The organism is Micromonospora sp. NPDC049900 (assembly GCF_044461025.1).
GTDB lineage: Bacteria > Actinomycetota > Actinomycetes > Mycobacteriales > Micromonosporaceae > Micromonospora.
This window is the reverse complement of record NZ_JBITKM010000002.1, coordinates 337,252-394,685: the sequence shown is the minus strand read 5'-3', so window position 1 is coordinate 394,685 and position 57,434 is coordinate 337,252. Positions and strand designations below refer to the sequence as shown.

Annotated in this window: 45 protein-coding genes and 5 tRNA genes (2 of these 50 only partly in view); 16 read left to right on the top strand and 34 right to left on the bottom strand. The window is 73.0% G+C overall.

Annotated features, from left to right (window positions below):
* Positions 1–366 carry the start of a DUF5753 domain-containing protein gene (locus tag ACIBMZ_RS06265; RefSeq protein WP_396691515.1) on the bottom strand. Its footprint begins 402 nt before the window's first position, so 366 of the gene's 768 nt are visible here — the first part of the coding sequence; its start codon is at positions 364–366; its stop codon lies beyond the left edge, outside the window.
* A 208-nt stretch (positions 367–574) separates the two neighbouring features.
* Here ACIBMZ_RS06265 and ACIBMZ_RS06260 point away from each other — a divergent pair, with 208 nt between their 5' ends.
* On the top strand, positions 575–1,039 hold the full coding sequence (locus tag ACIBMZ_RS06260) for a hypothetical protein (protein WP_396691514.1): 465 nt from the start codon (positions 575–577) through the stop codon (positions 1,037–1,039).
* A gap of 415 nt (positions 1,040–1,454) precedes the next feature.
* Here ACIBMZ_RS06260 and ACIBMZ_RS06255 read toward each other — a convergent pair whose 3' ends face one another.
* From ACIBMZ_RS06255 to bioB, 5 genes are all read right to left on the bottom strand, one after another.
* Positions 1,455–2,171: a cutinase family protein gene (locus ACIBMZ_RS06255; protein WP_396691513.1), complete on the bottom strand. Its 717-nt coding sequence runs from the start codon at positions 2,169–2,171 to the stop codon at positions 1,455–1,457.
* Between the two features lie 178 nt (positions 2,172–2,349).
* Complete coding sequence (locus ACIBMZ_RS06250; protein ID WP_396691512.1) at positions 2,350–5,010, bottom strand: glycoside hydrolase family 9 protein; 2,661 nt, start codon at positions 5,008–5,010, stop codon at positions 2,350–2,352.
* 1,156 nt (positions 5,011–6,166) lie between these two features.
* Complete coding sequence (locus tag ACIBMZ_RS06245) at positions 6,167–6,673, bottom strand: GNAT family N-acetyltransferase (protein WP_396691511.1); 507 nt, start codon at positions 6,671–6,673, stop codon at positions 6,167–6,169.
* Between the two features lie 3 nt (positions 6,674–6,676).
* On the bottom strand, positions 6,677–6,877 hold the full coding sequence (locus ACIBMZ_RS06240; RefSeq protein ID WP_396691510.1) for a hypothetical protein: 201 nt from the start codon (positions 6,875–6,877) through the stop codon (positions 6,677–6,679).
* Positions 6,877–7,872 (bottom strand): biotin synthase BioB, encoded by a 996-nt coding sequence (bioB, locus tag ACIBMZ_RS06235; protein ID WP_396691509.1) that lies wholly within the window; start codon positions 7,870–7,872, stop codon positions 6,877–6,879. Before bioB ends, ACIBMZ_RS06240 begins: the two co-directional genes overlap by 1 nt.
* Before the next feature lie 197 nt (positions 7,873–8,069).
* Between bioB and ACIBMZ_RS06230 the strand changes: the two genes are divergently transcribed.
* Together ACIBMZ_RS06230 and bioD are read left to right on the top strand one after the other, a co-directional pair.
* Positions 8,070–9,206, top strand: a complete 1,137-nt coding sequence (locus ACIBMZ_RS06230) for an 8-amino-7-oxononanoate synthase (protein ID WP_396691886.1) — start codon at positions 8,070–8,072, stop codon at positions 9,204–9,206.
* Positions 9,203–9,931 carry a dethiobiotin synthase gene (gene bioD, locus ACIBMZ_RS06225; RefSeq protein WP_396691508.1) on the top strand — a complete coding sequence of 243 codons (729 nt, stop codon included), beginning with the start codon at positions 9,203–9,205 and terminating at the stop codon, positions 9,929–9,931. The genes ACIBMZ_RS06230 and bioD overlap by 4 nt, the downstream gene beginning before the upstream one ends.
* Here the strand turns inward: bioD and ACIBMZ_RS06220 are convergent.
* Together ACIBMZ_RS06220 and ACIBMZ_RS06215 are read right to left on the bottom strand one after the other, a co-directional pair.
* Positions 9,924–11,126, bottom strand: coding sequence for a cytochrome P450 (locus tag ACIBMZ_RS06220; RefSeq protein WP_396691507.1), 1,203 nt, complete (start codon positions 11,124–11,126; stop codon positions 9,924–9,926). The two genes, bioD and ACIBMZ_RS06220, sit on opposite strands and share 8 nt — an antisense overlap.
* A gap of 9 nt (positions 11,127–11,135) precedes the next feature.
* A complete protein-coding gene (locus tag ACIBMZ_RS06215; RefSeq protein WP_396691506.1) occupies positions 11,136–11,819 on the bottom strand; it encodes a class I SAM-dependent methyltransferase in 684 nt (227 codons plus the stop codon).
* A gap of 161 nt (positions 11,820–11,980) precedes the next feature.
* On the opposite strand from ACIBMZ_RS06215, the gene ACIBMZ_RS06210 reads away from it, so the two are divergent.
* Positions 11,981–12,889 (top strand): hypothetical protein, encoded by a 909-nt coding sequence (locus tag ACIBMZ_RS06210; RefSeq protein ID WP_396691505.1) that lies wholly within the window; start codon positions 11,981–11,983, stop codon positions 12,887–12,889.
* A gap of 93 nt (positions 12,890–12,982) precedes the next feature.
* On the opposite strand, the gene ACIBMZ_RS06205 is transcribed toward ACIBMZ_RS06210, so the two are convergent.
* Both ACIBMZ_RS06205 and ACIBMZ_RS06200 read right to left on the bottom strand, forming a co-directional pair.
* On the bottom strand, positions 12,983–13,558 hold the full coding sequence (locus ACIBMZ_RS06205; protein WP_396691504.1) for a TIGR03086 family metal-binding protein: 576 nt from the start codon (positions 13,556–13,558) through the stop codon (positions 12,983–12,985).
* Positions 13,559–13,651: 93 nt separating this feature from the next.
* A complete protein-coding gene (locus ACIBMZ_RS06200; RefSeq protein WP_396691503.1) occupies positions 13,652–14,254 on the bottom strand; it encodes a TetR/AcrR family transcriptional regulator in 603 nt (200 codons plus the stop codon).
* 416 nt (positions 14,255–14,670) lie between these two features.
* On the opposite strand from ACIBMZ_RS06200, the gene ACIBMZ_RS06195 reads away from it, so the two are divergent.
* From ACIBMZ_RS06195 to ACIBMZ_RS06175, 5 genes are all read left to right on the top strand, one after another.
* Positions 14,671–14,743: transfer RNA gene (locus ACIBMZ_RS06195), tRNA-Gly, on the top strand.
* Between the two features lie 34 nt (positions 14,744–14,777).
* A tRNA-Cys gene (locus ACIBMZ_RS06190) sits at positions 14,778–14,848 on the top strand.
* A gap of 17 nt (positions 14,849–14,865) precedes the next feature.
* A tRNA-Val gene (locus tag ACIBMZ_RS06185) sits at positions 14,866–14,940 on the top strand.
* Between the two features lie 498 nt (positions 14,941–15,438).
* Positions 15,439–18,315, top strand: a complete 2,877-nt coding sequence (locus ACIBMZ_RS06180; protein WP_396691502.1) for an ATP-binding protein — start codon at positions 15,439–15,441, stop codon at positions 18,313–18,315.
* A gap of 112 nt (positions 18,316–18,427) precedes the next feature.
* The gene (locus tag ACIBMZ_RS06175) at positions 18,428–19,243 is read left to right on the top strand and encodes a BTAD domain-containing putative transcriptional regulator (RefSeq protein ID WP_396691501.1); all 816 of its coding nucleotides are present in this window, start codon (positions 18,428–18,430) and stop codon (positions 19,241–19,243) included.
* A 28-nt stretch (positions 19,244–19,271) separates the two neighbouring features.
* Here ACIBMZ_RS06175 and ACIBMZ_RS06170 read toward each other — a convergent pair whose 3' ends face one another.
* The 13 genes from ACIBMZ_RS06170 to ACIBMZ_RS06110 form a co-directional block, all read right to left on the bottom strand.
* Positions 19,272–20,477, bottom strand: coding sequence for an NADase-type glycan-binding domain-containing protein (locus ACIBMZ_RS06170; RefSeq protein ID WP_396691500.1), 1,206 nt, complete (start codon positions 20,475–20,477; stop codon positions 19,272–19,274).
* Entirely contained in the window at positions 20,464–21,039 is a 576-nt protein-coding gene (locus ACIBMZ_RS06165; RefSeq protein WP_396691499.1) for a phage tail protein, read from the bottom strand. The genes ACIBMZ_RS06170 and ACIBMZ_RS06165 overlap by 14 nt, the downstream gene beginning before the upstream one ends.
* Positions 21,040–21,067: 28 nt before the next feature.
* The gene (locus ACIBMZ_RS06160; protein ID WP_396691498.1) at positions 21,068–23,017 is read right to left on the bottom strand and encodes a putative baseplate assembly protein; all 1,950 of its coding nucleotides are present in this window, start codon (positions 23,015–23,017) and stop codon (positions 21,068–21,070) included.
* Entirely contained in the window at positions 23,017–23,439 is a 423-nt protein-coding gene (locus ACIBMZ_RS06155; protein WP_396691497.1) for a GPW/gp25 family protein, read from the bottom strand. Before ACIBMZ_RS06155 ends, ACIBMZ_RS06160 begins: the two co-directional genes overlap by 1 nt.
* Before the next feature lie 5 nt (positions 23,440–23,444).
* Entirely contained in the window at positions 23,445–23,798 is a 354-nt protein-coding gene (locus ACIBMZ_RS06150; protein ID WP_396691496.1) for a PAAR domain-containing protein, read from the bottom strand.
* Positions 23,799–23,811: 13 nt separating this feature from the next.
* Positions 23,812–25,629 carry a VgrG-related protein gene (locus ACIBMZ_RS06145; protein WP_396691495.1) on the bottom strand — a complete coding sequence of 606 codons (1,818 nt, stop codon included), beginning with the start codon at positions 25,627–25,629 and terminating at the stop codon, positions 23,812–23,814.
* 5 nt (positions 25,630–25,634) lie between these two features.
* Positions 25,635–26,384 (bottom strand): peptidase M23, encoded by a 750-nt coding sequence (locus ACIBMZ_RS06140; RefSeq protein WP_396691494.1) that lies wholly within the window; start codon positions 26,382–26,384, stop codon positions 25,635–25,637.
* A gap of 1 nt (position 26,385) precedes the next feature.
* On the bottom strand, positions 26,386–26,814 hold the full coding sequence (locus ACIBMZ_RS06135; RefSeq protein WP_396691493.1) for a phage tail protein: 429 nt from the start codon (positions 26,812–26,814) through the stop codon (positions 26,386–26,388).
* Positions 26,811–29,948 carry a hypothetical protein gene (locus ACIBMZ_RS06130; RefSeq protein ID WP_396691492.1) on the bottom strand — a complete coding sequence of 1,046 codons (3,138 nt, stop codon included), beginning with the start codon at positions 29,946–29,948 and terminating at the stop codon, positions 26,811–26,813. Before ACIBMZ_RS06130 ends, ACIBMZ_RS06135 begins: the two co-directional genes overlap by 4 nt.
* A 6-nt stretch (positions 29,949–29,954) precedes the next feature.
* Entirely contained in the window at positions 29,955–30,113 is a 159-nt protein-coding gene (locus tag ACIBMZ_RS06125) for a DUF6760 family protein (RefSeq protein WP_162854369.1), read from the bottom strand.
* Positions 30,110–30,592, bottom strand: a complete 483-nt coding sequence (locus ACIBMZ_RS06120; protein ID WP_396691491.1) for a hypothetical protein — start codon at positions 30,590–30,592, stop codon at positions 30,110–30,112. Before ACIBMZ_RS06120 ends, ACIBMZ_RS06125 begins: the two co-directional genes overlap by 4 nt.
* A gap of 85 nt (positions 30,593–30,677) precedes the next feature.
* Entirely contained in the window at positions 30,678–31,121 is a 444-nt protein-coding gene (locus ACIBMZ_RS06115) for a phage tail protein (protein WP_350695527.1), read from the bottom strand.
* 55 nt (positions 31,122–31,176) lie between these two features.
* Complete coding sequence (locus tag ACIBMZ_RS06110; protein WP_396691490.1) at positions 31,177–32,733, bottom strand: phage tail sheath family protein; 1,557 nt, start codon at positions 32,731–32,733, stop codon at positions 31,177–31,179.
* A gap of 242 nt (positions 32,734–32,975) precedes the next feature.
* On the opposite strand from ACIBMZ_RS06110, the gene ACIBMZ_RS06105 reads away from it, so the two are divergent.
* Together ACIBMZ_RS06105 and ACIBMZ_RS06100 are read left to right on the top strand one after the other, a co-directional pair.
* Complete coding sequence (locus tag ACIBMZ_RS06105; protein WP_396691489.1) at positions 32,976–33,950, top strand: alpha/beta hydrolase; 975 nt, start codon at positions 32,976–32,978, stop codon at positions 33,948–33,950.
* A gap of 259 nt (positions 33,951–34,209) precedes the next feature.
* Complete coding sequence (locus ACIBMZ_RS06100; protein WP_396691488.1) at positions 34,210–35,691, top strand: hypothetical protein; 1,482 nt, start codon at positions 34,210–34,212, stop codon at positions 35,689–35,691.
* Between the two features lie 61 nt (positions 35,692–35,752).
* On the opposite strand, the gene ACIBMZ_RS06095 is transcribed toward ACIBMZ_RS06100, so the two are convergent.
* From ACIBMZ_RS06095 to ACIBMZ_RS06075, 5 genes are all read right to left on the bottom strand, one after another.
* Positions 35,753–37,582 (bottom strand): DUF4157 domain-containing protein, encoded by a 1,830-nt coding sequence (locus ACIBMZ_RS06095; protein ID WP_396691487.1) that lies wholly within the window; start codon positions 37,580–37,582, stop codon positions 35,753–35,755.
* A gap of 13 nt (positions 37,583–37,595) precedes the next feature.
* Positions 37,596–39,731, bottom strand: a complete 2,136-nt coding sequence (locus ACIBMZ_RS06090) for an ATP-binding protein (protein ID WP_396691486.1) — start codon at positions 39,729–39,731, stop codon at positions 37,596–37,598.
* Positions 39,728–40,384, bottom strand: a complete 657-nt coding sequence (locus ACIBMZ_RS06085; protein WP_396691485.1) for a DUF4255 domain-containing protein — start codon at positions 40,382–40,384, stop codon at positions 39,728–39,730. Before ACIBMZ_RS06085 ends, ACIBMZ_RS06090 begins: the two co-directional genes overlap by 4 nt.
* Before the next feature lie 19 nt (positions 40,385–40,403).
* A complete protein-coding gene (locus tag ACIBMZ_RS06080; RefSeq protein ID WP_396691484.1) occupies positions 40,404–43,418 on the bottom strand; it encodes a hypothetical protein in 3,015 nt (1,004 codons plus the stop codon).
* A 138-nt stretch (positions 43,419–43,556) separates the two neighbouring features.
* Positions 43,557–44,165 carry a LuxR C-terminal-related transcriptional regulator gene (locus ACIBMZ_RS06075; RefSeq protein ID WP_396691483.1) on the bottom strand — a complete coding sequence of 203 codons (609 nt, stop codon included), beginning with the start codon at positions 44,163–44,165 and terminating at the stop codon, positions 43,557–43,559.
* Positions 44,166–44,383: 218 nt separating this feature from the next.
* On the opposite strand from ACIBMZ_RS06075, the gene ACIBMZ_RS06070 reads away from it, so the two are divergent.
* Positions 44,384–45,667, top strand: a complete 1,284-nt coding sequence (locus ACIBMZ_RS06070; protein WP_396691482.1) for a hypothetical protein — start codon at positions 44,384–44,386, stop codon at positions 45,665–45,667.
* A 100-nt stretch (positions 45,668–45,767) separates the two neighbouring features.
* On the opposite strand, the gene ACIBMZ_RS06065 is transcribed toward ACIBMZ_RS06070, so the two are convergent.
* Positions 45,768–46,007 carry a DUF6458 family protein gene (locus ACIBMZ_RS06065; protein WP_396691481.1) on the bottom strand — a complete coding sequence of 80 codons (240 nt, stop codon included), beginning with the start codon at positions 46,005–46,007 and terminating at the stop codon, positions 45,768–45,770.
* A 151-nt stretch (positions 46,008–46,158) separates the two neighbouring features.
* On the opposite strand from ACIBMZ_RS06065, the gene ACIBMZ_RS06060 reads away from it, so the two are divergent.
* Both ACIBMZ_RS06060 and ACIBMZ_RS06055 read left to right on the top strand, forming a co-directional pair.
* Positions 46,159–46,231, top strand: a tRNA-Gly gene (locus ACIBMZ_RS06060).
* A gap of 39 nt (positions 46,232–46,270) precedes the next feature.
* Positions 46,271–46,345, top strand: a tRNA-Val gene (locus ACIBMZ_RS06055).
* Between the two features lie 13 nt (positions 46,346–46,358).
* Here the strand turns inward: ACIBMZ_RS06055 and ACIBMZ_RS06050 are convergent.
* The 3 genes from ACIBMZ_RS06050 to ACIBMZ_RS06040 form a co-directional block, all read right to left on the bottom strand.
* A complete protein-coding gene (locus ACIBMZ_RS06050; RefSeq protein WP_396691480.1) occupies positions 46,359–50,417 on the bottom strand; it encodes a trypsin-like peptidase domain-containing protein in 4,059 nt (1,352 codons plus the stop codon).
* Between the two features lie 15 nt (positions 50,418–50,432).
* A complete protein-coding gene (locus ACIBMZ_RS06045) occupies positions 50,433–50,762 on the bottom strand; it encodes a CU044_2847 family protein (protein ID WP_396691479.1) in 330 nt (109 codons plus the stop codon).
* A gap of 196 nt (positions 50,763–50,958) precedes the next feature.
* Positions 50,959–51,096, bottom strand: a complete 138-nt coding sequence (locus tag ACIBMZ_RS06040; RefSeq protein ID WP_396691478.1) for a hypothetical protein — start codon at positions 51,094–51,096, stop codon at positions 50,959–50,961.
* Between the two features lie 44 nt (positions 51,097–51,140).
* On the opposite strand from ACIBMZ_RS06040, the gene ACIBMZ_RS06035 reads away from it, so the two are divergent.
* A complete protein-coding gene (locus ACIBMZ_RS06035; RefSeq protein WP_396691477.1) occupies positions 51,141–51,812 on the top strand; it encodes a hypothetical protein in 672 nt (223 codons plus the stop codon).
* Complete coding sequence (locus ACIBMZ_RS06030; RefSeq protein WP_396691476.1) at positions 51,809–55,129, top strand: helicase HerA domain-containing protein; 3,321 nt, start codon at positions 51,809–51,811, stop codon at positions 55,127–55,129. Before ACIBMZ_RS06035 ends, ACIBMZ_RS06030 begins: the two co-directional genes overlap by 4 nt.
* A 39-nt stretch (positions 55,130–55,168) precedes the next feature.
* Here the strand turns inward: ACIBMZ_RS06030 and ACIBMZ_RS06025 are convergent, their stop codons facing one another.
* Both ACIBMZ_RS06025 and ACIBMZ_RS06020 read right to left on the bottom strand, forming a co-directional pair.
* Positions 55,169–55,843, bottom strand: coding sequence for a polysaccharide deacetylase family protein (locus ACIBMZ_RS06025; RefSeq protein ID WP_396691475.1), 675 nt, complete (start codon positions 55,841–55,843; stop codon positions 55,169–55,171).
* Positions 55,844–56,086: 243 nt separating this feature from the next.
* Positions 56,087–57,434 carry the 3' portion of a glycoside hydrolase family 43 protein gene (locus ACIBMZ_RS06020; RefSeq protein WP_396691474.1) on the bottom strand. Its footprint extends 275 nt past the window's final position, so only the last 1,348 of its 1,623 coding nucleotides appear in the window; its start codon lies beyond the right edge, outside the window; its stop codon occupies positions 56,087–56,089.

Genomic DNA, 57,434 nt, shown 5'->3' with positions numbered 1-57,434 from the left:
GGCCACGACGTCTCCCACCTCCTCGGCCGTGAGGGCCTCGCCGGTCAACGTCGCCCGGGCGTAAGCCTCGGTCTGGAGCAAGCCCGGCACCCACGAATGCTCGAACCAGCGCAACGAGACGGCTTCGCGTTCCCAGTCGATCCACTCCCGTAACCACTGCGGCTCGCGACGCTTGAGGACATCGGGCCACAGGTCACCAACGTCCCGGCCGAGGATCGTGGCTACCTTTGCGCGCCGAGCAGGTTGCGGAACGCGTCCCGGACTGATCCACCTGGCCGCCGTCTTGGGATCAACGCCCGTCTGAGCTGCGAGGCTTTCGGTTGTCTCGCCTGCCTCTGCCATGGCCACTCGAAGTGCATCATTCATCCTGCCTCCCCATGAATGTCCCGGACGTCCCCAGGGAACACTCCTTCGTCGTGTACTGATCCCATCACTCTCGGCAAGGTTTTGGTAGATGGCGCGTTCGGTTGAGGTCGATTCCCCCTGACCCGGCGGGCGCGTTCGTCCCGGGGGTCGCCGCCGGGCGAGCATCCGCGGCGACCCCCGGTCCACCGAGACGACGAGGGAGGCTTTCGTGTCCACACCGCGACCGACGAACAATGTCCCGCCGTCACGCTGGTCGGCGCCCATTGTCCTGCCGGGGGAGACGCCGATCGGGCCGGCAGGGGAGAGGTCCGCCGGTGACCGCGCCGGTCGGCCGTCTGCCGCGGCGGTCGGTACGGGTACGACTCCGGCTGCTGCGGCCGTCCATGGCTGTCCGCCTGCTCCGTCGTTCGCCGACGTGCTCGGTGGGGAGGCGGTGGGCACCGTCGCGGTGGGAGACGTGATCCGGGTGCCGGAGGGAGCGTACCTGCCCGGGGTGGGAGAGTTGCTGCTCTACGTGGCCGAGGTGATCGGCCGGGCGCAGCAGGCGGACGGCCACGTGTGGGCCGAGGTGAGCGGGCACGCGGTGCAGCGGGACGGGTCGCTCCAGGTCCGTCGCCGGTACGCCCGGGTGCGGGTGGACCAGGCTGTGGTCGTACCGCGTCGTGCCTGGTGAGCGGCGTCGGCCGGACGGGACGCCGGTGGTCGAGCCCGGTGTGTACCTGTTGACTCGCGAGGCGGGTCCGCAGTTTCGCACGCCGATCGCGGTGCGGGTCGTCCGCGAACAGGCCGACTGGCATCCGCCGTACGGCTGGACCTGGATCCAGTGTTACCAGCTCGACCGGTACGGAGACGCGGTCGAGAAGCGGCAGTTGTTCGTGATGCCCGCCGGGTTGCGGCGACTCGTGCTCGCCCCATCCCCGCACACCCGACCACACCGCCACGGTCGTGCGGTACGGATGTCTATCTTGGACAGTTTCCGTTAGGAGCTAACGGAAACTGTCCAAGATTGCCGTCGCCGCAGCACGGCCGCCGCCGGTCCGTCGGCGGTGTGCCGCAGCGGCGCGCCGCAGATGGAACCAGCCGCGAGGTCAGCGGGGTACGTCGGCGGTGGCGCGGGTGGCGGCGAAGCGGGTGGCCTGGGGGTGGAACCCCTGGTAGTTGACGTGTGCGGCGAAGCTGAATCCGCCTTGGCAGAAGCGGTCGTTGGCGTTGCAGTACGACTGGATGCGGTCGGCGAAGCCGTTCAACCGGCCCGCGCCCCGGGGGAAGATGCCGGAGCGTCGACCGTCGGTGACGTTGAAGGGTTCACCCGCGGTGAAGGAGGGGTCGCCGAAGAGGAGTACGGAGGAGACTCGCGCGGCGAGGTCGGCGGAGAGACCGGCACGACTGCCGGTGCCGGCCAGCGCGTCGCCCATCACGTCGGCGCCCTGGGAGTAGCCCATCAGGACGAAGCGGGTGTCGGGGCACTGCGCGGCGGTCGCGGTCATCACCCGCTGCACCTCGGCGACGCCCTGACGGACGCTGGCAATGTAGTTGCCGGAGGCGGGGTAGGCCAGCGGCGTGGTGCGGACGGTCTGCGGCAGGTCCCGGGTGATCTGCCGGGCCAGCGGCGTCAGCACGATGCCGAGACCGGGGCGTTCGGTGGTGCCGCGTGCGCCGATGACCTCCAGGTCGGGGCAGGTGTTGCGGGGTGCCTCGGCGGCGAAGGTCATCGGGGCGATCGCCAGTCCGGCGAGGGCCACCACTCCGACCGCCACCAGGGCCAGCAGGCGTGTCCGACGTGTCCGACGGTGCCGTCCGCTCATTGTTCAGCTCCTTTTCCCAGGTCGACAGGGGTGCCGATGGGTACGGGAGCGGTCGGCGTACGGGTGGATCTTATGGATGTTCACACAATCTGCACTGAGGGTGAACCGATCGGGGTGTCGGCGCGTGCTGGAGGGGCGGTGTGGCCGCGCACGTCGGCCCGGCCACACCGCCCCGGGATCAGGCGACGGTGCAGGTCGCCCCGTTGACCGTGAAGCCGGTCGGGCGGGGGTTGCTGCCGGTGTGCGTACCGTTGAAACCGATGCTCGTGGACGCGCCCGGCGCGAGAGCGCCGTTGTAGGACAGGCTGCTCGCGGTCACCGACGCGCCGGTCTGCTGGAAGGTCGCCCCCCAACCCTGACCGACCCGCTGGCCGCTGTTCGGGAAGGTGAACGCCAGCGTCCAGCCGTTGATGGTCGAGGTGCCGGTGTTGGCGATGGTGATGTTCGCGGTGAACCCGCTGCTCCAGTCGTTGGTGCCGTAGGTGACCCGGCAGGGCGTCGTCGGCAGCGGTGCCGACGTGGTCACCGAGACCCTCGCGGTGGGCGGCGAGACGTTGCCGCCCGCGTCCACGGCCACCACGTGGAAGCGGTACGTGGTCTGCGCGGTCAACCCGGTCGCCGCGTACGTGGTACCGGTGACGGTGGTGACCAGCACGTCGTCCCGGTAGATCCGGTACCCGGTGACGCCCACGTTGTCGGTGGCGGCACCCCACGTCAGCGTGGCTCCGGTCGCCGTGATTCCGGAGACGGTCACCGCGCCGGGAGCGGTCGGCGCGACGGTGTCGTCCGGGTCCGGCGGCGGCGGGTCGGTGTCGCCGCTGGGCTCGACGCCCCACACCCGGACCCCGCCCGCATACAACGGCACGGTGCGGTTCGGTCCGGCGGCGGCCTGGAACGACGGGTCGTTGCCGGTGTTCCAGGTGCCGCCTTCCGGCACTCCGACCTTGAACTGCACCTCCATCCGGTGCTGCGACTGACCGGCCGGCGCGATCGTGTGGCCGGTGCAGTCGACCTCCACGTACCAGAGGTCACCGCCGGCCTGCTTCGCCGTGCTCGGTGCCGGGCAACCCTGGGTGTAACCGGGAGTGACCTGCACCGCGCCGGTGCCGTCGGGGCGGAAGTAGTAGCGGAACTTCGCGTCGGTCAACGCCCGCGCCGGGAACGCCGACTTGTTGTAGATCATCACCTTGAGGCCGGTGGCCCGGGTCTCGTTCTGCATCACCGTGGTCTCCACGGTCAGCTCGTCGATGTCCGGCCGCTCGACACCCGGGAAACCGGCCAGCGGCGTACCCCCGTACTCCTGGGAGAGCCGGGCCAGCGCAGACGTGAAACCGGCGTTGTAGTCGGTGGCGACCTCGTTCATCACGTAGTCCGACCGGTTGTCGGTGTACGCGTCGTTCGGCGACGACGGCCCGCCGACCAGCGCGCCGAAGAGGGTGTGCCGGGTCTCGGTGGGTACGGTCATGCTGTCCCACCAGGAGCCGTGCGCGGTGCGGTGGTGCGGGTTCTTCGGCGGATTGGTGCCGAAGCCGATCACGTAGCTGGAGTTGCGCGGGTTGTCGCCGAGCGCGTAGTTGATCTGCCGGACGGCGAAGTCGTGGTAGCGGGCCTTGCGGGTCGCGTCGGTGGTCTTGTCGCTGTAGACCAGCGCCGCGAACGCGGTATTGGCCGCGTACCGCAACGCGCCCCAGGAGTCGAGCACCGCCATCCCGCCGGGGGAGTAGCGCACCCGTTCCCCGTTCACGCCGACGGTCCAGAAGTCCAACCACCGGTTGGCGTCGTCCACGTACTTCTGCTTCCCGGTCAGGTTGGCCAGCAGCACGTACGCGCCGAACTGCTTGTTGTCCCAGGCCACCGTCCACTTGTAGGAGCGGGTGGTGGTCTGCGGCTCGGTGCCCAGCCTGTCGTACTCGCTCTCCGCCTTGGCCAGGTAGGTGGCGTCGCCGGTGGCCCGGTACAGCCAGATCGCGCCCCACACCAGCTCGTCCTGGTAGCCGCTCCACGACCGGTAGAAGCTGGTCGCGTCGGTGATGCACTCGTGGTAGCTCTTACGCACCGTGTCGGCGAACGTGTAGAGCTGCCGCGCGTGGGTGAGCAGCCTGTCGGCGTACGCGGCGTCGGTCGGCCGGAACACCATGGACGACGCGGCCATCGCCGCCGCCGTCTCACCCGCCAGGTCCGCGCCGCCACAGCTCGCATCGATCTTGTACGCGGGCCGCGCCATCGGCATCACCTCGGCCGGACCCCACCACTTGTGGTCGTCGTCGCCCTTGCCGACCTGCCCGTACAGCACGTTCGGCGAGGGGTGCGCCTTGATGAAGTAGTCGTTGACGAACCGCAGATTGTTCAACAGGTGGGTGAGCTGACCCGACGCCACGTAGCCGGCCCGGTACTCGACCGCGCCCCAGGCCAGCATCGTGGTGGTGAACGCCATCGGGAAGCCGAACTTCACGTGGTCACCGGCGTCGTACCAGCCGCCGGTGAGATCGAGCCCCACGTCCGCGCCGTCCCGCAACGCCGAGTCGTCACGCCAGGAGACCCGGTTCCAGTCCGGCAGCTTCCCGGACTGCTGCGCCTCGTAGAACAGCAGCGACTTCTGCAACGCCTCGGCGTAGTTGAACGCCGGTGCGGCGGCTGCACTGCTCGACGTGGCGTTGCTCGATGCGGCGTTGTTGGTTGCGGTGCTGTTCGGGGCGGCGACGCCGGCCGCCGGGACGCCGATCGCCAGCGCCAGTCCGGCGGCGAGGACCGTACCGGCGCTGCGGAGACGACGCGACCAGTGGCCGCGTCGGCCGGGGTCGTCGCCGCGCGCGCGGCCCGGCCGTCTGATGTGGTGCATGCGGCTGCTCCTGTCGTACGGGGCAGGCAGCGTCGACGCGGACGCGTCGGGGTGGACGGCTGCCGGCGGTGGTGGCAGAGTGGCTCCAACAGGACCGGGAGCGCTCCCATGGATGAGTAGCAATGTAATCTGGCGTTCACCGGTTTGGGAAGGCCGACGCGGCACCACAGGAGCGAGCGTTCCGCGAAGGCCGACCCGAGCGTCGGGTCGGGCAGGGGCCGGGGTGCAGGCGGACCGGGGCCGGTGGGAGCAGCGTCGGCGGGCCGAATCGCGTTACACCGACACACCGTGCGCGGCCCCTGATTCCACCCCCACGTCCCGACACGGGACCCGCCCGTCCGCCCAGGTCGGACCGTTCGCCTGAGATCGGTGGGCCCCATCCGCAGGCAAGCTTGTGCCATCTCCTCCGGCTGGTCGGGGCGAGACCCGATGACCAACCACCCGAGAACGGCCGCCGGTGTCCCTCCGGCGGCCGTTCTCGCCGTCACGACCGACCGGGCCTGGCGCCCTCGCCGTCGGCAGGATGCGGCATCGCGACGCTCACCGCCTAGCGCGACTGTCAATCTTGGAGAGTTACCGTCAGCGTCGAACGGTAACCTTCCGAGATTCACGACTCCGGTCGCCAGCCGGCGGCGACGAGCGCGCGGCGGACGCGTCCAGCCAGCGCGTACGCCCGGTGGTGTCGGTTCGTCGTTCTTGCAGGTCCGGTGCGGGCAGCCCGGCGTGGCGGCAGAGTCGCACGAAGTCGATCTCGCTGAGCGCCTGGGCGCCTCCGGCGATGTCGTCGACGGTCTGCCGGATGAGACCGCGTCAAGGTGCCCGGGGCAGGACGTCGAGCACGGCGGCCACCTCCTCGGGCAGTACCCGTCTCTGCTGGCACCCGGCCGCCAGGATCTCCTGCGCTGCCCGAGTCGAGGGTGCCCAGCCCGCGGCGTCCACCAGGGCACGCGCCGTGCTGGTCCGGGGCGGCCGGCCGATCTGGAGGTGGTCGGCGGGCAGCAGCAGGCCACGGCTGACGGAGCGCCACCGGCGTCCGCGATGTAAGGAAGGGTCCCCTGCTATGCACCAGGCGATAGCAGGGGACCCTTCCTTACACTGCACCCCGCCGCACCTGCTGCACCTGCTGCGAGCGCGCGAGCATCGCGAGCCGGGGAAGTCAGCGGAGGTCGTCGGCGAGCAGGTCCATCAGGAGGCCGTCGTGCCAGCGGCCGTCGGCGCCGCGTTCGTACCGGCGCAGAACGCCGACGGTGCGGAAGCCGACCTTCGCGTACGCGCGGATCGCGGCGGTGTTGGCCGCCGCCGGGTCGATGGTGAAGCGGTGGTGGCCGTGGGCGTCGATCAGGTGCCGGACCAGGGTGCGGATGGCGTCCCCGGCGAGGCCCCGGCCGCGTACCGACGGGTCGAGGAAGATGTCCAGGCCGGCGTGGCGGTAGTCGGGGTCGTTCTCGGCGTACCACTGGATCGCGCCGACCACCCGGTCGTCGTGTTCGACGACGTACACCTCCAGGTCGCCGTCGGCGAGGTCGGCCTCGACGGCGGCGGTCAGGTCGTCGTCGCCGCGCCACCAGCGACGGACCTCGGGCTCGGCGCGGATGGCGGCGAGCGTGGGCACGTCGTCGGCGCTCACCGGCCGCAGGGTCACCGCCTGTCCGCGCAACGTCACGTCTCAGCCTCGCTGTTCGCCGTGTTCGACGCAGGTCGCGGCCCAACCGACCGGCAGCACCTGCACCTTCATCCGTCGTCGGCATCCGGTGCAGTAGCGGGGCGGTTCCAGGGTGCGGGCCGCCGCGCAGCCCTGGTGGTCGCCGACCGCCACGGCCTCGCCGCAGCGGTCGCACCACGTCCCGACCAGCTCGCCCATCGGCATCAGAGCGTCGCCGACAGCGCCTTGACCGGCATCTTGAGGTCGTCGAGCAGCTTGAGGTCGTCGGTGGCCGGTCGACCGAGGGTGGTCAGGTAGTTGCCGACGATCACCGCGTTGATGCCGCCGAGTAGACCGTCGCGGGTGCCCAGGTCACCGAGGGTGATCTCCCGGCCGCCCGCGTACCGCAGGATGGTGCGCGGCATGGCCAGCCGGAACGCGGCGATGGCGCGCAGCGCGTCCTTGCCCTCGACCACCGGGCGGTCGCCGAGCGGGGTGCCCGGCCGGGGGTTGAGGAAGTTCAGCGGCACCTCGTGCGGGTCCAGTTCGGCGAGCTGGGCGGCGAACTCGGCCCGCTGCTCGACGGTTTCGCCGAGCCCGAGGATGCCGCCGCAGCAGACCTCCATCCCGGATTCGCGCACCATTCGCAGCGTCTCCCAGCGTTCCTCCCAGGAGTGCGTGGTGACCACGTTCGGGAAGTACGACCGGCAGGTCTCCAGGTTGTGGTTGTACCGGTGCACACCCATGTCGACCAGTTCGTCGACCTGCTCCTGACTGAGCATGCCGAGCGAGGCGGCGACCTGGATGTCGACCTCGGCCCTGATCGCGGCGACGCCCTCGCGCATCTGCGTCATCAGCCGGGCGTCCGGGCCGCGTACGGCGGCCACGATGCAGAACTCGGTCGCTCCGGTCGCGGCGGTCTGCTTGGCGGCCTCGACCAGCGACGGGATGTCCAGCCAGACCGATCGCACCGGCGAGGTGAACAGGCCGGACTGCGAGCAGAAGTGGCAGTCCTCGGGGCAGCCGCCGGTCTTGAGCGAGACGATGCCCTCGACCTCGACCTCCGGGCCGCACCAGCGCATCCGCACGTCGTGGGCGAGCTGGAGCGTGGCGGTCAGGTGCTCGTCGGGCAGGTTCAGCACCGCGAGGACACCGGCCTGGTCCAGGCCGACGCCACCCTCCAGCACCTGGGTACGGGCCTGGTCGAGGATCTCTGGCATGGCACGTACCCTACAAGGCCCCCCGACGGGCGGAAACGCGCGCGGCCCCGCCCCGGTGCCCTCCGGCGAGCCGTACCGCGCCACGCCGGGACGGCCCGGACGGGTGGTAACTTCGCCCGGCGGAAGCGCCCGGGGCGACAGCGTGTGGCCGGGCGACGACGCCTGACGGTGGCAACCGGCGGGGAAGGGGCGTGGTGGTGGCGGACTGGCTGGCGGCCCTGGCACGCCGCGCCGACCTGCGGGCGAAGGCGGGACTGACCCGTCGACTGCGCCCACGTACCGCCGACGACGCCGTGGTGGACCTGGCCGGCAACGACTACCTGGGGCTGTCCGCGCATCCCGAGGTGGTCGCCGCGGCGACTAAGGCGCTGTCCGAGTACGGGCTGGGCGCGACCGGCTCGCGTCTGGTCCGCGGCTCCACCGACGCCCACCACGCGCTGGAGGACACCCTCGCCGACTGGCTCGGCACCGAGCGGGCGCTGGTCTTCTCCTCCGGCTACCTGGCGAACCTCGGCGCGGTCCGGGCGCTGGTGCGTCCCCGCACGCTGCTGGTCTCCGACGCGCACAACCACGCCAGCCTGATCGACGGGTGCCGCATCTCCGGGGCGGAGACCGTGGTGACCCCGCACGCCGCCGTCGACGCGGTCGCGGCGGCCCTGGCCGGGGCACCCGACCGGCCGGCGGTGGTGGTCACCGAGTCGGTCTTCTCCGTCGACGGTGACCTGGCCCCCCTGGTCCGGCTGCACGCGACCGCCCGCGCGCACGGGGCGCTGCTGCTGGTCGACGACGCGCACGCGCTCGGGGTCGTCGGCCCGGCCGGGGCCGGTGCGGTGGCCGCCGCCGGGCTGACCGGCGAGCCGGACGTGGTGGTCACCGCCACCCTGTCCAAGGCGCTCGGCGGTGCCGGCGGGGTGGTCGCCGGTCCGGCCGAGTTCGTCCGGCACCTGGTGGAGACCGCGCGGACCTTCATCTACGACACCGCACTGCCTCCGGCCGTGGCCGCCGGGGTGCACGCCGCCGTCGGGCTGGCCCGCGACGGCGACGCCCTCCGCGCCGAACTGGCCGCCCGCGCCACGCTCGCGGTGGATCGCCTGCGCGCCGCCGGCCTGGACGTCTCCGCGCCGGACGCCGCCGTCGTCTCGGTCACCGCGCCCGGCCCGGAGGCGGCGACCGACTGGGCTGCCGCCTGCCGGGACGGGGGCGTGGCGGTCGGCTGTTTCCGGCCGCCCTCCACCCCGGACAGCCGGTCCCGGCTGCGGCTCACCATCGGTGCCGGGCCGTCCCGGGCGGATTTCGAGCGGGCCCTGGAGGTCATCGTGGACTGTGCCCCATGACGGATCAGTGGCGCGGACCGGTGCTGGTCACCGGCACCGACACCGAGGTCGGCAAGACGGTGGTGACCGCGGCGATCACGGCCGCCGCGCAGGCGGCCGGGCTGCGGGTGGCGGTGGTCAAACCCGGCCAGACGGGTACGGCCACCGGCGAACCCGGCGACGTGGAGGCGGTCACCCGGCTCTCCGCCCCGATGACCGCCCGCACCCTGGCCGCCTTCCCCGATCCGCTCGCCCCGCTGGCCGCCGCCCGGGTGGCGGACCTGCCGCCGCTGGAGCTGTACAACGCGGTCGACGCGATCCGTGAGGAGGCGGACAAGCACGACCTGGTGTTGGTCGAGGGGGCCGGCGGGCTGCTCGTACCGATGGGGCTGCGACCCTCGGGCGAGCCGTGGACGGTGGCCGACCTGGCGGTGTCGTTGGGTGCCCCGGCGGTGGTGGTGGCCCGTGCCGGGCTGGGCACCCTCAACCACACCGCGCTCACCCTGGAGGCGCTGGACCGGCGCGCGGTGCCGGCGGGCGTGGTGCTCGGCGCCTGGCCTGCCGATCCGGAGCTGGTGCACTGGGCCAACCTCAGCGACCTGCTGCCGAACATGCTCGGTGCGCTGCCGGCCGGGGCCGGGGCGATGGACCCGGGCGTGTTCCGGCGGTCCGCGCCGGGCTGGCTCACCCCGGCGCTGTACGGCGTACTCGACGACTGGCGCGCCTGGGCCGACGAGATCAACTGAGCGGTTCGCGCGTCACGACCAGGGCGTCCGGCATCCGGAAGGTGAGGTTGTCGGGGTAGCGGGGCGCACGCAGCACCCGTACCCGGGCCAGCAGCGGGGCCACCTCGGTCAACACCGTGGTCGCCTCCATCCGGGCGAGCTGGTCGCCCACGCAGCGGTGCACGCCCGCGCCGAAGGCCAGGTGCCGGCGTGACCCGGGCTGCCCCGGCCGGAACCCGTCCGGCGACTCGACGACCGCCGGGTCGCGTCCGGCGCGACCCAGCCAGAGCACGATGCTGGTGCCCGCCGCCACCGCCGTCTGGCCCAGCGTGGTGTCCAGGGCGGCGACGCGCCGCCAGGTGACGATCGGCGGTTCCAGCCGCAGCCCCTCCTCGACCACGTCGGCGACCGGCACCGAGCCGTCGCGCAGTCCGGCGAGTACCGCCGGTTCCCCGATCAGCCGGTGCATCAGCAGGGTGAGGAACTGCGAGGTGGTCTCCTGGCCGGCGACCAGCAGGAAGAACAGCGCGCCGACCACCACGTCGGGCGGGTGCCCGGCGTCCCGCAGCGACGCGGCGAGCCCGCCGCCGGTGGCCGCGAACTCGCGCAGCACCCGGTGGAAGCGACCCACCTCGGCGGCGAGGAACTGCTGCCGGTCGGCGTCCAGCGGTGCCCAGAACAGCTCCAGCGCGGCGCGGGCGAAATCCTTCACCGCCGCCACCGGCGCGTCGGGCAACTCGACCAGCCGGGCCAGGACCAGCAGCGGCAGGTCGGCGGCGAGCCCGGCGTGCAGGTCGACGGGTACGCCGCCGTCCAGCGTGGCGTCCAGACCGGCCACCCGTCGGCGGACCAGTGCGGCCAGCCAGTCCCGCTGGTCGGCCACCCGTTTCGGGTGCAGCGCGTCGGCGACCAGCGCGCGGATCCCCGGGTGGTCGACGCCGCCGTTGTTGGCCAGCGTGGGCGGCAACCGGAACCGGTGCGCGGCGAGGATCCGCAGCGCGGCGACCGGGATCGGGGTCACCGCGTCCAGGGCGTTGTCCGGGCGGTACGTCACCGGGTCGGTCAGCACCTGCCGCACCAGCGCGTGCCGGGTCACCAGCAGGTGGGCGACGCCCACGTGGTCCACGACCCGGACCACGTCGACACCGGCCACGGCGGCACCGGCCCCGGCGCTTCCGGTCGCCTCCGGGGCCTGCTCCCAGGCGCGGAACAGCACCGCGTCACGCTAGCGGGCCGCCGACGGCCGTCCCGCGCGCAGCCGCCACACCGTGGTGCGCTTCACCCGTACGCTCTCCAGCGCCTCGCTGACCGGCACGTCGTAGGCGGCCACCTCGTCGAAGCGATCCCGGGGCAGGAAGGCGCGTCCGGGATCGCCGACCAGCACGGTGGCCCCGGAGCGGGCGGCGCGCAGCAGGAACCGCAGGACCCGGTTGGCCATCGCCTCGCTGTAGAACACGTCCCCGGCGAGCACCACCTCGGCGTCCCCGGCGTCCCGATCGAGGACGTCGCCGAGTTCGGCGTCGACGCGTACGTCGTTGGCCTCGGCGTTGAGCGCGACCGCCGCGACGGCCAGTTCGTCGATCTCCACCGCGCGCACGGCGGCGGCACCGGCCCGGGCGGCGGCGATGGCCACCAGGCCGGAGCCGGAGGCCAGGTCGAGGACCCGCCGGCCGGCGACGAGGTCCGGGTGGTCGGTGACGTACCGGGCGAGAGCCTGGCCGCCCGCCCAGGCGAAGGCCCAGAACGGCGGCGGCCGGTCGCTGCGGAACTCACCCTCGGTCAGCTCCCACAGGCCGATCGGCTCGTCCGCCTGGTGCAGCCGCACCTCGGGCACGAAGGCGACGGGGCCGAGTCGGGCGTGCAAGCGGACGAAGGCGGTGGAGATCGCGGACACCCGGTGATTGTCCATCGTGACCCGGCTCGGCGTGTCGCGGGTCTCGCGTGACCGGTTCAATACCCTACGTGAAAAGGGGCATCTTGCTTCACACCACGTGCGAACACGCCCGTCTACCGGCTGGCGTCCGGCCCTCATAGCGTGGCCGATGGAGGCGACCAACAGGAGGACGGATCGTGAGAAGGCTGTGGCGGAACACGCTACGGATCGGGGTGGTACTGGCCTGTGTCACCGGAGTGCACCTGGCCCTGTCCGCGCCGGCACAGGCGGCGTTCGCCACCGAACTCAGCGGCCTGCCGGACCGGTTCACCGCAGGTGGGCGGGTGGAGACGGTCTCTGCCGTGGTCTCCCGCTCGGACCAGGGCGGCTGCATCAAGGTGCGTTGGTCGATGGTGGTCGGTGTGCAGGGCGTACGGCTGGACCAGGTGCGGATCGACCGGATCGAGGAGACCGGTTCGTTCCCGGTGCAGGTGCGCACCGAGGGCAATGCGGCCCGGTTGACGGATCGGCAGCTCGACCCGGGCACGCTCTGCCCGGGGCGTACGGTGACCGCCCAGTACCGGGTCGCGTTCGCCCGTGACGCCGACCCGGGGCGGGTCCAACTCACCGTCGAGGCGTACGACCAGAACCTACAGTTGCTGTCCCGCCAGACGGCCAACCGCGACGTGGTCGGCCGAGGGGCGGCCCGCCCGACGGCGGCACCCACCCCGACCGAGGCGACCCCGAGCGAGTCGCCCCGGGAGTTGGCGCCGCAGCCGACGGAGGACCCGCCGGAGGAGGGCCCCGGGGAGCGGGTCGACGCCGGTGCCGCCGGTGGTGGTGCCGCCGCGCCGGAGGCCGGAGCCGCCGGCAACGTCTCGCAGACCGGGGCCGGGCTCGGCCTGACCGAGGTCGCCTTCCTGCTCGGCGGGTTGCTGCTGTTCCTCGGCGTCGGCCTGCTGATGCGGCTGCGGCAGTTGACCAAGGATCCGGAGCCGGTACCCGCCGACGGTGTCGCGGTGAGTGCCGCGGACCGTTGGGAGCGGCAACCCGGGCCGCGTCAGCGGTGGCGGACGGTACCCCGTGACGGTGGTCGGCTGGGCTGACCGCTCGCGTACTTCACACACCGGGGGTGTGGCCGGCGCGGGTGATCCCGCGCCGGCCGCCGTACGTGTCGAGCCGTCGCGGTCCCCGAGCCGTCACGGTGCCCAGCCGGGATCACGGCCGAAGGCGGCGATCAGGCGGTCCTGCTCGTCCGCCTGCGGCGAGACGTCGACCCGGTCGTGCACCAGCCCGTTGCTCCGGTAGTCGCCGACGGCGCGGCTGAACCAGCGGGCGCACTCGGCGACCGCGTCGGCGTCCATCCTCGGGTCGGCGCCGATGGCCACGGCCAGGTCCCAGCCGTGCACGAGATGCTCGGCGAGCAGTTGGTGCAGGTACTCCCCGGCGGGCGTGTCGCCGGCCGAGAGGTGCACGGTGCGCTCCAGAGCGCCGGGGGAGGCGGCGGCCACCTCGGCCTGTGCCGCCGCGTCGCGCGCCGCCACGACCGGGTCGGCACCGAGCTGGTCGCCGTCGTAACGGTCGCCGACCTGCGCGATGGTCCGGCCGGCGAGCAGCGCGACACTCCAGTGCTGTTCACCGACGACGTGGTTGACCAGGGTACGGACGTCCCACCCCGGGCACGGGGTCACCGCGGACCACTGCCCGCCGCCGACCTGTTCCACCCGGTCGGTGAACTCCGCCAGGCTGCGCCGGTACACCTCGAGCAGATCCATGGCGTCATTGTGGCCGTCGCCCGGCGACTCCGGTGCAGGTTCGTCCGCCTCGGCCTCCGGCAGAGCTCGTCCGTCCGGCCTCCGGCGGAGTGCTCAGTCGAGCTGTGCGGGGTCGAGGCCCAGTTCCCGGGCGGTCACCAGGCGCACCCACTCGGCGAACTGCCGCCGGGAGATCACCCGGTCGTGCACCGCGAGCTGGACCGCCAGGCCGTCCATGACCGCGCTGATCCGCCAGGCCGCGCCGGCCGGGTCGGCGCACTCGAAGACGCCCTCGCGGACCCCGTCGGAGATCACCGTCGCGAGGTCCTGCCGCCAGCGCAGGTCGAGCTTGCGGGAGGCCTTCTCCAACTCCGGGGTGCGCAGCGACTCCGACCAGCCGTCGATCCACATGGACCAGGAAGTGGGCCGACCGGCCGGGGTGTAGAGGCGGAGGATGCGGCGGAGCTTGGTCAGCGGCGGGGCACTGGACCGGGTCACCGTGTCCAGACGAGCCAGATCCTGCTCGACCGCGTACGCGAAGGCCTGCGCGAGCAGCCGTTCCTTGGTGGCGAAGTGGTAGAAGACCAGGGCCTGGCTGACCCCGGCGGCCTGCGCCACGTCCGCCGTTCGGGTGTTCGCCAGACCACGCTGCACGATCACGTCACAAGCGGTGCGCAGCAGGGCATCCAGGCGGATCTCGGCCGCACGTCTCGTCACGCCCGTCACCGTAGCCCATCGAAGCGGACACGGCGTGTCACCAAACCCCTGGTGATCCGGCTTGCGACAGTCGGAACCCGGACACTCGTCGCCCGCCGGGCCGCCCCGGTCGCGCTGCCCGCCATGCGCCCCGCCCGGCCCGCGTTGGCCGTCCGACCTCCGGCCGCCAGATCTTCCGCCCGCCGCCACCCGACCCGCCGGCGTCGGGTCGGACAGATCCCAGCGCAGGTTCCTAGGAAGCCCGTGGGGTAGAGGCGACCCCACGCGGCGGAGCCAGACGTATCGGATGGGTGGGGCTGGAACCGGGCATGCTGGGCGGGCCCGAGTGGAACCGGACGCGCCGGGCGGGGCCCGATTTGGCAAGCGTTCCACCGCTCGGCTAAAGTTCTCATCCGTCACCGGAAAACCGGGGACGTGCGGACGTAGCGCAGCTGGTAGCGCATCACCTTGCCAAGGTGAGGGTCGCGGGTTCGAATCCCGTCGTCCGCTCGGAGCTGCCGCCACGCGTGACGGGGGCAACCTCGGTGGGGTGGCCGAGAGGCGAGGCAACGGCCTGCAAAGCCGTGTACGCGGGTTCAAATCCCGTCCCCACCTCGGTGTAACAAGAGCACGGGCGATTGGCGCAGTGGGAGCGCGCTTCCTTGACACGGAAGAGGTCACTGGTTCAAACCCAGTATCGCCCACCATCGATCGCAGATCGACCGGCCCGCTATCGATCCTGATGGCGGGCCGATTCGTGTCCGGGTGACCGGTGGTGCCGAGCCCGGGCATCCGCGCGGTCGGCCTGCCCCGTACTCCGGCCCCGGCGCCGCGACCTCATGGGTGTCGCCGCCTCGGCCCGGGTCGGTGGAAGCCCCGAGGAGGTCGGTTGACCCGGCTGGCCCGTCACCTCTCCGTGGTCGTGTCGCGTCCCGGGAGCCGGGGCGTCCTGGCGCGGAAGCGGGGGCGCGGGGACGGTGGGGCGCGGGGCGTCCGGCGCGCGAGGGTGGCGGCGCGGGAGTGCTGCCGTGCGTGCCCTCCGGGGCGTCGAGCAGCACGGACGCGGTCGCGGTGGGAAAAGCGATCTCAGGAAATGCGTGTCACATTCTCGGTCCTCAATTCGTGGCCATGTCGGGCCGTTGCGGTCGGCTAATATGCACCGATGCGCGTCGCTTCACCGTCCATTCCGTTCGGGTGCATTCGCCATGTTTCCAGTTGATCTGCCAACTGTCTGGGCCGGACGGGAAAAGGAACTGGCCGTCCTGCATACCGCCGCCGAGGCCGCCGGCCACGGGCGTGGCTCGGTGCTGTGGGTGGAGGGTGAGGCGGGCATCGGCAAGTCTGCCCTGGTCGCGACCGGTCTGACAGGTGGTGGGAGCGGCGACCGCGAGGTGTTGTGGGGGACTGCGGACCAGTTGTCCCACCGCTTTCCGCTGCGGGTGATGCTGGACTGTCTCCAGGTTCGGCTGCGCTCGCCGGACCCGCGCCGCGCACGGATCGCCGAGTTCCTGCGGGACCGGCGGCCAGGGCTTTTCGCGGTGGACGACATCGCGATGACGGCCACCGAAATGCTCGTCTCGCTGGTCGACGAGTTGTGTACCGACGGACCCACCGTGCTGGTCCTCGACGACCTGCAATGGGCCGACGAGGCGTCGTTGATGCTGTGGCACCGGCTCGCCCTCGCGGTGGAGGAACTTCCACTGCTGTTGGTCAGCGCGACCCGTCCGGTGCCCACCCGGCAGGACGTCCAGACGTTGCGCGCCGCCACCCTGCGCCGGGGCGGCACCCTGCTGTCGCTCGGCGCGCTCAGTCCGGACGACGTCCGCACGATGACCACCGGGGTCCTCGGTGCGCCCCCGGGGCCGGGGCTCGACCGTCTGCTCGGGCGGGCCATGGGCAATCCGCTCTATCTGCGTGAACTGCTCGACGCCCTGGCCCGGGAGCAGACGGCCGGCGCGCTGCCGAGCGGTGGGGAACTCACCGACGCCGCGCTCGACCGGGTGCCCGCCTCCTTCGCGGCAGCCCTGACCGACCGGCTCAGCGTGGTGTCGGCGGCCACCGCCCAGATGTTGCGGACCGCGTCGTTGCTCGGCGGGGAGTTCGGCGTCACCGACCTCGCCGCGGTGCTCCGCCGGACCGTGTCGGACCTGGCCGAAGGGTTGCAGAACGCGGTCACCGCCGGGATCGTCGTCGGCGTCGGCGACCAGCTCGCCTTCCGGCATCCGCTGATCCGTCAGGCGCTCTACGACAGCATGCCGGCCGCGTTGCGCGCGGCGCTGCACTGCGAGGCGGCGCGGACGCTGGCCGGCGCGGGCGCCGAACCGCTGCGGGTGGCCCAGCAACTGTTGGCGGCCGGCCACACCGGTGACGAGTGGACCCGTACGTGGGTCGTCGAGGCGGCACCGGCGTTGGCGGCCCGCGCCCCGGACATCGCGGCGGAGCTGCTGCAACGCGAGTTGTCGGTGAGCCCGCTCGACCGTGCCGACCAGGCCGCGCTGTCGGTGGAGTTGGCCCGGGTGCTGCTCGACGCCGGGCGTCACTCCGAGGCCGCCGCCCGGGCCCGGTCGGCGTTGACCCTGCCGACCGGGCCGGGACAACAGGCCGAGATGTCCTCGATCCTGGCCCGCACGCTGTTCGGCCAGGGTCGCAACGAGGAGGCGCTGGACGTCCTGGGCGCGGCGCTGCGCCGTCCGGGCGTACCCGCGGTGTGGCAGGCCCGCCTGCTCGCCTCGCTGTCGATGGTCAACCGGGCGAGCAGCGGCGACCTGGACACGGCGGACCGCACGGCGCGGGAGGCGTTGCGGGTGGGTGAGGCGGCCGGGGACGCCTTCGCCGTCGCGTACGCGTTGACGGACCTGTGGCTGACCCACTCGGTCCGCCGTGACCACGAGGCCGCCCTCGACTTCGCCGACCGGGCGCTGGCCGTGCTCGGCGACGCACCCGAGCACGCCGACCTGCGGACGTTCGCCTTCGACGGCCGGATCTTCAGCCTGCAGAACCTCGACCGGTGGCCGGCGGCGCAGGAGACCCTGTGGCGGGCCCGGGCCGTGGGCCAGCGGGACGGTGGGCCGGGTCAGGGCGTCTCCACGCTCACCGCCGCCGTGCTGCTCTACTGGCTCGGTCGCTGGGACGACGCGCTCGCCGAACTCGACATCCTCCAACGGGACAGCACGGCGATCACGTACTCCGGGCTCCGCGAACGCGGTCCGGCGTTGCTGTGGCGCGGTGTCGCCGCGATGATCGCCGGGCGTCGCGGGGACAGCGCCACCGCGACCGCGCACCTGAGCGCCGGTCTGGAGCTTCCCGTGCGTACCGTCGCCGACCGGGAGAATCGCGATTTCCTGCTCGCCGCGCGGGCGCTCGCCGCCGAGCAGGACGGGGATCCGGCACGGGCGCTGGCGGAGCTGTCGGTGGTCCTGGAACGGGGGCCCGGTGAGATGACCCTGCTCCACCAGTGGACGCCCGAGTTGGTGCGGCTCGCGGTGGCGACCGACGACGCGGCGGCGGCCCGGGCGGCGGTGCAGGCGTGCCGGGCGGAGACCGCGGCCGAGTCCCGGCCGGGTCGGGCCGCGGCGGCCCTGCGCCGGTGTCAGGGGCTGTTCGACGACGATCCGACGCCGCTGCGCGAGGCGGTCACGTACTACCGGTCGGTCGGGTCGCCGGTGGAGTTGGCCGGCACGATCGAGGACCTGGCCGCGGTGCTGGCCCGACGCGGCTCACCGGCCGAGGCGAGGACGCTGCTGGGCGAGGCGGTCGACGGGTACGACGGCCTCGGCGCGGTCTGGGACGTGCGCCGCGCCGAGCGGCGACTGCGACGTCTCGGTGTCCGCCGGGGTGTCCGGGGCCCCCGGCCGGCCCGCGCCCGGGTCGGTTGGGACGCGCTCACCCCGACCGAGGCGCGGGTGACCGCACTGGTGGCCCAGGGACGATCCACGCCGGACATCGCCCGGGAGATGTACCTGTCGCGGCGGACCGTGCAGACCCACATCTCGCACGTCCTGGGCAAACTCGGCGTGCGGAGCCGGGTCGAGATCGCCCGCGAGGCGCTGCGCCGCGAGGCGGTGTCCGGCGCCGAGTCCTGACCGGGCGGCTCCGAGATCGGTATGCGTCAACTGACTGATGTCTACGCGCGGTGATCGGCGCAGCATCTGTGGTGGGCACGGCGACCGATGGGGGACGGAGGAGTTCCGGAAGATGAGGTATTCGAGCCAGCAGCCGCTCCGGGGACGGGCGGTCGAGGAACCGGGACCGTCGACCGTCACGCAGCCGGACACGGGCGCGCCACTCGTGGTCCGCTGTTTCGGCGGGTTCCATCTGGAGATCCCGGGGCGTCGGCTGGAGTGGACGACGGTACGGCCGAGGGTGCGCGCCCTGCTGCGGTTCCTGGCCGCCCACGGTGGTCGGCCGGTGCACCGGGAGACCATCCTGACGGCGCTCTGGCCGGAGTTGCCGGTCGGGTCCGGCATCCGCAACCTGCACGTCGGTGTCTCCACGTTGCGGGCGTTCCTCGAACCGGGCGTACGGCGTGGCGAGTCCCGGTTCGTGCGACGTGACGGCGAGTCGTACCTGTTGGATCTGCCGCGCAGTGCCCGCTGCGACGTGCGCTCGTTCGAGAACGCGGTGGCGGCGTGGCGGCGCAACGTGGGCGCGGGGCAGCGGGGCGTCGCGACGGCGGCGCTGCGGGAGGCGCTCGCCCAGTACGCCGGTGACCTGCTGCCGGAGGACGGCCCGGCGGAGTGGGTGGTGGCCGACCGCGACCGCTACCGCACTCTGGCGGCGGAGGCGGCGGTGACGCTCGCCGCGTTCGAACTGGAGGCCGGTGATCTCGCCGGGGCGGCTGCGGCGGCCCGTCGCGGACTGGAGATCGACGGGTTCCGGGACGACGCCTGGCGGGTGCTGGCCGAGGCGCACCAGCGGTCCGGGGACACGGCGGCGGCGGCGCGGACACGCTGCGCCTACGACCGGGTGCTGCGCACACTCGGGGTGCCCGGCCCGGCCCGCGCCGCCTGACGGCGGTCAGAGCGCCGCCTGAGCGCCGTCAGGGGCGGCGGAAGAACTCGACCTCGGCGACGGCGGTACGACGGTCGGGGGCGCTGCCGTAGCTCTGCCGGACGGTGAGCCGGGCCCGCACCACGTCGTCGACCACGTGGTGGAAGGTCTGCGGGCCGGCCTGGTCGGCGAGCTGGAGTACGCGGCTCTCCGAGGTGCCGCCGCTGGTCCAGAGCGTCAGCTCCAGCTCCGCCGGGCGGGCCTGCCGCAGGAACTCGTCGCGCTGCGCCGACACACCGGCGTGCACGATCAGGTCGAGCAGCCGGAACGGTGCGGCGAAGGTGAGTTCGACGTACTCGCCGCCACCGGCGCCCTCGGAGGCGGGGGCCCAGTAGCTGTTGCTGATCCCGTCGACCACCGCCTCCGCCGGGTGGCCGCCCGCCTGACTGGACGCCTGGACCGACACCGGGCTCACCGGCTGCGGATCGGCGAGGCGGTCGCGTACGGCGTCGCCGGCCTGCGGACCGAACCGGGCCACGCCGTACGCGAGACCGGCGAGCAGGGCGACGACGAGCAGCAGTGCGGCGATCCGGCGTACCAGACCCGCGACGCCGGAGCGGGGCCGGAACAGCCAGTTCGCCGCCCGGCCCACGGCTCGGCGCAGGCGCCGCCACCACGACTCCCGGGCGGACGGGCCGGTCCGGGCGTCGAGGGCGTTGCCGCACCGGCGGCAGAACCTGCGGTCCGGCGGGTTGCCCGTCCCACACACCGGGCAGGTGACGCCACCGGCACTCTCCTCGGTCGAGGGTGGGCGTTGCCGGACGACCGGCCGACGGATCGACGGGCGGGCCGGTTGGACCGCCTCCACGACCTCCACCGGTTCGCCGGTCGGAGTCACCGGGGCCGATTCGGCGGCCGTGCCGGTCGGTGTCCACGTGGCCGGGTGCGCCGGTGGCTGCACGGTGGCCGGGTGCGCCGGAGTCGGTTCGGTAACCGGGGTCGGTGCGGCGGTCGGGGTCGGGGTCGGGGTCGGGAAGTCGAACCAGGGCGTCGTGTCGTCAGGGGCGTCCGCGGTTCCCGGGTCGACCGGCCGGGCCGTCACCGGATCGTCCGGGGGCGGGGCGGGGCGGGGCCCGGTCGACGGCCGGACGGGCGGCGGCGCGTCCGGGGACTGCTCCCAGTCGAGGAACGATCCGCAGACCCCGCAGAAGGCGCTACCGGGTTCGGCCGGTACGCACCGCTCACACCGCTCCATCGTCGTCACCCTCCGCCGGTTGCCCGTCGGCGACGACCCGGACCGTGCACGGTACGTGCGCCGGCCGGTTCGCCTCCACCAGCGCCCGTAGCGCGTCCAGCGGCACCCGGTCCGGCTCGGGTACCCGTACCGTCACGGTCAGGGCGGGTACCGCCGTGCCGGGAAGCGGCCCGCCCGACTCCGACGACCAGGCCGTACCGCCGTTCTCGGTGATCTCCGGCCGGACCCCGAAGACCATCTGCACCTGTTCCGCCAGGCCCTGCGCGGTACCGCGCACCCGGTGCCGCGCCACCGCCCCGGCGACCGCCTCGCGGCGCTGCGCCAGGGTCCACCCCGGTGCCGTCTCGGCGGCCACCCACCCGGCGAGCCAGTCGACGAAGTCGGCCGGGGCCAGCCGGGGGTCCAGATAGGCGGCGAGGCTGTCCAGCGTCGCGTGCACCGGGGCCAGCACCTCGTCGAAGGCGGCGAGCAGCCGTCCGGCCACGTCGTCCGAGGCATAGATCGCCGGCAGCCGTGGGCCGAACGGATGCGGTGTGCCGAGACCCGCCACCGTGCCGCGCATGGGACATCCCTCTCCGGTCCGGGCGGACCTAGCGTTCCTCCACCCGGACCTGGTGTTCGTAGGAGAAGGCCAACGCGTGCGGGTCGAGGTCGACCCGGGACGTGGCCGTGCCGCGCCGGCCGGTGAGCGGGTCGGCGGGGAAGAGCAGCACCTCCTCCAGCAACGCGACGCCGGGCAGGTGCTGGAGCACCCCGAAGAGTTCGCCGGACTGCACCGGTCGGCCGAACGGCCAGCCCGTCCCGTCCGGCCCGCCGCGCAGCGGGTTGAGGTAGCCGTAGAGCGCGTCGAGCACCGCCGTACGGACCCGTCCGGCCTGCGCACCGGGCCGGGCCCTCAGCCGGACCGCCACGGTGACGCCCTGGTAGAAGGGGGGTTCCACGCTGAGTCGTACGCCGATGGGGCGGCGCGCGTCCAGGTGCTCGGCGATGGTGGCGAGCATGTCGTCGGGCGGGATCAGTTGCTCGAAGCGGAGCTGCTCACCGGCGTCCGCGACCGCTTCGGGCACCACCAGCAGGCGTACCCCGCCGGGGTCGGCGCCGTCCCCGGCGGACAGGCAGCGGATCCGGGCCGCGGCCGGTACGGCCTGCCCGGCGATCAGCTCGTAGTCCCGGGCGGTCACCGCCCGGTCCTGTGCCCGCAACTGCACCGGGCCCCGCTGGCGGGCGCTCTGCACCGACTCGCCGTCCACGCCGCCGAGGGCGGCCTCCCGGTTCTCCACCCGGCTGACGTACGGCACCGAGCTGCGCAGCATCGAGATCGCGCCCCGGGCCACGTTGCCGCGCCGTCCACCGCCGGTGCGGTACCGCCTTACCCGCAGGCGGGCGCCGTTGGGCGGCACCGCGCCGTAGCGGCGCAGCGATCCGTCCGGTTCGCGGACCGCCGGCCCGAACTCCACCTCGCCGGTGGTCCGGTCCACGGTCACGCACCGGTCGTCCGGGCCGGTGGCGCCGAACGCGTCCACCTCGGTCCACTCCTGCCAGCCGGTGCCGTCGGAGACCTCGACCACGAACGGCTCGTCGTCGGGGAGCACCGGCGGGCGGGCCACCCGAAGGCGCAGGCCCGGTACGCCCTCGGACTCGCCGAGGAACTCGCCCACCACCGTCTCGGCGTGCACCGCCTCGACGGTGCCGCCGATGGTGAAGGCCGTCGCGGCGCGGATCGTCGGGGAGGCCGAGTAGAACGGCTGGCCGGGCTCGGCGGCGACCAGCCGGCACCGCAGCCAGGCGGCCCGCTGGCCGCCGACGGTGGAGGTGGTGTGTCCGGCCGGTACGTGCAGCACCACGTCGCCCGGCCGGTTGAGTCCACCGGTGGAGTCGCTGTCCACCTCGCACTCCGTCCAGCCTGCGCCGTCCCATGCCTCCCAGCGCACCGGCGGCTGCCGGGGGTCGACGCCGATGCCCTCCACCCGGCTCTCCAGCCGCAGCACCACCACGCAGGACGGGACCGCCGCGTCCAGGCCGAACAGCACCGCGTCGCCGACCGCGGGCGGGGTGGCGAAGCAGGCCACGTCCCGGCCGTCGAGCACCTGGTCGGTGCGGTCGGCGGCCGGACCGTCGGCGGGATGCACGCGCAGGTGGGCCAGCTCGCACGGCACGATCGCCAGGTCGGTGTCGGTGGCGAAGACGATGGCCTCCTCCGTCTCGGTACGCACCGTGCCGGCCTCGGTCCCGGCCCGCAGCAGCACCGTCTCGGCCTGCGGGGCGGCGAGCCAGAACGTGAGCGCGGACCGTGCCGCGGTCGGTGGGAACAGGCGTACGCCGATCAGGTCGAGGAAGGCCAGGTAGTTCTTCTCCGGCACCCGGTTCAACCGGTACAGCAGCTCGTCGGTCATCTGTGCGAACGCCTCGACAAGCGTGACCCCCGGGTCGGAGACGTTGTGGTCGGTCCACTCCGGGCAGCGCTGCTGGATGAAGCGTTTGGCGTCGTCGACGAGGTGCTGGAAACGTCGGTCGTCGAGGTTGGGTGCGGGCAGGGCCATCAGTACGTCGCCTCCACCTCGGCCCCGTCGTGCGACGGGATCACATAGAACGGGAAGACCAGGTTGCGGGGGTCGTTGGTCCCGCGCAGCACGTACCGGAGGTCGATGTAGAGAGTGCCGGCGGTCACCTCGTCGAAGCCCACCAGAACGTCGGTGACCTCGATCCGGGGCTCCCAGCGGTCGAGTGCGGCGCGTACCTCGAAGGCGACCTGCCCGGCGGTGTTCTCGTCGGCGGGCGCGAAGACGAAGTCGTGGATCGCGCAGCCGAACTCGGGGCGCATGGGTCGCTCACCGGGTGCGGTGCCGAGGATGAGCCGGATCGCCTCGACGATCTCCCGCTCCCGGTTGACCAGCGCGATGCCGCCACCGGCGTCGAACCGCAGCGGGAACGCCCACCCGGCACCGATGAACTGCTCCGCCACCTCGCTCAGCCCCCGATCGAGACGTTCAGGGCGCCGGTCAGGATCGTCGCCGAGCAGGTGGTCCGGTCGCCGACCCGGGCGGCGGGGAAGCCGCCGATCAGCACCTGCCCGCCCACCGAGGGCGGCCCGGGCAGCACCACGTTGCCCGGGCCGAGGGCCAGGTGCGGTGGCGGCACCGGGCAGGTGCACACAGTGCCGACCACCGCCGCCGGTCGGCCACCGATGAGCACGCTGGCCACGCCGAGCAGGGGACCGGCCGGCGACGCGGCACCCCCGGGCAGACCTGCGGCGGGCGGGCCGACGCTTCCGGTGGGTGCGCCGTGGCCGACCCTGTCCCCGATACGGGCTGCTGCTGGCATCGCGTTTCCCTCCTCAGTTGATCCGGACGATCCGGCCGGAGATCGACACGCTGTCACCGGTGAGCTTCAGCTCGCCGGTCCCGGCGTCCACCGACACGCCTCGACCGGTGACCGAGACCGGCCCGCGCGACTCGACCGAGACGCCCCCGGTGCCGCGGACGGTGAGGTCGGTCTTGGCCTCGATCACCACGCTGCCGTCGCTGCGGACCACCACCGACGTGCCGGCCCGGTCCAGGTGCACCAGCAGGTTGTCGGTGCCCTTCTGGGTACGCAGCCGAACCCCCTGCGCCGCGGCGGCGACGGTCGGCCCGTCCAGCAGCTCGACCCAGTTGCCGGTGGTCCCGCCGCCGGTCGCCCGGCCGTTGCGGGAGGCGAACGAGAGTCGGTTCACCGCCCCGCTGGTCGGGTCGACGAGTGGACCGTCGTGCGGCGAGGGCTGGTCGACGCCGTTGTAGAGCCCGCCGATCACGTACGGCCGGTCGAGCAGCCCCTGTTCGAAGCCGACCAGCACCTCGTCACCGACCTCGGGGCAGCACACCCCGCCGCCGCCGGTTCCGCCCAGTTGCACCGTCCGGACCCAGTCGGTCTCGTACTCGTCGTCCAGCCAGGGGAAGCGGAGCTTGACCCAGCCCCGGTCCCGGCGTTCCGGATGGTTACGGTCCCGGACGGCGTTGGCGTCGGTGACCACGCCGACGGCCAGCCCCGGCATCCGCGACCGGAGCGCGACCGGGTTGCCGCCGGTGAGGCCGCCCAGCGACCGGTCCTGGGCGCCGCTGACCGTCAGCCAGGTCTCGTAGAACCGCGCCGGCCCGAAGAGGTGCCGACTGGCGGTCACGGTGTACTTGCCGACGAACGGCTTCCCGACGCCGCTGAGCGTGAACGGCACGCCGGTGCGCAGCAGCGGGTTCCCCCGGAGCGCCACCTCGAGTTCGGCGAAGCCACTCGCCACCTGGGCGGCCAGCGACCGGGACACGGTGTCGACCTCGGCCGCCGTCTCGTACGGCACGTCGGCGACCAGCATCTCGGCGTTGCCGAACCGCTCCGCCAACTCCCCGGCGGTCACCGGCAGTCGTACCTCGTCGCTGTCGCGCACCCGGGTACGACCGATCACCGGCTGGCGGGTACGGCGGTCCCAGCCGCGTACCTCGACGTCGGTGAACTGGCCGGCCGAGGTGACGGTGGCGTGCATGGAGAGGACGTTGCCGTTGACCTCCGCCACGAAGTCGCTGCGCTCGGCGGGCGTCTGCGTGCCGGGGGCGGAGGCGGCGCGGACCGGCCGGCGGAACACGAACCGTCCGTCGACCATCGCCACCTCGGCGTCGTTGTCGGCGGCCAGCATCCGGAGGAACTCCCAGTCGCTGACGTTGGGCTGCGCCACCACCTCGTAGACCACGGTGGTGGGATCGATCCGGCCGATCGGCAGACCGGCGAACCGGGCCAGTTCCCCGGCGATGTCGGACGCCTTCCGGTTGAGGTAGCGGGCCACCCGTCGGCCGCGCCGGAGGCGGTGCGACAGGTCCAGGGCACGGATCGTGGTGTACGTGCCGGTGCCGTCGAACTCCGTCTCGACGGTGATCACCTCGCCGGTGAACAGCGGTGTCTCGCCGTTGCGGTCGCCGGGCCGGACCGCCACGGTCAGCTTCTGGCCGATCGTGATGCCGACCTTCTCCACCATCAGCGAGCCCGGATCGCGGTAGCGCAGGGTCGCCACCGCCGGCATGTTGACGCCGTCCTCGACGCAGCCGTACGTCAACTCCTCCGGCCAGGGGGCGGGGATCTCGTCCGTGGGCAGGCCGACCTTGAGCAGGTTGGTCAGGGTTCCGGTGGGCACGTGAGCTACCTACCTTCCGCGGCGGCACCGGACCCGACGGATACGCGGGACAGGGCGGTCGGGACCTCGTCGGGCGCGGGCAACAGCAGCTCGGTGCCGGGTGGCAGCCGGCTCGGGTCGTCGAGGTCGTTCGCCTCGGCGATCACCCGCCAGAGGGTCGGGTCCCCGTACTCGCGGTGGGCCAGCAGCGGCAACGAGTCGCCGTCCACCACCCGGTGCACCCGACGCGCCGAGCGGGTGCCCGAGGTGGGGTTCTGGGCGGGCTTGCTGCCGTTGATCTCGGTCAGGTTCACCGCGCAGGTCGCCCGCAACGGGGTGCCGGAGCTGTCGAACAGCGTGTACGTCGCGGTGACCTGGCTGACGTACGAGTAGAACGAGACGGTCTGGAACTGGCCCCAGGTGAACTTCACCCACGGTGGCGAGGGCGCCTTCGCGGCGATGCTGGCCGTGGTCGGCGTACAGCAGGACAGCAGGCTCTCCACGCGCTGCTGCACGGTACGGCTGTGCGTGTCGGTCACGTCGAGGAAGACCGTCAGCGCGAGGTTGCGCGGCTCCGAGCCGGTGAACTCCGGGATGCCGACCTGCTCGGCGCCACGGACCACGTGTGGGATCCAGGAGGCCGACTTGGTCAGCGTCAGCTCGTTCGGGTTGAACATGAAGGTGATCGGGCCGCCCAGCGCCCCGCCGGGACGGTTGCCGCCGCCCAGCGGCGGGTTGTAGCGCTGGAGGAACGCGGAGACCTTGCCGGTCGGCATGTCAGCCCACCTCCAGGAAGCCGTGGTAGGCGAGTTCGATGCTCTCGGTGGCCGTCTCGGAGCGGGCCGGGTCGAAGGACGGGCCGGTCCAGCGGACCAGGACGACGTCGGCCAGTCCCCACTGGACCAGCAGGGCCCGGTTGGGCTGTAGTGCCGCGATCTGGGCGGTGCCCCGGGTGACGCCCTGTGGGAGTTTGGCGAGCAGCCGGGCCACCTTGGCGGTGTCCGGGATCAACGGTCGGGTGAGCGTGACGTTGGTGTAGCGCACCCGCGACGGCAGTTGCCAGACGAAGCCGTTGTTGCCGCCCTCCTGGTGCTGCTCCACCTCGACCTCGCAGCCGAGCCCGTCGCAGGAGTTCCAGTTGCCGAGGTCGATGCCGTCGATGCGGAGCCGGAAGTGGACGCTGGTGCCGGGGTCGACGTCGCTCACCGGCCACCGTCCAGCCACCGGCCGGAGCGTTCACGTCCGCGCCGGAGCTCGGTCCGCAGCAGCCGGGAGATCGGTTCGAAGAGCCGGTGGGCGAGTTCGTCCAGGGCCCTGGGGTCCAGGTGGTGGAACCGTTCGGCGCTGTCCCGGTCCTCGTGTCCCCCGCCTGGCGACGTCCGGGTGGGGGCGTCCCGGGCCGTGCCGGTCGTGGCGCGGTCGGAGCCGCCGGCCGTCTTGGCGCGGGTGGTGGTCGAGGTTCCGGACGCCACCGGTCCCGTCCGCTGGACCACGGTGGCGGGGCGCGGCGCGGTGGACGTGCCGCCGCGCGGTGTCCGCTGGATCTGCGGTGCGGCACCGATCGGCGTGGTGGCACCCGCGGCGCGGGTCACGACCGGCGGGCGCGGCGCCGGGCCGGCGGGCGCGGGTGCCGACACGGCGGCCGTGGCGGTCGCCCGGACCGGTCCGGTGACCGGTCGGGCCGGGTGCGGCCCGGCACCCGGACCGGGCCGGGTGCCGGAACCTGCGACGGCTGCTTCTGGTCCGGTCATCGTGGGCGCCTCCCTGGTGCTCGCCGAGGTTCGGCTGGTCGTGGTCTCCGGTGTGCCGCCGGTCGACCGGACCCACCGGACCGGCACGGCGGACCCGGCCGGGGTGCGGGCAGCCGCCGGTGTCCTGGATCCCGTGCCACGTCGGGGCGTCGTGTCGAGCCCGGACCGTTGCAGGACCGGCCTCAGGGGCCGCTCGCCGAGCAGCGGGGCGCGCCCCGTCCGCCGGTCGGCCGCCGTGCCGCGCGGCGTCGGCGCCGGGCCGGCACCCCGCACCGTCGGCCCCCTACCGGCCGCCGCAGCGGCGGCCGGGGAGTGCGGACGGACGACCGGCGTGTCCGACCGGACGGTCACCGATCGGGGCCGCGGTGACGCTGCCGCCGGGGCGGACGGCTCGGCGGGGTACGTCATCGGGCGCGGGGCCTGCTGCGGGGCGGCGGACCGGGTCTGCACCACCGGGGCCGCTTCACCGGTCTGCGTCGGAGACCCCGGAGGTGTGCCGCCGGCCCGGGGCACGGACGCCGGGCCTCCGGTCCGCACCAGTGGTGCGTTGCCGCTCCCGGCCGGGACCGGACCGTCGGCCCGGGTCGGGGCTGCGCTGCCGGTCCCGGTCGAGGTGTGGCCTGCGGCCCGGGGCCGGGACGCGTTGCCGGTCCCGGCCGGGGTCGGGCTCGCGGTCCGGGGCGGGAACACGCTGCCGGTCCCGGTCCGGGATATCGGGGTCGGGCTCGCGGTCCGAGGCGACGGGCTCGCGCTGCCGTTGCCGGTCGGGACCGGACGGTCCGGGTGTGCCGGGGGCATGGCCGTGGGCGTCGGGGCGGCCGGTGCCCTGTCGAGCGGGCGGACCCGGGCCGGACCCGTCGGCGGGGAGACCGTCGGCGGCGCGGGCCGGTGGGCGGCGTCGCCGGGGTGGGGCGAGGTGTCGGCGGTGGTGCGTCGGGTCGGCACCGGACCGGTGGCGGCTACCGGCCGGGCCGCGACTCGTGGCGGGGCCGCGTCCGGGGTGAGCGGGGCCCCGAGGCCCACCAGCGGGTTGGGGGGAGGTACCGGCGGACCGCTCCGGCCCGCCGGTACCTCCCGGAGCGGTGACCGGCCCGGGCCGGACGGCCCCGCTCCGGCTTCCGACCTCGCCCCCCCGGCCCCCGGTGGTCGTACCACCGGAGCACTCTCCGGTCGACCGGTGACACCTCGCGGTGCGGAGGTCGGGGAGTGCGGACCGGCACCGGCACGTCCAGCCGGGCCACCGGACGGGGCGCCTCCGCCGGGTGCGGCCGGAGTGGCACCGGTCGACGTCCCCCCACCATGGAGGCGAGTGGACCGCTGCACCGGTGCCGCGTCGCCCGCGCCGGACGTGCCGCCGCCCGCGCCACGGCCGGAGTACGCGTCCGTGGGCCGGGTGCGCGCCGGGCTGGACCCAACGGATCTGGGCGACGGCTGGTCCGGGGCCGGACGACGGGCGGACAGCACCGCCGGTGGCGAGTCCGGGTCGGGTGGCGGCATCACGACGGGCTCGCCGAGACCGAGTCGCGGTGCGGCGCCACCGATCCGGGGCGCCCGCGACACCGGGACCGCCCCGGTCGACGTGGCGGGCGGCGGGTCGCGGCGGGTCGGCGTGGTGCGGGCCGGGGCACCGGTCGAGGTCGGCGGCACCGGCCCACCGGTCCGCGCGGCGTCGCCGGTCGACGGGGCAGGGCGGTCCGACGTCGTCGGCACCGGGGCGGTCCGGACGGCGGGCAGCGGATCGTGCCGGGTCGGTGTCGGGGCGTGCCCGGTCGACGTGGCGGGCAGCGAAGCGGGGCCGCTCGGTGCGGCGTTGATCGGTGCGGGGCCGGTCGGTGCGGGGCCGGTCGGCACGGCCGGACCGGGAGCCGTCGGACTGGACGCGGCGCGGGGAGCCGGTGTGGCGGAACCGGAAGGGGTCGGGCCGGACGGGGCTGCGGTGCGCGGTGTCCGGGCGAGGTCGGCGGGGCCGGATCGGTGCGCGGGTACCCGGCGCGGCGGCGCGCTGACCTGGGCGAGCGTCAACGGCGTACCGGCTCGGCGGGCCGGGGCGGGACGGACCGGTCGGGGCGTCACGGCCGCTGTCGGGGCCGGATCCTCGGGAGCCGGGCCGTCCGCGTCGGTCAGGGGGCCGGTGGGGGAGGCCGACGGCGCACGGAGGGCCACCGGGAGCGTGGGACCCGGCTCGGCCGGGGTGGCGGTGGCCCGGCGTTGCACCGGCAGGGCGGAGTCGGGAACGGTCGAACGCCGCACCGGCCGGGCGGTGGCACGGTCCGGCGTCGCCGCCGGTGCGGACACCGGGCGGAGCAGGTCGTGTGCCAGCCCGCTGGGCGCGTCCGGGCTGACCAGGTGGTGCAGGGGACGACGGGCGGTGGGGTCCTGCCAGGTGGCCAGCCGGTGCCGGAACCCGACCGGGTCGCTGATCGGCACCTCGACACCGGCGAGCAGACCGTCCATCGGCGGTACGCTCCGCCAGCCCCGGCCGTCGACGACCGGGGTGGGAGCCGGGTCAGCGGCCGGGGTCGGGTCGACCGGGAGGGCGTCGGGCCGGACCGGTCCGCGCCACCGCCGGAGCAGGTCGCGTACGCCCATCGTCGATCACCGCCCCTCGTTGACGCGGGTGTTGATGGCGGCGATCTCCGCGACGTAGCGCCGCCGTTCGTCGTGGCGCAGGTCGAGGATCTCGTCGCGGGACCAGTGGAAGTGGTAGGCGACGTACGCGACCTCCTCGTAGAGCCGGTCGGTCGCGTACGTCACGATTCCCCCGGGCGACCACCGGCCAGGTCCACCTCGAAGTCCGAGGTGCAGTGCGGGCAGGTGACCGCGGCACGGGTGTGCCCCTCCGCGTTGATGCGGCGGTAGAAGTCCTGCAGGAAGGTCAGGTCCGAGGCGAACAGCCGTTCCACGTGTTCGGCCCGTACGTCGGTGATCGTGCCCAGCCGGGTGACGACCATGCTGAGCAGCACGACCGACAGGTAGGCGGGGTTGTCCTTGACCCGCAGGTCGACCAGCGGACCGAGTTCGTCGCGGGCGGTCGCCAGCCGCATGGTGCCGTGCCGGTGCAGGGCGCCCGCCTCGTCGACGTACCCCCGGGGGAGTTCGAAGGAGAACTCGGTCTGGAGCCTCGGCGGCTCGGGCGTCGGTGCGGCCCGGCCGTTCGGGGCGGCCCCGGCGTCGGTGTCCGGGCCGTCGAGCGGCTCCTCCGGGGCGGTGTACGAAACAGTGCGTCGTCTCATCGACCTCACGGCGTGCGGACCCGGCCCGAGTCGGGCCGGGAGTGGCCGCCGCTACCTCCCTTCGCGCGGTCCGTGGCGATGTGGCTCAGGAACTGGTGATCTCCTCGAAGACGATGGTGATCTTCTCGGTGGCCGGGGAGGTGTCACCGGCCCGCAGGCTGGGTCCCTCCCACCGGCTCACCCAGGCGTTGGTCAGGTCCCACCGGCGCTGTTCCGAGTTCTCCGCGTCCACCACGATCACGCTGATGTTCTGCCGGGCGGTGTTGATCGCGCCCTTCTCGTACGTGTCCTTGATCCATTCGGTGAAGGCGCTGCTCTTGTCCAGGCCACGGGTGATGGTCACCTCGCCGCCCTTCCGGGCCCCCGGGATCTTGCGGATGATGTACTCCCCGGTCGGGGTGACCTGGGTGACCTCGATCGCGTCGAGTTCCACCGTGAGGCCGCTGACCTCCTGGACCGATTCGACCCGTGCCTTGCCCAGCTCCACCTGGAACCGGTGGGTAACGAAGGTGTCGCCCGTCTCCGCCATCGCTGGCTACCGTCCTTTCCTAGCCGTCACATGTCTGTGCTGGGTACGCGTCGGGTCACTCGGAGACGAGGCTGGTGCTGTCGGAGTACTGCGACATCCGGAACACGACGAACTCGGCGGGGCGTACCGGGGAGACACCGACCTCGCAGACCACCCGGCCGAGGTTGACCGACTCCGGCGGGTTGGTCTCCCGGTCGCACTTGACGTAGAACGCCTCGGCGGCGGTGCTGCCGAACAGCGCCCCGCTGCGCCACTCCTCGGTGAGGAACGCGGCGATGTTGCGCCGGATCGTGCCCCAGAGCCGCTCGTCGTTCGGCTCGAAGACCGCCCACTGGGTGCCGAGCAGGATCGACTCCTCGATGTAGTTGAACAGCCGACGCACGTTGATGTAGCGCCAGGCGGGGTCCGAGGAGAGGGTCCGCGCGCCCCACACCCGGATGCCGCGACCGGGGAAGGTACGGATGCAGTTCACCCCGATCGGGTTGAGCAGGTCCTGCTCGCCCTTGGTCACCGAGTTCTGCACCTCGATCACGCCCCGGAGCACGTCGTTCGCCGGTGCCTTGTGGACCCCGCGTTCCGCGTCCGTCCGCGACCACAGACCGGCGACGTGCCCGCTCGGCGGCAGGAACCGGTGCTGCCCGCTGGCCGGGTCGAACACCTTGATCCAGGGGTAGTAGAGGGCGGCGAAGCGAGAGTCGTACCCCGCCTCCTCCTGCCGCCAGGTCAGCACGCCCCGGGCGGTCAGCTCCGGCGGCGGGTCGAGCAGCGCCATCCGGTCGCCCATCTGCTCGCAGTGCGAGATGACCGCCAGTTGGACCGCCTTGACGTCCTCCAGGCTGATCCGGCCCTGCTGGTAGGCGCTCATCAGGTCGGGCACCGCGACCATGGTGATCTCGTCGACCGCCTCCAGCCCGCCGAAGCCGGTCCGGGCGTCGGCGTCACCGACGTAGTCGTCGGCGGAGATCCGGGCGGGCAGGCCGGCGTCCTCGGTCGGCACCGGCGGCACGGTCACCGACTGCTTCGAGGGCCGGGCCAGCGAGCTCGCCGGTGCCGCCTCCTCGACCGCGATCAGCTTCGACCGTTCCCGCACCTGGTTGACCACGTACGCCTTGGTGTTGCGCTTCGCGGAGACGTCGAACGCCTCCCGTTCCGTGCCGCCCTGTCGGACCACCAGCCGGAACCGGTCCTCCGGCACGGACTCGCCCTCGACGTCGGCCACCTCCACGGTGAGTTCACCGCCGTCACCCGAGCCGGGCAGGGCGGTGACGGTGAAGGTGCCGAGCGACACCGACGGCCCGGTGACCGTGCGGCCCGTCCTGGTCGCGCCGGTCGCCTCGGTCGCAGTCTCCGGGGCGCCGACCCGCACCACATAGCAGATGCCACCGCCGTTGGCGAAGTAGCCGTACACCGCGTGGGCGAGGTAGGCGTCGTCGAGCGCCTCCCCGAACGTCTGGACGAACTGGCTCCAGTTCGTGACCAGAGTCGCGGTGTGGAACGGCCCCCTGGCGGCGAAGCCCACGAAGGCGGCGACGGCGGTACCCACACCCTCGATCGGGCGTGAGCCGCTCGGCACCTCCTCCACGTACACCCCGGGTGACAGGTACGACGGCATGACACGCTCCCTCGGGCACGACGGCGATCCGTGAGGAGAAGTCTGGTCAGGCCCGGTGCCGGCAACCATGACTCGACGGGCGGGCGGCGGGGAAGCGGCCACTACCCGAAGGGGCAGTCCACCGACAGTGCCGTCAGATGGCGGATGTCTTTCCGGACGGGGGCCGGAGAGGCTCCGCGTACCCGGGGGACACCTCGGTGTGTCTCCGCCGCGTGCGCGGCCCGGATCCCCGGAGTGGTCGGATGCCTGTCCCCGGACGACACGTTCCCGCCGGGATCGTGCTGGAACCCGCCGCCCGACGGTTCGCCGAGGCGACCGCGCGACCGCCGTACCTGCACGAGCTGGGGCCGGAGCGGGGCCGGCGGCTCCTGGACGACCTCCAGTCCGGGCACCTGGCCCGGCCCGACGCCGACCTGGACGAGCGGGTGGTGCCCGGTGGGCCCGGCGGCGAGATCGTGGTCCGGGTGGTCCGGCCGTCCGGTGCCATCGGCCGGTTGCCGGTGATCCTCTATCTGCACGGCACCGGCTGGGTCCTCGGGAACTGCCGCACCCACGACCGGCTGGTCCGGGAACTGGCCGCTGGCACCGGCGCCGCGGTGGTCTTCCCGTACTACAGCCTCGCGCCGGAGGCGTGCTACCCGGTGGCGGTCGAGGAGTGCCACGCGGTGCTGCGCTGGCTCGCCGACGCGGGTGCGGCCGACCTGGACGGTGAACGGATCGCCGTGGCCGGTGACTCGGTGGGCGGCACGCTGGCGACGGCGGTGACGCTGCTGGCGAAGCGGCGCGGTACGCCGCGACCGGTCGGGCAGGTGCTGTTCTACCCGGTCACCGACGCCGGCTTCGACACCGCGTCGTACCGGATGTTCGCCGAGGGATTCCACCTGCGCCGGGACACCATGCGCTGGTTCTGGGACCAGTACGCGCCGGACGCGGCGGTACGGGCCGAGGCCGCCGCCTCGCCGCTGCGGGCGGCCCCGGAACACCTCGCCGGGCTGCCGCCCGCGCTGGTCATCACCGCCGAGGCCGACGTGCTGCGGGACGAGGGAGAGGCGTACGCCCACCTGCTGCGCTCGGCCGGAGTCCAGGTCTCGGCGACCCGCTACCAGGGGATCGTCCACGACTTCGTGATGCTCGACGCGTTGCGCGGCACCGAGGCGGCCGAGGCCGCCATCAACCAGGCGGTCACCTTCCTCAAGCGGACCCTGCGGCTGGCCTGAGCGGTGCGCCGCCGATGCCCGCCCGCGTCGCCGGCATTTCCCGATCCGCCCCGCGTGCGTTACCCGCACGTGTGCCCTCGCGGTCACCGTCGACTGCCCGCCCGGCCGCGCAGACTTGCCGGACGGCAGGAAGAGCCAGCGGGCCGGAAGGAGCACGATGCGGGCCGGAGAGTGGCGTCAGGACCAGGGCGAGCGCGGTACGGGAGGGTCGGTCCGTCGCGGTGGCACCGAGTCCGGTGCCCGGCCGGAACATCCGATCATGGCGCTTCAGCACGCCGCCGGGAACGCGGCCGTCGCCGCGGCACTCTCCGGTGAGCACGGCGGTTCGCCCGCCCTGCCGGTGCAGCGGGCACCCGGCGGAGCCCAGTCGACCGCGACCGAGCAGGCGGCACCGGACTACACCTCGCGTCTGTCCCGGGGGCCGCTGCTCAGCACCGCCGAGCGGGACGAGATCGATCGGGCGGGTCCGGGCAGCGCGGTGCAGGCCGAGACCGGGTCGTTCGAGGAGGCGCAGGCGTACCTGGACGCGAGCAAGTACTACGACTGGCTGCAACTGCCGCCGGGGAAACGGCTGTACGTCGCGACCCTGGCCTGGGAGCGGCGGGCGGAGTCCGGCGGCATCCGCGACACCCCCGCGTACGTGCTGGCCCGGGGCATCATGATGCGGTCCGCGCCCGAGGGCGACCCGCTGCGCGAGGAACTGGAAGCCGAACTGACCACCGACGTACGCGACACGTTCGCCGCCACCCTCGCCGCCCAGGATCTCCAGGCCGGTCAGGAGGGCACCGAGGCACTCAGCGCACCGCAGATCGAGGAGTTCAACCGGAAGAACCAGCGGGCCAACACGCTGCTCCGGCGGCTGTTCGTGATCATCCAGCAGGGGCTGGAGGTGGCCGGGGCCGAGGGCAAGAACTCGGCGGACCGGCAGTGGCGTCGCCACACCGGAGCCGTGGCGCGGGCCCTCGCGCACGGCGGGCGGGTCAACGTCCGGGTGGAGATCCCCCGGGAGGAGACGGCGGAACCGATCGGTGGCAGGTCGCTGCCGGACTGGTTGGGGATGCGGAACCTGCCGAAGCGGGCGTTCAGCACGCACGACATGACCGGCGGCAGCGAGGAGACGCTGCGCGAGGTCGGCGGCGTGAAGGCGACGGCCGGCAAACTCGTCAAGTACCCCCGGCGCGACGAGCGTGGCGCGGACATCGCGGCCGGTGGCATCGGCAGCCGCGACTTCAACGGTGACGTGGTGCTCCCCGACGGCGTGCACGGCCACATCCTGCTCGTCTACAAGCCGCCCACCGCCAGCGACATCGGCTGGCTCCAGATCGGCCTGGAGACCACCGCCCCCGAATCGGTGAAGGACACCGTGCTGCACGCGATCGGCCTGTCCAAACCGGATCCGAACGCCCCGAGGAACCCGGTCGGATACCGCCACACCGCCAAGTCCACCGAGGCGACCGCCAACCCGGCCTCCAGCGTCGGCGGGCTCAAACAGGACAAGATCGGGGTGGGCAAGCTGGACACCATGCGGGTCACGCTCGGTGGCGACTGGCTGCGCAAGCTCAAGGCGGAGGACGCCAGGCTGACCGAGCAGATCAACCGGGCGGAGCGGGACGAGAACAGGCTGCGGGAGATCTTCACCGCCCTGGTCGGCACCGACGACGACTACGCGCAACTCGTCGCCGACGAGCAGCCCACCGCCGCACCGGGCGGCCCGGACGAGATCGGGCCCGCCCCCAGATGAGGGCGGCCTCGGCCGCCGTCCCTCGGCCTCGGCGCTGTGGCCCGTCGACGAGGGTGGCGGATCAGATGGCGCGGAATCCCTTGCTGCCGTCCAGGTTGTCCTCCAGTCGTACGGCGGGCACGTCGAGCAACTCGTCGATGCCGGGGAACCGGTTGGGTAGGGCCACGCCACCCGCGATCGCCGAGGTCGGCGCGCGGTTGGTGTGTGTACCGGCGTGTGACTCGCCGGCCTGCATCAGGTACTTGCCCGGATCTCCGCCCGAGGCGACGGTCTGCGCCCGGTCTCGCCGGACCACCTGCTCACCGTAGGTGTTCAACAGGACGGCGCGATTGTGGATGTTCGTGCCGACCTGGCGCGCGGGCCGACCGCCGGTGCCCTTGACCCGCATACCCGCGCTGCGGGCCTCGGCCAGGAATCCGGCGAGGTCGACGGCGTGTGACCGCTGGTAGGTGTTGCAGAAGTTGGTCAGCTCCCGACTCATCACGCCGCCGGCGAGGTACTCGTCGACCAGGCGCTGGTGCGCGTCCTCCCGGAGTGACTCCAGATAGAGCGTCCGTACCCCGTTCTGGTGCAACCGCGCCATGTGGTCGGCGGCCCAGGCGAAGAACGGTTCCGCACGGTGTGCTCCGCCGATGACCAGACCGTCGTTGAAGGTCAGCAGCATGTCCGTCGCGTCGGCCGCCGGCATCTGGATCCCGCGTAGCAGGCCCACCGTGACATCCCGTCGGGCCTGCGCGTTCTCGGGCCCGGATTCGTTCTGGTACTGCGCCTCCCGGTTCACCGCGTCGGTGGCAAGCTGTTGGTCCCGGGCGTCCTGGGCCTGCCAGTACGGCAGGGAGGCCGGATCAAGACGACCCAGCTCCTCCATCATCTCCGCGTTGCTACGGGCACCTGTGACCCCGCCCGCCAACGTGATACCCACCTGTTGCGCCACGTTGGTAAGCGCGGTGCCGAGCTGGTATCCCGTTCCCGGTGGACTCATCTCGCTCAGCGAGGTGAGGTCGGTGTCGAGGCGGATCCGCTCCTTGTACGGGGCCTGCTCGGTGGCTGCCTGGTAGGCGGTGGCCAGTTGGTTCCAGGCCGCCTGGTCCACCTGGGTGGCGGGGCGCCGGTTCGAGCGTGATCGGCGTGGCCCGCGAACCTGCACCGAGGGGCCAGTTGGCTCCCGGTGCAGCTCGTCGGCGCCGACCCGCTGCACCGCGGCACCCGCCGCCGACCCGATCGGTGCTGACATGGCCGCTTGCGGCGCCTGGTGGACGTCGTGCGCCGGTGGCGGTGTGCTCAGTGCCCGGTGGGCGTTCGCCTCGGCCGCCCGCTCGAAGGCGTCACCCGGGTCGGAGACCCGCTGGCCGTGACCGTTGTCCGTGCCGGCGACCGGGCCGGAGCGCTGCTGGATGACGTGCGTGAGTTCGTGGGCCAGGGTGTGCCGGTCGCTCCCGCCCCGGCCGAGCACCACGTGCGATCCCGACGTGAAGGCGCGGGCGTCCACCTCCGCCGCCGAGCGTTCGGCGAGCGCGCCGGTGTGCAGCCGTACGTCGGAGAAGTCCGCGCCCAGCCGGGCCTCCATGTCCTGCCGTACCGGCCCGGCCAGCGGGCTGCCCGACGAGCGCAACACCTGGTTCACCGCCGACCGCTGCACCGGCTCCGACTCGTGGCCGTGGTCCGGGTCGGCGCAGCGCATCCGCTGCACCGCCAAGGTGGCGGCGGCGTTACCGGCCCGGTGTTGCAGGTCCAGGATGGTGGCCGCCGCACCGCCCGGTCCGACGCCGGTCGGTCCGACGGACGCCGCACCCGCCTCCGGCCGGACCTGCTCGGCGCCGGTGGTCTCCGGTCTGGTCGGCGTGACGGGGCGGGCCGCGACGTCGCGGCCGGCCGGATCGTGTGCTCGCATCGCTGCCCTCTCGTCAGTGGATCCGCGCGGGCTCCCCGCGAGGTTGGTGCGCGCCGAACTCGCTCTCCAGCAGCAACCGGCCGAGCTTGCGGTACTCCCGCTGCACCGCGCCGACCAGGTCCGCCATCCGGACCGGCCGACCGGCCTCGGCCGCCAGGTACGCGGCGGTCACCACACAGGCCCGGATGCTGCCACCGGCCAGCTCGAAGCTGCGGGCGCAGAAGTCCAGGTCCAGGTCGGGATCACGGGGCAGTTCGGTGCCGAGGCAGCGGTCCCAGAGCGCCCGCCGCTGCGCCACGTCCGGCATGGCGAAGTCGACGATCAGGTCGAGCCGCCGGGTGAACGCCTCGTCCAGGTTGGCGCGCAGGTTCGTGGTGAGCACCGCGACGCCGTCGAAGGACTCCATCCGTTGCAGCAGGTAGGCGCTCTCCAGGTTGGCGTACCGGTCACGGGCGTCCTTGACCTCCGACCGTTTGCCGAAGATGGCGTCCGCCTCGTCGAAGAGCAGCAGGCCGTTGACACCGGCCGCCTCGGTGAAGATCCGTTCCAGGTTCTTCTCCGTCTGGCCGACGTACTTGTCCACCACCGTGGACAGGTCCACGACGTACAGGTCCAGGCCGAGGTCGGCGGCGACCACCTCCGCCGACATCGTCTTGCCGGTGCCCGAGTCACCGGCGAACAACGCCAGCACCCCGCGCCCGCGCCCGCCGCCGGGACGCATCCGCCACCGGCCCAGCACCCGGTCCCGGTACCGCACCCGCAGGGCCAGCTCCCGCAACTGGTCGTGCACCTGCTCGGGCAGCACCAGATCGGCCCAGCCGACGCCGGGTTCGATCCGCCGGGACAGCCGGGCCAGGCCACCGGCGTTCTGTCCGCGTACCCCCGCCCGCAGGTGCCCGGCGTCCACCCGGTCCGCGCCCTCGAAGAGCGCGAGCTGGTCGGCGGCCTGCGCGGCCCGCCGGATCTGGTCCGGGCCGAGCAGGTACGCCGCCAGCTCCCGGGCCGCGTCCACGCCGTCGGCCCAGCCCGCGGGCCGGTCGGCGGCCCGCGCGGCACCCGCCGTGCGCCACAGCCGGGCCCGGCCCTGCTCGTCCAACGGCGTGGCGGTCACCAGCAGCGGCGCCTGCCGGCTCCAGTGCGGATCCCACTCGACGGTTCCGGTGAGCAGCACCGGCACCGGTTGGTCGGCGACCCGGCGCAGCAACCGGGCGTGTGCCGGCGTTCCGGTCGGTTCGAGCGCCTGGACCGGCCCGACGACCAGTCCGGCGCCGCGCAGCCGGGCCTCCCGCACCGCCACCGCCAGCACGTCGACCGGGGCCGGATCGACGACCAGCGCGTCCAGGTCGAGGCGGAGGACCGCCCAACCGGCCGACACCAGCGCGGCGACCCCCAGATCGTCGGCGACAGCACCGGGCTGTTCCCGCAGGTACGCCAGGCGCACCCCGGCCCGCACCGCCGCGCCGAGGCGGTCGGCGGTGTCGGACGGCGGGGCCGTGTCGTCCCCGACGGGCCAGGCCAACTCGGCGAGCCGGGCGTCGACGGTGTCGTCACCGAGCAGGTACCCGGCCACCCGGTCGGGCACCCGCAGTGGTCGAGACAGGTACGGCTGGTCCGGCTGCTCGACCAGCAGCAGCCCACCGCCGACCAGGGGAGCGGAGCCGGCGAACCGGGACCGTCCGGCGACCGCCGAGGCGGGCGTCCCGCACAGCTCCAGGGCCAGCCCGATGGTGGCCCGGCGACGGCTGACGTCGTCGTGGAGGTAGCCGTACAGCTTCTCGTACCGGGACTCGACGTCGGGCAGCAACGCGACCAGCAGAACGTCGACGTCCAACGGGGTGAGTCCGAAGCGGCGCGCCAGCCGCAGCAGGCGCGGCTCACCCGCGTCGGCAGCGGTCCGCTCCGCCGGGCCGAGATGAAAGGAGGGGTCCCCTGCTATACACGAGGCGTTAGCAGGGTGCCCTTCCTTTCGCCACGGCGCCGGTTCGGCGGCGGCCAGGCGTTCGGCGTGGTCGGCCGACACGTACAGCCCCCGGAAGGCGTCGTCCGGGTCGGGGTCGTCCCGGCGGCGCTCGGCCACCGCCCGGCGTACCCGCGCGGCGACCAGCCCGAGCCGCTCCGACAGGTACGCCGTGTCGTCCGCCCCGCTCACCGCAGACCGCCCGGCCCGGGGGACCGACCGTCGCCGTCCCGGCGGGGGGCGGCCACCGTGTGCGTACGTCGACTCACCCGCGTTCCGGCGATGTCGCCGACCCGGACGGTCCGCTCCCGCACCGGCGGGGCGGCCGGCGACCGGCGGGTCGAGACCGGGGCGGTGACCACCAGGTCCAGCGACGGTTTGAGCTCGCCGCCGAGCGCGGTCCAGACGTCGGCCAGCGCCCGTCCCTCGCCGGGTGGCGCGGCGACCGACATCGGTACGGCCAGGCCGAGCGCGGCCAGCGAGCCGGTCATCCGCTCGGTCGGCACCTCGTCGTAGCGGATCAGACCGGCCAACAGGCTGGCGAGCAGGCGGTGCTCGTCGGTGGGTCGGTTGGTCCAGGCGGTGACCAGATAGGACAGCGCGAAGAAGTGCGGCGAGTCGTGCCAGGCCACCGTCTGGCCGGTCTCGTCCCGCTCGGCGACCCGCCCCTGGAAGTACCGGGACCGGTCCTCGCGGATGTCGTAGAGGAACAGGTTCACCGTCGGTGCGTTGCGGCGGGTCGCCCAGTCCCGGGTGGGCGCGTCGAACGACACCTCCACCCCGCTACCCGTCAGCGCCTCGGTGGCGACCAGCCCACGCAGGGCCTCGTCGATCTCGTGTATCACGCGCCCGCTCCCATCGTCGTCACCAGCTCCGGCGCAGCAGTCCGGGGGGTTGCTGGGCCGGCAGCACCACCAGGAACGGTGTGTTGACCGGGCGGAACCCGGTGCCGGTGGCCACCGCCCGACGTTCACCCAGCCGGTCCTTCGGCAGCACCAGCACCTGGGCGGCGAAGGTGCCGTCGGCGGCCGGGCGTACCGGCGCGGCGGTCGCGGTGATGCCGACGTCCCAGGCCAGACGCACGGGTTGACGCGGTGGGAAGTCGATTCCCCGGATGGTGGCGACGAAGCCGGGCGGCCCGATCTCCGGCACCGCCACGATCCGCGGCTGGAGTACCCGCAGCCGCGCGGTGGCGGTGTCGTTGTCCGGGTCGGCGTTGCCGCCGGTGGTGGAGACGGTGCCCCGGACGATCGTGTCGAGGGCCGCGCCGGGGGCGAGTGTGCCGCCGACCGTGGCGGCGGCGCCGGGGGCGAGGTCCGGCACCGGGCAGCCGTCGTCCCGGCAGTCGGGCAGCAGCCCGCCGGCCGGTACCCCGTCGGGCAGGCCGGCGCGGACCCGCAGGCCGGTCGCGGTGGTCCCGCCCGCGTTGCGCACCGTGTACCGGACGGTGACGACGCCGCCGACGTAGCCCGGCTGCGGGTCGACCGAGACGGTGATCGTCGGGTCGGCCGGGCTGCCCGGCGGTGCGGGCACGACCCGGACCGTGGTCGCCGTGGCGTTGTCGGCCGGGTCCGCGTCGGTCGGGCTGGTCTCGACCGACCAGCCCACCTCGAAGTTGCCGGCCGCGGTCCCGACCAGGTCGACCCGGACCTCGACGGTACGTCCCACCTCCAGGCGACCCAGCGCGCAGCGCAGCGTGGCGAGCACACACTCACCGGCCGGTGTGTCGAGGCCGGTCACCGACAGCCCGGCAGGTACGCGCAGGACGCCCTGCACGTCGTCGGCGGCGGTCGGCCCCTGGTCGGTGACGGCGAACCGCAACGAGGTGGGGCCGCCGACCGTGGTGGTGGGCGCGGGCACCGACACGGAGGTGGCGACGTCGACGCGACGCTGCCAGCTCGGCTCCTTCTGCCGTCCGGGCAGGTGTCCGGTCAGCGGGCCGACGGTGCCGGCGGCCAGGTCGTAGCTCCACAGTGCCTCGGGTGAGTTGTTGCCCTCGGCACGGCGGGCCGAGAACGCGAGCCGCTGGCCGTCCGGTGACCAGGCCACGTCACGTGGCTGGTGCGGGGCGTCCTCCCGGTCCGGGACCGGCAGGGCGCAGGACCCGCCACCGGCGGGCAGCAGCAGGCGACAGTCGCCGTCGTCCAGGTCGAGCAGGACCAGACCGTCGGCCTCCCGGTTGAAGACCAGTCGGGTGCCGTCCGGGGAGAACGCGGCGCTGTCGTCGACGACCGGGCATCCGACACCGCAGATCGTCTCGGTCAGGTCGGTCTGGTCGAGGCCGTTGCCGGCGTTGGCGGTCCAGATGTGGGTGGACACCTCACCCCGGTAGGTGCCCCGGGTGAAGGCGATCTGGGTGCCGTCGGGCGACCAGGCCGGCTGGGTGTCGTCGAGTCCGGCCAGCGGGGCCGGGACCGGCAGGTCCAGCAGGAGGTCCCCGTCGACGGCGTCGACCACCTCGATCCGGGACGGCGTACGCGTCCCCGGGACACCGCCCGGCGAGTTGCGGACCAGGGCAAGCCGGGTGCCGTCCGGCGACCACGCCGGGTCGGTCTCCCGGTCGCCGCTGCCCCGCCCGGCGATCGGCAGCAGCCGGGGCCGACCCCCGTCGGCGTCCACGATCCACAACCGTTCGGTCCGTACGCCGCCGACCGTCTCGAACCGGGTGACCGCGATCTGCCGCCCGTCCGGTGAGTACGCCTGCCGCTCGAACCACGGATCACCGTCCACCGGCTCCCAGAGCAGCAAGGAGTTGTCGAGCGCCCCCGGGTCCTCGCGCAGCACCGACACGCCCAGGTCACGCGGGTCCACCCCGTCCGGCCGGATGTCCTGGAGGGTGGCGGTGGTCCGGTCCAGGGCGCTGGTCCGGCCGACCAGCAGCGACTCGGTGCCGCTGCCGGGCGCGGTGTACCAGGTGGGATGGCTGACGTCGCGGTTCTCGTCGAGTCGTTGCACCACCACGCACTGGCACACGTCCTCCTGCACCAGCACCGAGTAGAGCCGGTCGACGTCTCCGGCCGATCCGCCGTCCGGCAACGTCCGGCTCACGAACGCCACGGTGGCCCCGTCGGCGGTCCACGCCGGCTGCCGGGCCTGCCAACCGCCGGGCAGCATCTGGGTCCGCGCGGTGCCGTCCGGGGCGATCAACCACACCTCGGGGGCCGGTTCGGCCGGCCCGACCGTGTAGGCGAGACGGCCGTGCGCCGGGTTCGGGTCCCAGGCCGGCTCGGCGGCACCGGTCGCCTCGGTGGTGACCTGGGCGACCGGGCCGCCGTCGACGGAGATCCGATAGATCTGCGGAACCGTGGCGTCGCCGCGCTGCCCGGCGAAGGCCAGCGTCGTACCCTCCGGTGACCAGGTCGGCCACCTGTTGTCGCCGGTGCCGTCGGTCACCCGTCGGCTGTCGCCGCCCGCCACGTCGACCACGAACACGTCGTGCGCGCCGTCGGCCCGCCCGGCGGCGGAGCTGTACGCGATCCGGGAGCCGTCGGGGGAGAGCACCGGCCGGGACTCGTCGGCCGAGTTCTCGGTGACCCGCTGCACCGGGCCGGTGCCCCGCCGCAGGTAGACCTCGGTGGTGCGGGTGTCCCGCCGACCCACCCAGGTCACCGTCGACCCCCGGGCCGAGACCTCGTCGTCGAAGTGGCCCGGGCCGGGGCCGAAGAACGGTGCCGCCGTCGCCGCCGAGCCCTCGCCCGTGACGACACCGACGCCGCGGTGCCCGGTGCCGGCGTACGCGATCCGCTGGCTCAGTTGGTCGTTCGGAGCCGGTGCGGGTGGTGTGGTCGGGGCCGGCGCGGGCGCGGCGACGGCGACCCCTGTGGTGGGCGGCGGTGCGGCCACGAGCAGCACGGCCAGGACGACAGGGAATCCGATCATGCGTCGCACGTGGACCTCGCGAGGCGGACGTCGTACGGGATGGCCACCGCCATCCTCCGGTGCTGCGGCGTCCGGTCGCCTCGACCAGCCGGGCACCCGAGGGGGCAGCCCACCCCGCCCGTTGAGGCAACCTCCGCCTCAGATCAAGCCGTTGCGCAGCGCGTACGCCACGGCGTGCGCCCGGTTGCGCAGTTGCAGCCGACTGGTGACGTCGTGCAGGACGTTCTTCACGGTCCGCTCCGAGTACGACAGCTTGCCGGCGATCTCCCGGGTGTCGAGCCCGTCCGCGACCAGCCGCAGCACGTCCACCTCCCGGGTGCTCAGCCCGAGCAGGGTGAGCCCGCGTGGTTCGAGGACCTGCCGCTGCAACCGCCCCATCTGGGCCATCAGCCGTCCCAGCAGGTCGGCCGGGAGCGCGCCCTCACCCCGGGCCACGGCCAGCACGATGTGACTGAGTCGTTCCGCGCTCGCCTCGGTGCGACGGACCAGGCCCACCACGCCGTGCTCCACCGCCTGGGACAGCCCGGCGTCGTCGATCCGGGCGGGCACCAGCACCAGTTTGGCCGGGCCGGTGCGGTGCAGGCGGCGCAGCAGCCGGATGGCCGACTCGTCGAGGACGTCGACGACCACCAGCGAGACGCTCTCCGAGGTCTCCCGGCCCGGTTCGATCACCCACAGGTCCGGACGGGCACGCAGTTGGCTCTCCACCCCGGACCGCGAGATCGGGTCCTCCGCGTGGACGCTCACCGTGACACGCTGCATCTCCAGCCTCCCCCACACCTCGACGCCCGTCCCGGTCGTCCGGCCCGGACGGCCCGGCACGGCGGGTGCCGCGCCGGTACGCAGAGCATGACGAGCGTGACTTCGCGTGCACCTAACGTGGACCTAACGGGCAACGGTTCTGCCCGTGCCGGTTCCCCGCCGGACGGTCGCCAGGCGTCGCCGCACGCCTACCGTGGGCGGACATGAGCGTCTCGTTGGGCCTGGTGGACACCCCGACGGTGGTCGTGCCGGGAGAAAGCGTCGACATACCGGTGACGATCCGCAACTCGGGTGACGTCGTCGAAGCGTACGACCTCACCATCGTCGGCGTGCCCGACGCGTGGGTGACGTTCACGCCACCCCGGGTGTCCCTCTATCCCGGGGCCGTCGAGACCGTCGTGCTCACCGTCCGGCCACCGCGCTCCTCCGAGGTCCGCGCCGGTGACCTGCCGTACGGTGTGCGGGTGGTGCCGTCGGAGGCGCCGGAGACCGCGACGGTCGAGGAAGGCGTGCTGACCATCGCGCCCTTCTCCGAGGTGGCCGCCGAACTCCGGCCGCAGGTGCGGCGGGCCCGACTCGGTGCGCGCTACCGGATCGCCGTGGTCAACGGCGGCAACATCGGCGAGGAGTTGACCGTCGCCGCGACCGACGGCGCGGAGCAACTGCGCTTCACGGCCCGCCCGACGGCGATGATCCTGGCCGCGGGCGAGCAGTACCAGGCCGGACTCCGCGTACGGGCGACGCGGCTGCTCTGGCGCGGCACGCCGCGCCACCTGCCGTTCCGGGCGCTGCTGACCGACCGGGACGGCCGGGCGATCACGCTGGACGGCACGCTGGTGCAGCAGCCGGTCCTCTCCGGGTGGCTCCTCAAACTGTTGGCGCTGCTGCTGGCGTTGCTGCTGCTCCTGCTCGCGCTCTGGTTCGGTCTGCTGCGTCCGGCGGTGCAGTCGGCGGCCCAGGAGGCCGCCGACGAGCGGGTGGCGCAGGCCGCGACCGAGATGCAGGCGTCCGCGAACGAGGCTGCCGGCGAGGCGGCCCGGGAGGCCGTCGCGCAGGACCGCGCCGAGAATCCCGTCGTCCCGCCATCGAGCCCCTCGCCGACGCCGGCGGCGGCCCCCGGCGGCGGCGGACAGTTCGCCACCGCGCTGACGCTGCGGACCAACCCGGGCAGCACGGCGTCGCGCAGCTACACCGTGCCCCGCAACCGGGTCCTGCTGCTCACGGACTTCCTGGTCGACAACCCGCAGGGGGACACCGGCACCCTGACCATCACCGCCGACGACGTGCGGGTGGTCACCTACGGCCTGGAGAACTTCCGCAACCAGGACTACCACTCGGTCACCCCGATCCGGATACCGGCCGGGGCGCGGGTGACGCTCACGGTCGAGTGCCGCCAACCCGGCACCCCGGTCGGTGCCGCCACGCCCGGGACCTGCCAGGAGGGGCTCTACCTGAACGGCATCCTGAACCGCACCCGGCAGAGCTAGCCACGACGGTGGCGGCCACCGTGCACGGTGGCCGCCACCGTCGTGTGCCGGACGACCGATCAGCTCCGTCGGCCGCCGACCAGTCCGCCGTACGCCGTGTTCACAGCGGCGGCGCGACGTCCCGGCGCTCCTCGACCCGGCGGTACTCCGCCGGCTGCTCGGTGGTGACCACCTGACGGCGGCGGCCCCAGACCAGGGTCGTCATGATCAGACCGAGTACGCCGGCGGCCATCAGGATCCAGCCGACCACGTCCAGGTCGAGACCACCGATGCTGGCGTTGACCGCGAAGGCGAGGATCGCGCCGAGCGCGAGCAGGAAAACACTGGTTCCGATACCCATGACAGCCTCCTTCTTCCAGGGGCGCGGTGTGCTGTCGTAGGGGTCTGTACCCCGACGGTGAGCGGCACAATCACGCGGGGAAGCGGGGTGGCCGGCCGGGCGATCTTGTCATCGGGTAGAGTGGGCGCGTCCCCGGCACTTCACGGGGTACGCGGACGTAGCGCAGCTGGTAGCGCATCACCTTGCCAAGGTGAGGGTCGCGGGTTCGAATCCCGTCGTCCGCTCGTAGCCTGCCCGCACCCTCCGGTGTCGGCGGTCTCCACGGGCGATTGGCGCAGTGGGAGCGCGCTTCCTTGACACGGAAGAGGTCACTGGTTCAAACCCAGTATCGCCCACCAGTCCGATCGCGTGTCAGCCGGTGACGGCCAGTGCGAGCAGTCCCTGATCAAGCCCCACCAGCAGCGTGTCCTCGACGGTGCAGCAGGCGAGCGCCGGGTGGTAGACGGGGATGGTGCGCACCAACCGGCCGGTCGTCGGTTCCCAGATCCGCACCGTACGGTCCCTGCTGGTCGAGGCGAGCAGATCACGACCGTCGACCCGGACGAGGCTCAGACCGGTGACGGCTGCGGTGTGTCCGGTGAACCACCGCACCGGCTGGCCCCACTCGGCGTCCCACATCCGGATCGAATGGTCTGCGCTGGCGGAGACGAGCATCGGACGATCAGCCACCGGGACGGCGCAGAGCGCGGTCACCGCGTCCTGGTGACCCTGCTGGGTCCAGATCGGGCTGTCCCCGCCGGCCCACAGCATCACGGTGCCGCTCTTGTCGGCCGAGGCGAGTGCCTCGATACCCGGCCAGGTCACCGTGGTCAGGGCCGTCACCCAGGCGCGGGTGACGTGTCCGAGCAGAACCCCACGCACCGAGCCGGTGTGCGGGTGCCACAGCCGGATGGCCTGGTCGTCGCCGGCCGAGGCGATCACCGTCTCGCCGTTGACCACGAGTGGGCAGACCGCCGCGACGGAGGCGTGGTGTTCGCTCATCACGTGCGTCGGTTGATCGTCGTGCGACCCCCACGACCCGACGGTGGCGTCGTCCTGAGCCGTAAAGATCAACGGTTCCTCGTCGTCCGGGATGGCGCACAGGGCGTTGACCGCCCCGCCCGACGTGCTGAACTCCCGCACCCGCTCGCCGGTGCGGGCGTCCCAGACCCGCACCCGGCCGTCGGCACCGCCCGAGGCGACCAGCGCGCCTCGCGTGCCAGGCACCGGGCAGAGGGCGGTGACCGGCCCGAACCGGTCCTGGTCGGCGACCGTGTCGGGTTGACCGCCGGCCGGGTCCCACAGCCGTACGGTGCCGTCGTCTCCGGCGGTGGCCAGCATCCGGTCCTTCGCCGTGCGCAGCTCACACACCGCGCGGACCCAACTCGCGTGCCCACGCAGGCTGGGGCGGCCGGTCCAGGTCGACACCTCCCACAGTCGGATGAGTCCGTCCTCGCCGGTGGACGCCAGCAGGAGCCCGCTGTCGACCTCGACCGTGCAGAGGTCGGTGAGGGGTCCGTCGGTCTCCAGGACCTGCACCTGGCGGCCGGTCAGCGGATCCCAGAGGCGCACCGTGCCGTCGTATCCGGCCGAGGCGAGCAGCGTGCCGTCGGGTGACCGCACCGCATAGAGGGTGGTGACCCAGCCGGTGTGACCGGTGAGGACCAGCATCGGGCGGTCGTCGACGGTCGGCTCCCAGATCCGGATCACCCCGTCGTAGCCGGTCGAGGCGAGCAGGTGGCGGCCGTCGGCCGGCACGTACGTCACCGCGGTCACCCAGCCGGCGTGGCCGGTCAACTCGTACCGCTGGGTGCCGCTCACCGGGTCCCACACGCGTACGGTCCGGTCGTCGCCGGCCGAGGCGAGCAGGTCACCCTCCGGCAGTGGGATGGCGCAGATGTTGCGTACCCAGTCGTCGTGTCCGCGCAGCTCGTGTCGGCGATGACCGGTCCGTGGCTCCCAGAGCGCCACCGTGCCGTCATGCCCGGCGGTGGCGATCAGCACCTCGCCGAGGGCGGTCCGGACGGCGCACACGCCCCGGACCGTGTCGTCATGACAGGTGAAGACCGACTCGACCTGGTTGGTCAGCGGATCCCAGAGCCGGAGGGTGCCGTCGTCACCGACGGAGGCGAGTAGCCGCCGGTTGTCGATCTCGATGGCGGCGACGTCGTAGACGGCCTGGGAATGGCCGTCCAACACGCTGCGTTCCTGGCGCGGCGGGGTGTGCGCCCACCGCGCCTGATAGGGGGCCCGTGCGGCGGTGACACCGCTGCGCAGACCGTCGAGGCGGTCGACGACCGAGAACAGCGCGGCCCGTTCGGCCGGCTCCGCCGCGACCGCCAGCGGGGTGCGTTGCAACAGCCTCGCTCTGGCCTGCGGTAGTGGCGCCGTCGGGAGCTGTTCCGTGTCGACCACCGTGAGCAGCCGATCCAGGTGCGCGTGGAACAGGTAGTCCTCGTCGAGGAGCAACCGGTCCACGAGCCCGGCCCGGGCGGCGTGTTGCGGCAGCGACCGGAGCAGGTAGTCGGGAGCGTGCGCCCAGCCGTCGGTGTGGGCCTGGTCCGCCCACGCGGACACCAGTCGGCGTTGGTCCTCGCGTCGCGCCGCTCGCGCGTCGCGCTCGGCGAGCAGCGCGTCGTTGAGCGCCTGATGGAACAGTCGGTAGGCGGGCTGGCTGCCGCCGCCGGTCTCGACCAGGAAGTTCGCCGCCGAGGTACGGGCGAAGGCGAGAAGCTGCGCCTGCGTGACCGCACCGCCCAACGCCGTCACCGCGGTCTGCCACAGGGCGAGCGGCAGCCCGGGTGTCTCGGCGTACGCCAGGGCGGTGAGGGCCAGTCGAGCCGAGGTCGCGCCGGCCGCGGGAAGTCCCGCCAGGTAGGCGTCCAGCGCGTACGCCACGGTCGCGGTGAACGACACGGTGGCCGGGTCGACGGGCTCGATGTCGCGCAACGCGTGTGCCCGCGCGACGAGACCGGCGACGAGGAAGTTCCCCTTGGCCAGGGTCGCGATGCGGTGGGCGAGTGGTGCGGCGGCACCGGGTGGGGCGTACGGGTTGGCGGGACGCTCGGCGCCAAGTAGTCGCAGCGTCGCCGCGGCGTAGTTGACCAGGTCGGACTCGGCGAAGTACTCGGGTGTGTCCAGGTCGATCAACTCTGCCCGGTCGCCGAAACAGGCGATCAGGTCACCACGGTCGTCGGAGCGGCGGGTGCCGACCACGACCCGGACCCCGTACCGGCCGCATTCCTCACCCATCGGCAGCAGGATCTCCTCGATGATCCGTCGGGCGTGGTCGGGGTTCACCGCCTCGTCGAGCGCGTCGATGACCAGAGTGAAGCGGGTGGACCGACGGGCCAGGCGTCGGCGTACCGCCGGCACCAGGTCGGCGGGGGCGGCGGGCAGGTCGACGGCGACCGCGCGGGCGATCTCGGTAGCCACCTCGTCTGCGGTCTTGCCCTTGACGTGTACCGCGCACGAGACCGAGCCGACCGTGGCGGTGACGGCGACGTCGTCGGCGGGAAGCGTGGCGCAGATCTGCCGGTCGGCGGTGGTGACGACCCGCCCCAGCACCGCCGACTTGCCGACCCCGGGCGACCCGGTGACGATCAGTGGACGGGTGACCGCCGTCGCCCCGTCGAGCCAGTCGACGACGCGACGGAGGGCGGTGGTCCGTCCTCGGAAGCGGGCGCCGCCTTCGGTGTCGACCGCCACCCCACGGGCCCGGGGCAGCCAGTGCCGACCGGCCTCACCGTCGCTGCTGAGCGTCCAACCCCAGGCGGAGAGCGCGGTGTCGTCGGCGTCCTCGATCCGCCAGGCCGACAGCGTCTCCAGCTTCATCTCGGGTATCTGCTCGTCGGCGTGGTGGAGGGTGACCGCCTGTCCCCGGCCCGTGCCGTCGGCGGAGACGACGACGCCGATCACCGCCTGGTACTCGGGAGACCAGACGGCAGCGCCGCTGAACCCCTTCCTCAACGCGCCTCCGGCACCGCTGTCGATCATCACGTGGCCGTATCCGCCGAGTTCGGTGACGGTGCCGGTGGCCGAGGTGCCGCCGACGACCTGGGTCGGGAACCCGAACGCCCAGAAGGGGCGGTCCACCAGGGGCTTGGGTTCGAGGCAGCGCAGCCGCGCGGGGACCACGGTGGTCGGCACCGGCTCGACGAGTTCGAGCAGGACCAGGTCGACGTGGGCGGCCTGTTTACCGTCGTGCAGGCACTGCCCGACCTTGCGACGGTCGAAGTAGGTGACCTTCGGCGCGAGCGGGAAGGCGACATACAGGTCGTCGTGGAGGGTGCCGTCGGTGGAGAACGCCACGTGGTGACAGGTGAGGACGAGGTTCGTGTCGATGACGATGCCGGTGCCGACCGGGGTGTCCGGGTGGGTGCCGCGATGGAGGGCGGCGACCCATGGGCTGTCATCGGGGGCTGTCGTCACGGGGTCGCCCGTTCGTCAGGGCCGGAGACCGGTGCCGCGATCCGGGGCGTCGTCCGCGTGCCAGGCGAGGGTGACCTCGAAGTTCGCCTCTCCGGTCGCCTTCGCCACCACCCAGTTCGCCGTGCCGGTCGCCTTGATCCCGAACCGGACCTCGACCGAGTCGGGAGCGACGGACTTCACCTGTTCCAGCAGTTCCTTCGCGGCGGCGACCGCAGGTGCGGCGGATTCCCTTACCCGACCGGCGACATCGCCGATCCCGGCGGGCTGGAAACCGGCGAGCGGTTCGACCTCGATCAGTGCGATGGTCTGGTCATCGACCTGGTAGCGGACCACTTCAGACTGCACAGGTCACCTCCGTTGCCCTCTCCCCGGAACGGCAGGAGAGGTCGCGGCGCCACCCAATTGCCGGCGGGCCTCTCGCCGAACCGCCATGCTGCCTGTTGTGCTGGACATTTGGCAACGGTCGTTTAGTCGATCACCACTGGCGGCTCCGAACGGGTGTTCCAGTCACACCGTCCACGCTGCCCGACTGAAGATCCACTCAACGGTGTTGTCGGTTATTGGCAGCAGGATTGGTGACCTTGCGCTCGTCGGTCGCCGTCGGCAGAATCGGCCCGTGCGCGGGGCCAACCCGTTGCGGAACCTGAACCACGGCCACCCCTTCCGAGTCTTCGATCATCACCGTCAACGTGGTGAAAGCTCGTGCCACAGAGGAGCATCCGCATGCCGGAAAAGGAACTGACCCTCGTTGACCGGTGCATTCTCGTCACGCTTATGATCAAGGCGACGCCGCTGCCGCAGACCTACTTCACCAATGTCGCCGGGATCGGCCTGAAAGCGGATCACCGGCGTCGACTTCTCTCGCTCGATCTGATCGAGGTTTCCGAGAAGCCGATCACCCTGTCCCTGACCGACAAGGGATGGAGCCGGGCCGCCGAGGAGTTGGGGGCCGAGGCGCCCAAGGGCGCCGGGACGGCGGGCGGCGCGCTCTATGTCGCGCTGGACTTCCTGCGGCGGCTGATCGACCACTCGGGTAGCCGGGCCGACGACCTCTTCCGGTTGCAGATCAAAGAGGACGATGTCGTCTCGGCCGTGGCCGTGCCGCCCGTGGACGCGGCACGGGCCGGCTCTCCGGTCGATGCGGTCGCACTGATCCGACAGGCATACCACGGGTTGGCGGCGCGTCCCGGCGACTACGTCATGCTGTCCGACCTGCGCGCCGCGGTCGCGGACCTGCCCCGTCCGGAGGTCGACGCCGCGCTGGTGCACCTCAACCGGGACCGCAACGTCCACCTGGTGCCGGAGTCCAACCAGAAGGTGCTCCGGTCCGAGGAGCGCGCCGCCGCGGTGAGTATCGGCAACCAGGACAAGCACCTCATCGCCATCTCGTCATGATGGCCGCCGAGCAGCGGCGGGCCCTGGCTGCGTTGAGGTTCAACTGGGCGCCGACACCGGACGACGTCTGGAAGCCGACCCCGTTCCATGTGGAGGGACTGCACCACGACGTGGTGCAGACGGTGCTGGACAGCTTCGCCGAGGCGGAGCAGAGCGCCGATTCCAGCCCGGTGGGTGTCGCCATCCTCGGCCAACGCGGCACCGGCAAGACCCATCTGCTCGGCACGGTGCGTCAGGAGGTGCAGCAACGCGGCGGGTTCTTCTTCCTGGTGGAGCTGCTGGAGGCCCGGGCGTTCTGGCACAGCACCGCGATGTCGATGTTGACCGGCTTCGCCAGGGCGATGCCGGACGGGACGTCCCAACTGCGGACGTTCCTGCGTCGGCTGGCGGACCGTGTCGACGCACCGCGAACGGTGCGCCGGGCGGTCACCGGTGAGACCGAGCTCAGTCGACCGGCGCTCGACGCCTTCGTCGACCTGATCCGCAAGAGCAGCCGCCAGATCGGGACCGAGTGCCAGGACACCGCCCGAGCATTGGTCCTCTATGCCGCCGAGCAGTCGGCCCTCCAGGACATCGGCTTCGACTTCCTCTGCTCCAGCGACGAGGAGGAACCGGGTCTCCGCGCCGGCTGGGGTCTGCGACGCACCCGGCGGGCGCCCCAGGAGGTGGTCCAGGACACCTCCCGCCTGCTGGCCATGGTCGGTCCGACGGTGATCGCGGTCGACCAGATCGACCTGATGGTCGCGCAGTCGGTGAAAGCGACCAACCACGACGTCCGGGGCGAGACCGACTGGCAGACCTCGCTGTTGCTGGAGCAGGTGGCGAGCGGGCTGATGGCCCTGCGGGAGACCACCCGCCGCTCGCTGTCCGTGGTCTCCTGTCTCCCGCAGACCTGGCAGAACGTCAAGGAGCAGGCCACCGACACGGTGCAGGACCGGTTCCGGGAGGCCGCCCCGCTCAAGGAGATCCCCGCCGCCGAGGTCGGCCGGGAACTCGTCGAGAAGCGTTTCGCGATGCTGTTCGACGAACTCGGCTTCACGCCGCCGTACCCGTCCTGGCCCATCCATCCGTCCGCGTTCGACGAGGTGGAGGGCTTCACCCCGCGCGAGTTGCTGCGTCGCATCGACGCGCACGTACGGGCCTGTCTGTCCGCCGGCGAGGTGCGGGAACTCCGGCATCTGCTGCACCCGACACCGGACCGACCCGTCGTGACGACCGGATCCCCGTCGGACCGGGCACCCGGCGCGGCGGGCCACGCGGACGAGTTCGGGAAGATCGACGTCAGGTACGCGGAACTCGTCGCCGGGGCGGACCCCGAGCCCGCCGTCCGCCAGGACTCCGAGGACGCCCGGGTCCCGGAACTGCTCAAGGCCGGGCTGACCGCGTGGATCGCCGGGCAGGGCCCGGCGGTGGAGGCGTTCAGCCTCGATCCGATCCCGGCCGGCGGGAAGCCGGCCCTGCACGCTCGGCTCCGACACAGCCTCGACGAGGAGAGCGAGGACGAGGAGCACTGGTCTTTCCGGGCGATCTGCGCATCACACCACATCGCGGCACTCAACCGGATACGCAATGCCGTGACCACCGCAGGTCTCACCGAGGGCGTCGCCAAGCGTCGGCTCTTCCTGCTGCGCAGCGCGGCGTGGTCGACGGGGGCCCGCACCCGGGAGGTGCTGGAGGCGTTCGAGCGGGCGGGCGGGCGGACGCTCACCTTCCCGGCTGCGGACATCCGCCGGCTGGCCGCCCTGGAACAGCTCATCCAGACGTACGGCCTGGAGACGTTGCGGCCGTGGTTCGCCGACCGTCGACCCGTGGCGGACATCGGCTGCCTGCGCGAGGCGCTCGGAGCCGGGCCGGGCGGTGCGCACGACGGCGACGCGCCGGTTCCCGCTCCGCCCTCCGGCGTCCTGCCCACCGTCGAGGTGTCGGCGGGAACGGCACCACATCCGGAGGCGCCGCCGACCGATCGGGTCGTCGGGCGGGCGCCTGTCCCCGCGACACCGCCCACGGACGTACCGGTGACCGCAGTGACGTCGTACCCCCCTGACACCGGTCTCGCACCCGTCGCCGGAGTCGACCCGCACCATTTGGTGCTCGGTGTCGTCCCCGGACGGCCCGACCCGGTGCGGATCGGTCTGGAGTCGCTGCGCCGGCACACCGTCGTCTTCGCCGGATCCGGCTCGGGAAAGACCGTGCTGATCCGCCGGCTCGTCGAGGAGTGCGCCCTGCGCGGTGTCTCCGCCATCGTCCTGGATCCGAACAACGACCTCGCCAGACTCGGCGATGCATGGCCGGTGCCCCCGAACGGGTGGGCGCCGGGCGACGCGGACCTGGCGGCGGCCTACCGATCCGGGACCGACGTGACGATCTGGACGCCGGGCCGGCAGGCGGGTCGTCCGCTGGCGTTCCATCCGTTGCCCCGGTTCGCCGATGTGCTCGACGATCCGGACGGTTTCACGGCGGCGGTGAACGCCGCCGTCGCCACGTTGGCCCCGCACGCTCGGGTGGACGGCGGTACGGACAAGGCGCGACTCGGACGTGCGGTGCTCCGTGAGGCGCTGATCAGCTATGCCCACACCGGTGCCAACGACCTGCACGCGTTCACCGAGGTGCTCAACGAGCTACCTGACGGGGTCAGTCAACTCGACAGCGCGCCCAAGCTGGCGGCGAGCATGGCGCAACTGCTCAAGGCGGCGCTGATCAACGACCCGTTGTTCGGTGGGGCCGGCACCCCTGTCGACCCCGGCGACCTGCTCACGCCACCGCCGGGCCGACGGGCCCGGATCTCGGTGATCAGCTTCGTCGGGCTTCCCGACGACCAGCAGCGGCAGAGTTTCGTCAACCAGCTTCAGCTGGCACTCTTCACCTGGATCAAGCGCCATCCGGCCGGTGACCGCCCCCTGGGCGGGCTCCTGGTGATGGACGAGGCCCAGACGCTGGCCCCGTCCGGTGCCGTCACCGCCTGCACCCACAGCACCCTGGCGTTGACCTCGCAGGCGCGTAAGTACGGGTTGGGCCTGGTGTTCGCCACGCAGTCGCCGAAGGCGTTGCACAACCAGATCCCGGGTAACGCGGCCACCCAGTTCTTCGGGCTGTTGACCGCGCCGGTCCAGATCGAGGCGGCGCGGGACGTGGCCAGGGCGAAGGGCACCGATGTGCCGGACGTGGGCAAGATGCGCACGGGGCAGTTCTATGCCGCCGTCGAAGGGGCTCGGTTCGTCAAGATGCAGGCGCCGATGTGCCTGAGCCACCATCCGCCCAGCCCGCTGACGACGGAGGAGGTCCTTCGCCGTGCGGCTGCTCCGAACTCCGCCGCCTAGACCGCACAGGTCGTGGGCTGCCGCACGGTACTGCTGAAGTCAGCGACGTCCGCCGCCGTCGGGCAGCGCGAAGGTCCACCCTGCGGTCCGGGCCGATGGTACGAAGCGGTCGACCGCGTCGACGGTCTGGCTCCGGTCTCCGCCGCCGTCGTGCAGCAGCACCACCGCGCCGGGTGCGGCGCCGTCGGTGAGTCGCCGCAGCAGTTCCTCGGTGCCGGGCGGCTCCCAGTCGGTGACGGCGAGCCGCCAACCCATCGGCCGCATGCCGAGAGCGGCGGCGACGGTGGGGGTCTGACCCCAGGCGCCGTACGGGGCGCGGAAGTAGCCGACCCGGGTGTACGGCACGGCCTGCCGGATCACCGCGTTGGTCTCCAGCAGGTCCGAGGCGATGCGACCGGCGGCCCAGCCGCTCATGTCGTCGTGCCGCATCCCGTGGTTGCCGAGCACGTGCCCCTCGGCGGTGATCCGACGGACCACCTCGGGGTACCGGACGACCTGGTCGCCCCGGAGGAAGAAGACCGCCCGGACGTCGTGCCCGGCCAGCACGTCGAGCAGGCGCGGGGTGTGCACCGGATGCGGTCCGTCGTCGAAGGTGAGGCAGAGGACCCGCCCGGTGTCGATCACCTCGACCGGGCGTGCCGGTGGGAGCCCGATGCCGGTGCGGAACGTGACGGCGGGGTAGGGGGCGTGACGTGGCGGGGTGGACGGTGGCATCACCGGTGGCCTTCCGACAAGGTGGTGCGGCGAGTGGGTCGCGTGGGGCGCGGACCCGCCCCACCCGGCACGGCGACGATGCTGCGGTGGCGATGCGGTCGTTCCGGGAGCGTCCGGTAACTTGGTCGAAACGTTACGGCCATCGATGCCGAGGCGTCAACCGTCGATACCTCATGCTCTCGGCATATTGCCTGTTCATAGCGCTGTAAAGCGATATCGAGAACGTTCCGGACGCGGCGCCGGTCAGTGTTCGAGGTAGGTGGCGTGGTCGAAGTCCGCGTACCGGCCGTCGCCGCCGATGTCCTGCACCCAGAGCCCGAGCAGCGATCCGGTGAAGCCCCAGGCGGTGAACTCGCCGTCGACCATCTCGGTGGCGTGCTCGTCGGAGAGGATGGTGGCGTCCAACTCGACCGGCATCTGCTGCCAGCCGTCACCCAGGTCGTAGGCGAAGCGCAACACCGGGCCGTCGAAGGTCACCCGTAGGCCGACCTGGCGGGCGCCGCCGGTGTCGACGGTGAGCTGCGGGTACGCGGTGCGCCGTCCCCGGTCGCAGCTCAACACCTCCAGCACGACGCGCCCGTCGTCGGCCCGGGTCAGATAGAGGTGGTGCCAGTTGCGGGTGTTGTAGTACCCGGTCACGCCGGCCAGGTGCCGGTGGTCGCGCGGGTCGAACTCGACGACCGTCTCCAGTGAGCAGTGCGGCGTACCGACCCGGCGGGCGACCAGGCTCGGGGTCTGCCTGCCGGTCGGCGACTGCCCACCACGCACCCGCAGGTGTCCCGGCCGCGAGCGCAGGTCGATCCAGTCGTCGTCGGCCGGTCGGCGCAGCGTGGACCAGCACACCGCCAGTTCGGGCGCGTCGAAGTGGTCGAGGGCCGGTGCCGTCGGCCAGGGCTGGGCCGGCAGGTCGGGTGCCGGGATCTCGTCGGCCGGGATGCCGCCGTCGACGCGGGGCCACCCGCCGGACGGCCAGTCCACCTTCTGGATGGCGGTTTCCCGTCCCAGCACGCACCTGCCGAGCGGGGTGTACGGGCGTCCGACGAGGTGCGCCAGGTACCAGTCGCCGCCCGGGGTCTGGACCAGGCTGCCGTGTCCGGCCTTCTGCAACGTGAGGTCGGGGCGGCCGACGGAGGTGAGCAGCGGTCCGGCCGGGTCGACCTCGTACGGCCCGAACAGCTCGCGCGAACGGGCCACCGTGACCTGGTGCTCCCAGCTCGTGCCGCCCTCGGCGGTGACCAGCCAGTACCAGCCGTCGCGGCGGTACAGGTGCGGTCCCTCGGTCAGGCCGACCTCGGTGCCGGTGAAGATGATCCGCGGCTCGCCGACCATGCGCTCAGCGACCGGGTCGTACTGCTGGATCTCGATGCCGCCGAAGCGGTCGCGGCCCGGCCGCCACTCGGCGCTGAGCGCGAGCACCCAGGTGGTGCCGTCGTCGTCGTGGAACAGGGCGGCGTCGAAGCCGTGCGCGTGCAGCCGGACCGGTGCCGACCACGGGCCGGTGATGCTCGGCGCGGTGGTGAGGAAGTTCTGCACGTCCCAGTAGCCGCCGGTGAAGCTGGCCACGTCGCTGTAGACCAGGTGGAACAGTCCA

Excerpts from the sequence above, each read along its gene's own strand:
- ACIBMZ_RS06255 (WP_396691513.1), bottom strand. The coding sequence starts at position 2,171 with ATGAGCGGACGGCACCGTCGGACACGTCGGACACGCCTGCTGGCCCTG.
- ACIBMZ_RS06250 (WP_396691512.1), bottom strand. The coding sequence starts at position 5,010 with ATGCACCACATCAGACGGCCGGGCCGCGCGCGCGGCGACGACCCCGGC.
- ACIBMZ_RS06240 (WP_396691510.1), bottom strand. The coding sequence starts at position 6,877 with ATGCCGATGGGCGAGCTGGTCGGGACGTGGTGCGACCGCTGCGGCGAG.
- bioB (WP_396691509.1), bottom strand. The coding sequence starts at position 7,872 with ATGCCAGAGATCCTCGACCAGGCCCGTACCCAGGTGCTGGAGGGTGGC.
- bioD (WP_396691508.1), top strand. The coding sequence starts at position 9,203 with ATGACGGATCAGTGGCGCGGACCGGTGCTGGTCACCGGCACCGACACC.
- ACIBMZ_RS06215 (WP_396691506.1), bottom strand. The coding sequence starts at position 11,819 with ATGGACAATCACCGGGTGTCCGCGATCTCCACCGCCTTCGTCCGCTTG.
- ACIBMZ_RS06205 (WP_396691504.1), bottom strand. The coding sequence starts at position 13,558 with ATGGATCTGCTCGAGGTGTACCGGCGCAGCCTGGCGGAGTTCACCGAC.
- ACIBMZ_RS06180 (WP_396691502.1), top strand. The coding sequence starts at position 15,439 with ATGTTTCCAGTTGATCTGCCAACTGTCTGGGCCGGACGGGAAAAGGAA.
- ACIBMZ_RS06175 (WP_396691501.1), top strand. The coding sequence starts at position 18,428 with ATGAGGTATTCGAGCCAGCAGCCGCTCCGGGGACGGGCGGTCGAGGAA.
- ACIBMZ_RS06170 (WP_396691500.1), bottom strand. The coding sequence starts at position 20,477 with ATGGAGCGGTGTGAGCGGTGCGTACCGGCCGAACCCGGTAGCGCCTTC.
- ACIBMZ_RS06165 (WP_396691499.1), bottom strand. The coding sequence starts at position 21,039 with ATGCGCGGCACGGTGGCGGGTCTCGGCACACCGCATCCGTTCGGCCCA.
- ACIBMZ_RS06160 (WP_396691498.1), bottom strand. The coding sequence starts at position 23,017 with ATGGCCCTGCCCGCACCCAACCTCGACGACCGACGTTTCCAGCACCTC.
- ACIBMZ_RS06150 (WP_396691496.1), bottom strand. The coding sequence starts at position 23,798 with ATGCCAGCAGCAGCCCGTATCGGGGACAGGGTCGGCCACGGCGCACCC.
- ACIBMZ_RS06140 (WP_396691494.1), bottom strand. The coding sequence starts at position 26,384 with ATGCCGACCGGCAAGGTCTCCGCGTTCCTCCAGCGCTACAACCCGCCG.
- ACIBMZ_RS06130 (WP_396691492.1), bottom strand. The coding sequence starts at position 29,948 with ATGGGCGTACGCGACCTGCTCCGGCGGTGGCGCGGACCGGTCCGGCCC.
- ACIBMZ_RS06120 (WP_396691491.1), bottom strand. The coding sequence starts at position 30,592 with ATGAGACGACGCACTGTTTCGTACACCGCCCCGGAGGAGCCGCTCGAC.
- ACIBMZ_RS06115 (WP_350695527.1), bottom strand. The coding sequence starts at position 31,121 with ATGGCGGAGACGGGCGACACCTTCGTTACCCACCGGTTCCAGGTGGAG.
- ACIBMZ_RS06110 (WP_396691490.1), bottom strand. The coding sequence starts at position 32,733 with ATGCCGTCGTACCTGTCACCCGGGGTGTACGTGGAGGAGGTGCCGAGC.
- ACIBMZ_RS06105 (WP_396691489.1), top strand. The coding sequence starts at position 32,976 with ATGCCTGTCCCCGGACGACACGTTCCCGCCGGGATCGTGCTGGAACCC.
- ACIBMZ_RS06100 (WP_396691488.1), top strand. The coding sequence starts at position 34,210 with ATGGCGCTTCAGCACGCCGCCGGGAACGCGGCCGTCGCCGCGGCACTC.
- ACIBMZ_RS06095 (WP_396691487.1), bottom strand. The coding sequence starts at position 37,582 with ATGCGAGCACACGATCCGGCCGGCCGCGACGTCGCGGCCCGCCCCGTC.
- ACIBMZ_RS06080 (WP_396691484.1), bottom strand. The coding sequence starts at position 43,418 with ATGATCGGATTCCCTGTCGTCCTGGCCGTGCTGCTCGTGGCCGCACCG.
- ACIBMZ_RS06070 (WP_396691482.1), top strand. The coding sequence starts at position 44,384 with ATGAGCGTCTCGTTGGGCCTGGTGGACACCCCGACGGTGGTCGTGCCG.
- ACIBMZ_RS06065 (WP_396691481.1), bottom strand. The coding sequence starts at position 46,007 with ATGGGTATCGGAACCAGTGTTTTCCTGCTCGCGCTCGGCGCGATCCTC.
- ACIBMZ_RS06040 (WP_396691478.1), bottom strand. The coding sequence starts at position 51,096 with ATGATCGAAGACTCGGAAGGGGTGGCCGTGGTTCAGGTTCCGCAACGG.
- ACIBMZ_RS06035 (WP_396691477.1), top strand. The coding sequence starts at position 51,141 with ATGCCGGAAAAGGAACTGACCCTCGTTGACCGGTGCATTCTCGTCACG.
- ACIBMZ_RS06030 (WP_396691476.1), top strand. The coding sequence starts at position 51,809 with ATGATGGCCGCCGAGCAGCGGCGGGCCCTGGCTGCGTTGAGGTTCAAC.
- ACIBMZ_RS06025 (WP_396691475.1), bottom strand. The coding sequence starts at position 55,843 with ATGCCACCGTCCACCCCGCCACGTCACGCCCCCTACCCCGCCGTCACG.